Raw genomic sequence first — 56,361 nt, 5'->3', positions numbered from 1 at the left:
CACGGGATCCTGGCCGGCGCGCTCGCTGTAGGTGACCGCGAGGGCGCGCGGGTCGCCGGCCGCGCCCAGGACGACCCGGTAGGCCCCGTCCGGCGCCCGGGAGGTGTCCAGCCGGCGCCAGCCCTCGGGGAGGGCCACTGAGAAGCCCTCCGGCGCTTCGTACCGGCGGAACCCGGCCGGGACGGAGCCGCCGGGCCGGGAGGGCGAGGCCGAGGGAGCGGGAGAGGCGGGCGGGGACCCGCTCGGCGGGGGAGCGGGGGAGGAGGGCGTCGTGTCTCCGGCGGGCGGTGACGCGGGGACCGACGGGCGCCGGCCGGACCCGGTGGCCGAGTCGCCGCCGGTGCCGGGCAGCCCGTGGGTGGCCGCCAGGACGGCGACCGTGACGGTGACGACGGCCAGCGCGGTGCCGGCGATCATCGTCCGCCGGCTCCACTCGCGGCTCGCGTGCCGGGCGGCGGCGCACGCGCCCCGCAGCCGGGGCCGGGGCACGTCGCGAACGGCCGTGTCGGGGTCCTCGGTCAGCACCCGGGTGAGGGCCTCACGGACCACCGGGCGGGTCAGCCGCTCCCTGGAGTTCTTGCGCAGCAGCCCCTGCACGGCCTGCGCGAGCGGACCGGCGCGCACCGGGGTGCGCAGCGGGAGGCGGTCCACGCCCCGCAGCGTCGTCTCGGGCCGGCCCCGGTCACGGAACGGCGGACGACCCTCCACCATCGTGTAGAGGATCGCGCCCAGCGTCCACAGGTCGGCCGCGGGCCCGATCCGCTCGTCGCGGGCCTGCTCGGGCGAGGCGTACGAGGGCGCGGTCAGCCGCGGGGCGAGGGTGGCGCCGGCCAGCCCGAAGCCGGTGACGACGACCGTGCCCTCCTCGCGCACGAACACCTTCCCCGGGCTCAGCTCGCCGTGCGTGATGCCGTGGCCGTGCGCCGCCTCCAGCACGTCCAGCAGCTCCAGACCGATGCGCGCCGCCCGTACGTAGTTGAACGTGCCGTGGCGCTCCAGGAGTTCACCGAGCGGAACACCGCCGACCCACTCGGTCACCGTCCACAGGACGCCGTCCTCCACCACCGCGTCGACCACCTCGGCGACCCGTCCGGGGCACAGCGCCTGCATGCTCTCGCAGGTACGGACCACTCGGCCGGTGGTCCGGCGCGCCGTCTCGCCGGCCTGTTCCCCCTCCTCGGGCAGCGCCGTCTGCGCGACCAGGCACGGGCGGCCCGTGTGGGCGTCCTCCCCGGACCAGGAGACGCGGTTCGTCTCACGGTGGACGACCTCGAGAAGGCGGTACCGTCCGGCGATCAAGTCGTGTGTGGAGACGCGCGCCCTGCCCATGGCCATCCCTCGTTCGCACCGCCGGCTCTCGGCTTGCCCAGAGGTACGGTGCGCGGGCCGGGTCGCGTTCAACGAATACGCGAAACAGAGTGAATTCCGGTCCTTCTCCAAAGCGGTCAACACGCGCGCGGGCGCGAATGCGTGAAAAGCGGCATGGGGGCGTGCGTCGCCCCTGAACTGGGCAGCTCGCGCGTGTGGTCGGCCCCGAGATTTCCGCCACCGGTCGCGCGACTCCGGAAATCCGGGACCGACCTGCTGGTAACCCGCGGTAAATGCGGATCTCGCGCGGGAAAAGTCCGTCAGCGCAGCCCGAAGCGGTCCGCCCAGCCCGTCATGTCGGCCGCCGTGGCGTTACCGCCGCAGACCACCAGCCCGATCCTGGCGCCGTCCCCCACCCGCTCCACCACCCGCCGGGCCGCGGGCAGCAGACATCCGGCGGCCGGCTCGGTCCAGACCTTCCCGTGTTCGGCGAGCGCCAGCGAACCCTCGACCGCCTCCCGGTCCGGCACCACGAACACCTCGGTGACCAGCGCCGACACATGCTCGTACGTCAGCTGCGAGACGGCCGGAGCGCTGAGCGTCGTGACGATCGACGACAGGGGCACGGACAGCGGACCACCCGCCGCCAGCGCCTGGGACATGGCCTCCGCGCCCTCGGTCTCCACACCCCAGATCCGCACGTCCGGCCGCCGTGCCCGCAGCGCCGCCGCCACGCCCGCGATCAGCCCGCCGCCCCCGATGCTCACGAGGACGTCGGTGAGCTCCCCGGCGTCCTCGGCGAATTCCAGCCCCACGGTGCCCTGTCCGGCGACCACCACGGGGTCGTCGAAGGGGTGCACCAGGGTCAGCCCCTCCTCGCGCAGCCGGGACACGAGCGCGAAGGCGCTGTCCATCCCGTCGGTGAGCCGCACCAGCGCGCCCGCCTCCTCGGCGGTCTCCACGGAACGGGCCGGTGCCGTACGCGGCATGACCACGGTGGCCTTCACGTCGAGCGCGGCGGCCATGACCGCCACCGCGATGCCGTGGTTGCCGCCGCTGACCGCGACGACCCCGGCGGCCCGCTCGGCCTCGGTGAGTGACAGCAGCTTCGCCGTCGCGCCGCGCGCCTTGAAGGAGCCGGTGCGCTGGAGCAGCTCCAGCTTCGCGGTGACCGGTGCCCCGAGCAGCGCGGACAGCCCGGGGCTGGGCACGGTCGGGGTGCGTACGACGTGTCCGGCGATCCGCTCGGCCGCGGCTTCGATGTCCGTGATCCCGATCAAGGCAGTCTTCCTTCCGGCCCGGGCGCCCGTCCGCGCCCCTGGCACCCTTTCGCGCGAGGTGCCCCAGGTCAACACGCTCCCGGGGCCTCAGGGGTCTCGGCGCGGCAGGCCGACCGGTACGGTCTGCCGGTGACGGACGGGTCGCCTCAGTGCTGCTGCGTCTTCTGCGGCGTCGCCTCGCTCGGCCGTACGACGACGAACCCCTCACCCTGGAGCACCAGCTGCACGGCCTCCCCGGAACCGCCGCGCAGCATGGAGCCGATGGACTGCGAGCGGTGCAGCGAGGTCGCCAGCCCCGCGGACCAGCCGACGATCGCGTCCGTGTCGACGTAGACCGGGTACTGGGGCGAGACCGGGATCACCAGCGGGTTGCCCTCGCAGATCAGGCCCAGCCTGCCCTGCCCGGTGAAGACGCTGTTGAACAGCCCGCCGCCGGCGATGCCGGAGCCCTTGACCGTGGAGATGCTGTACGACAACGACGGGTCGAAACACAGGACGTTGCGGCCGTTGACCGTGAACTCGTCACCGGGCTCCACGTCCACGACGAAGCAGTTCTGCGCCTCGTGCGCGAACCAGGCCTCGCCCTGCCCGCGCACCGCCATCAGGGGCAGCCCCTCCCCGGTGACCGCGCGCTTGAGCATGCCGCCCACGCCCTGGCCCTTGCGCTCGAACTGTAGGTTGCCGCGGTAGGCGACCATCGCGCCCTGCCGCGCCAGCATCTCGCCGTTCACCGTGTAACGGATGCACTTGGAGTTCTCGACGGTCATGCCCGGCGCGGTGGCGGGCTGCACCATGTGCTCGCTGGAAAAGAGGTCACCCTTCATGGATGCATCCTGGCCCGGAGCGTCCCGTTCCGCCAAGATCGCGCGGTGCCCGGGCCGGCGCGGCCGGTATCGGCCGCGCTCAGCCGCCGAAGAGCTGGGTCCAGTACGTACCGGCCCGGCCGCCGCCGGCGAGGCCGATCCCGATGTGGGTGAAGTCGGCCTCGAGGATGTTGGCCCGGTGCCCGGGACTGTTCATCCAGCCCTCCACCACGTCGGCGGCGGAGCGCTGGCCGCAGGCTATGTTCTCGCCGACCGTGCGCCGGGCGGCACCCGCGGCGGCGGCCCGGTCCCAGGGCGCGCCGCCGTCCGGATCGGTGTGGGAGTAGAAGTCGCGGGCCACCATGTCGGCGCTGTGCGCCTGGGCGGCGGCGGTGAGCCGCGGGTCGACGGCCAGCGCGCGCAGCCCGGCCCGGCCCCGTTCCCGGTTGGTGCGGTCGACGACCTCGGCCGTCGTGCGCGCCAGCCCGTCCGGCGTGAACGGCACGGCCCACAGCGCGGTCCAGTACGTGTCGCCCGAGGGGCCGGCCGCGTACGCCCACCCGGCGTGCGTGAAGGCGGCGTCGTGCAGCGTGCGGCGGGTCCGCTCGGCGCGCAGGCAGTACGTGACGAATTCGGCGGGCGTGCGCGGGCCGGAGACCAGGTGCTCGCCCACGGTGAGATACGTGTACCCCGCCAAGACGACGCGCTGGTGCACGGAGACGCGTCGCGGGTCTCGACGCTCAGCGTGCCGGCGGCGGCCATCGCGGCGGCGTGCGCCCGGGCCGCCGACACCAGGCGGGCGTCGGCAAAGACGGGACGGGAACCGGCCGCCGACCGTGCGGAGTTGACCAGGGCCAGGAAACCGTCGGCATCGGCGGCCGGTGCCCGACCGGGCGGCTCCTCGGGTGCCTCGTCGACGACGTCCACCCCGAAGTCCCGGGCGAGCCCGGCGAGTCCGTCGGCGTAGCCCTGCCCCAGGGCGCGCAGCTTCCAGCCCTCGCCGCGCCGGTAGAACTCCACGAGCAGCAGCACGGTCTCCCGGCGGGGGCGGACGGGCGTGAACCGCGCCAGCGCGCGCCCGCGCGCGTCGGTGACGTGGAGGGTGGGGGAGGGGAGTGCGCCGAGATCGGTGCCCGGGTCCGAGGGGCTTACCGCCACCGTCACGCGGGTGGCACCCGGGCGCAGCCGCGCCGGATCGACGGTGAGCGTGTCGTCCCGCAGACGCGCGCCAGGAACCCGTGGCTGGTTGTAGAAGACGAAGTCGCCGTCCCCGTCCACCTTGCCGCCGTCGTCCGTGACGAGCGCCGACACGTCGAAGGCGCCGGGCACCCGCACGCTCACGGGTCCGCCCGGCAGGGGGATGTTGCCCCCGGGCACCAGCTCACTCATCTGCCGCGCTGCCTCCCGGTCGGTGCTCCTGCGGGTGTCGGCTGCCGGGTCAACGTCCGCCGGACAGCAGGGGTTCCCGGCGGACGGCCGAGCGGCCGGGTCAGCCCGAACCCGCAGTCTCCGGTGCGATCAGGCCCTGCCGGTAGGCGACCGCCACCGCCTCCGTGCGGCTCGCCGCCCCCAGCTTGGCGAGGATGTTGGAGACGTGGACGCTCGCCGTCTTCGCGGTGATGAACAGCTCCTCGCCGATCTGACGGTTGCTGCGCCCCAGGGCGAGGAGCCGCAGCACGTCCCGCTCGCGGGCGGTCAGCGGCGTGGCACGGTCCCCGGTGTCCGCCGGCCGGGCGCGGCGCACCAGGTCGTCCAGCCGCTCGCGCAGCGGCGCAGCGCCGAGCCGGTCGGCCTCCCGTCGCGCGATGCCGGCCTCGTCGGCCGCCTCCGCACGGCGGCCGGCCGCGAGCAGCGCCTCGGCCAGCCGCAGCCGGCACCGGGCCCGTTCGTACACGTCTCCGTACGCGAAGCCGGCCACCGCCCGCTGCCAGGCCGCCGGGTCGGGCCCGGAGACGAGCCGGATCCACTCGGCCTCGGCGCGGGCCAGCCACGCCTGTCCCTCCGGACCCTGCGGCCGGTCGTCCCCCTGGCCCGCGGACCGGCGAGCCTGCTCCAGGAGTTCGGCCGCGGTGTCCGTCCAGCGGCGGACCCCCGCCTCGTCGCCGGCCGCGCGCAGCCCGACGACGGCGTCCGCGACCGCGGACAGTGCGAGCGCGGAGAGGCGGACGGTGGCGGCGGGCGGCGTGCCCGCGTCGTCGGTCAGCGTCCCGACGGTGGACCGGGCCCAGCGCACGGCCTCCTCCGTGTCCTGGCGCAACGCGGCGGCGTCGGTCAGTACGATGCCCGCGACGAGCGTGGCCATCCAGTCGAACGGCCCCTCCAACAGGGCCCGGGCGCGGTCGGCGGCCCCGAAGTCGCCGCGCGCCAGCGCCACGTAGAGGCCCGGCGCGACGGTGTGGGCGCCCGCTGCGGACGGGGCACCGGCGTCCTCCGCGGCCTCGCGCAGGCACTCGTCCCAGTGGCCCAGCGTGTACCGCACCAGCAGCCGCAGATACCGCATCTCCCGGGCGTAGGGTGAGGACAGCAGCCCGGAACGGCGGGCCCGGTCCAGTCCCTCCGCCGCCCAGGGCAGACAGTCCGCCGGCTCGCCGGACTCGAAGCAGCCGATCGCCAGGTTGAACAAGGCGCGCAACTCCACCGGCGCGTTCCCCGCCCGGCGCGCCAGCCCCCTCGCCTCCAGCAGCCGCTCCCGGCCGCGCGAGGTGGCCCGGTTGTCGTCCTCGAGACCGAGCACGGAGATCAGGAGGTCCGCCCGGGCGTCGGCGACCCCCAGGTCCTCGGCGACCCGCAGAGCCCGGCGGCCGACCCGGAGAGCGATCTCGTTCTCCCCGACCTGACGGGCAGCCATGACGTGCGTCGCGGCGGCCCACACCCACGTCGGCGACGGCGGTTCGGCGGGGATCAGGGCGAACGCCTCGCTGCTGTGGGCGAAGGCGGCCGACAGGTTGTCGACGCGCAGCAGGTTCCCGGCGAGCGTGTAGCGGACGCGGGCGGCGAGTTCCAGGTCCGCGTCCTGGCCGAGTCCGGCCAGCGCGGACCGGGTGAGCGAGACGGCTCGGTGCAGCTCCCCGGCGTGTGCGGCGGCGGCCGAGGCGCGCAGCGTGAGCGTCACCGCGTCGGGGCCGGCGGGGCGGTCGGCGGCGTCGACCGCCGACCACAGGTCGAGGGCCGCCTCCAGGTGCCGCAGCTCCTCGGCGGGCGCCCCGATGTGCTGGGCGTGGTCCGCGGCTTCCAGGGACGCGGCGAGCGCCTCCGGCAGATCGTGGCTCGCGCGGTAGTGGTGCGCGCGCTCGGCGGCGCTGTCGGACCGGCGGCCCGGACCGCCGAGCAGCCGGGCGAACGCGCCGTGCAGCCGGGCCCGCTCCCCGGGCAGCAGGTCGGCGTAGACCGCCTCGCGCGCGAGGGCGTGCCGGAACGAGTAGGTGTCCCCGCCGCCGGAGACGAGCAACTGCCGCCCCAGGGCCTCCCGCAGCGCCGACTCCAGCTCCTCCTCGGGAAGCCCGACGGCGTCCCGCAACAGCTCGTGCCCCACCCTGCGCCCGGCGACGGCGGCGGTGCGCAGCACCTGCTGGGCGGTCTCCGACAGCTGCTCGAACCGGATGAGCAGGACGTCGGCCAGACCGCTGGGCACCCCCTGGGCGGGCGCGTCCGTGGCCGCGACCAGCTCCTCGGCGTAGAAGGCGTTGCCCTCGGCGCGTTCGACGATCCGGTGCACGGTCGTCTCCGGCAGCGGCCGCTCGCGCAGCGAGCGCACCAGCCGGGCCACGTCGGCGTCGGGCAACGGCCGCAGCTCCAGCCGCTCCACGGCCGGCAACCGCACCAGTTCGGCGAGCAGGGGCCGCAGCGGGTGGCGGCGGTGCAGGTCGTCCGCCCGGTACGAGGCGAACAGCGCGAGGCGGTGGCCGGGAGCCCCGCCCGCCGGGCGTTGCAGGACTCCCCGGCTGAGCAGGAACCTCAGCAGGTCACGCGAGGACTGGTCGGCCCAGTGCAGGTCCTCCAGGACCAGCAGCAGCGGGGCGACGTCGGAGAGCTCGGCCAACAGCGCGGCCACGCCCTCGAACAGCCGCAGCCGCGACCGCGTGCCCGCGTCCCCGCTCTCCGCGTCCTCGGGGCCGCCGCCGAGCAGCCGGTCGGCCACCGGGTGGCCGGCCAGCACGGCGGCGAAGCGCTCGTCGGCCGCCAGCACGCCGAGGATCTCGGTGAACGGCAGGTACGGCAGGCCCACGTCGCCCAGGTCGACGCAGTGCCCGGTGAGCACGGTCGTACCGGCCGCGACGGCCCGCGCGGCGACCTCGTCCAGGGTCCGGGTCTTGCCGACGCCGGCGTCCCCGGAGATCAGCACCGCGCCGGCCTGACCGGCGCGGGCGCGCTCCAGTACGCCGGTGAGACGCGCGAGTTCGTCCTCGCGGCCGACGAGCGGGCTGGTGAATGAGGTCTGCGGCACGCCCCCATCCTGGCACGCGGGTCCGGCAGCCCCCGTGGGGGCGAAGCGCGCCCGCCGTGCTCAGCGCCGCAGCGTCCGCGCCCAGTCGTCCGGCACCCGGCCCGCCGGACCGGGGGACGGCTGGTCCTGGGGGTGGCTGCCCGGCGGGGCGAGCTCGGGCCCGGACTCCCGCACCTCGCCGGCCGCGTAGTCCCAGAACCAGTCCTCGCCCGGCTCGTAGCTCTGCACCAGTGGATGCCCGGTGGACCGGTAGTGGCCGGTCGCGTGCTGTCCGGGTGAGCTGTCGCAGCAGCCGACGTGGCCGCAGCTCGCGCAGCGCCGCAGATGGAACCACCAGCCGCCGGCCGCGTCGCACTCGGCGCAGCCGGTGCCGCTCGGCGGGACGGTGGGGTCGATTCCGGTGTCGCTGGTCATGCCGGCTCCTCGGTCGGTTCGGATACGGCGGTGAGGGGCAGGAGCACCTGGAAACGGGTGTCCCCCGGAACGGACTCGACCTGGAGCGAGCCGTGGTGCTTGTCGACCACGATCCGCCAGGAGATGTCCAGGCCGAGCCCGGTGCCCTCGCCCACCGGCTTGGTGGTGAAGAACGGGTCGAAGACGCGTTCCCGGATCTCCGGGGCGATCCCGCCGCCGGTGTCGCGGAACTCCACCAGCAGCCGGTCGTGGTGGAGCGCGGTCCGCACGGTCAGCGTGCCGTCGCCGCCCGTGGCGTTCATCGCGGCGACGGCGTTGTCGATCAGGTTGGTCCACACCTGGTTGAGTTCCGCCGGATAGGCCGGAACCTTCGGCACCGTGCGGTCGTACTCCTTGACGACCTCGATCCGGGGGCCGATCTTCCCGGACAGCATCACCAGGGTGCTGTCGAGCAGTTCGTGGACGTCGACGGTCCGGTGCGGCGCCCGGTCGAGCTGCGCGTACTGCTTGGCCGCGTCGACCAGGTGCGAGATACGGGCGGTGGAGTCCGCGATCTCGTTCATCAGCAGCTCGGTCTCGACGGTGTAGTTGAGCCAGCCGACCGCCCCCGGCAGGATCTCCTCGTCCACGGCCGCCGCGACCTGCTCCAGCCACTCGGTGTCGAGTCCGGCCTGCACGAAGGTCGGCGCGAGCTGCCAGCCCTGGTCGATGCCGCGGTCCTCCAGCCAGTCGGTGAGCGCGTCCTCCCGGTCGGCGGCCTCCAACGGGGTCAGCGAGGGTGCCTTGGCGACCCGCTCGGCCGTGCGCTCCTGTATCTCGATCAGCCCCGCGAGCGCGTCGCGGGAGAACGGCCCCTCGGCGATCACGGCCAGCTTGTGCCGCATCTTCGCCACCCGCTCCCGCAGCGCCGAGGTGGCCCGCACGGCCGCCGCCGCCGGGTTGTTCAGCTCGTGCGTGAGTCCGGCGGACAACGAGCCCAGCGCCAGCAGCCGTTCGCGCTGCCCTATGGTCCGCTGGGTGTTCTTGGACCCGAAGAACAGCCCCTCCAGCAGGTGCACCGCCATCGGGAACCACTCCCGCATCACGGCCGCGAACGTCTCGGCGGGCAGGACGAAGAAGCGCGTCGGCTCGGTGACCCGCATGGAGTTGTTGTAGACCTGCGGCACCCGGTCACCGACGTAGGCCTGCATCGCGCCCGCGTACACCCCGCGCTGCGAGGTGCGGTTGGTCTCCACATCGTCCCCGCCGACCCTGCGGGAGAGGACGACCGATCCCTCCAGCATCACGTAGAAGCACGTCGCGTCCTCGCCCTCGGTGTACACCGGACCGGGCTCGAACAGCTCCACCCGGCCCTCGGCGCACAGTCGGCCGAGCTGCTCGGGCGTCAGCTTCTCGAACAGGAACAGCTCCCCGATCTCCCGGGGACTGCACGGCATCGGCCGCCCGCTCACGACTGCTCCAGGTACCGGTGGACGAGCATCACGGCCATGGCTCCCTCTCCTACGGCGGACGCGACCCGCTTCGCGGACCGGGCGCGGGCGTCGCCCGCCACGAACACGCCCGGCACGCTGGTCTCCAGGTGGTACGGCGGCCGGTCCAGCTCCCAGCCGGCGGGCGGCCGCCCGTCGGAGGTCAGGTCGGGCCCGGCCAGGATGAACCCGCGTTCGTCGCGCAGCACCGTTCCGTCCAGCCACTCCGTCCGCGGGGCCGCGCCGATGAACACGAACAGCCACTGGGCGTCGACGAGTTCGCTCTCCCCGCTCGCCGGGTCGCGCAGCGTCAGCCGCTCCAGGTGCCCGTCGCCGTGCGCGCCCTCGACGACCGTGCCGCAGCGCACCCGGATGTTGGGCGTCTGCTCGATCTGCTGGATCAGGTAGTGCGACATCGACGCCGCCAGGGAGTCGCCGCGCACCAGCAGCGTCACGGACTTGGCACCGCGGGACAGGTACATCGCCGCCTGCCCGGCCGAGTTGGCGCCGCCCACGATGTACACGTCGTGGTCCTGGCAGGCCGCGGCCTCGGTCAGCGCGGAGCCGTAGAAGACCCCGCAGCCGGTCAGGTCCTCGGTGCCCGGTGCGGCGAGCTGCCGGTAGGAGACGCCGGTCGCCAGGATCACGCTGTGCGCGGCGATCGCCGAGCCGTCCGAGAACCGCACGATCCTCGCCGCCCCGCTCGCCTCCAGCCCGGTCACCTCGCGGGCGGTGAGGATCTCGGCGCCGAACTTCGCGGCCTGCCGCCGGGCCCGCTCGGTGAGCTGGCCGCCCGAGACGCCGTCGGGAAAGCCCAGGTAGTTCTCGATGCGGGAGCTCTGCCCGGCCTGCCCGCCGGTCGCCGACCGCTCCACCAGCACCGTCCGCAGCCCCTCCGAGGCCCCGTACACGGCAGCGCCCAGCCCGGCCGGTCCGCCGCCGATCACCACCAGGTCGTAGAAGTCCGCGGCCGGGGTCGTCGCCAGGCCCACCCGCGCGGCGAGCTCGGTCGCGCCGGGCTCCACCAGCGGCGTCCCGTCCGGCGTGATCACCACCGGCAGCCGCTCCCCGTCCTGCCCGGCCGCCGACAGCAGCCGCCGCCCCTCCGGCTCGTCCGAGGAGTACCAGCGGTAGGGCACCTGGTTGCGGGCCAGGAACTCCCGGACCTCCGAGGACCGCGCCGACCAGCGGTGGCCGACGACCTTGGTGCTGGGCACCGGACGGTGGTCCCCCGCACGCCAGGCCTGGAGGAGGTCGTCCAGGACCGGGTAGAGCTTCTCCTCGGGCGGGTCCCACGGCTTGAGCAGGTAGTGGTCCAGGTCGACGACGTTGATCGCGTCGATCGCCGCGTCGGTGTCCGCGTACGCGGTCAGCAGCACGCGCCGGGCGCCCGGGTACACGTCCAGCGCCTGTTCCAGGAACTCGATGCCGTTCATCTGCGGCATCCGGTAGTCGGCGAGGATCACGGCCACCAGGTCGCCGCGCAGTTTCAGTTCACGCAGCGCCTGGAGCGCCGACTCGCCGGACTCCGCCCGGACGATCCGGTACGAGGCGCCGTAGCGCCGCCGCAGATCCCGGGCGACGGCGCGGGAGACCCCCGGATCGTCGTCCACGGTCATGATGACGGTCCGCGTCGCCCCGTCGGCCTGTGCCATGCGTCCCCCACGTCGAACGGCCGGGTTCACGGCACGGCGTCCCCGTCACCGCACCGGCCTCAGGCCATCGTATGTTCGATCGCGGCACCCCGCTCAGGCAGCGGGACGGCCGCCCCGGGGCCCCAGCACGCAGAACTCGTTGCCCTCCGGGTCGGCCAGCACCACCCACGGCTGCTCGCCCTGCCCGACGTCGACCCGGCGCGCGCCCATGCGCAGCAGGCGGGCCACCTCGGCCTCCTGGTCGTCGGGCCGGAAGTCGAGGTGCAGCCGGTTCTTGACGGTCTTGCCCTCCGGCACCGGGACGAAGAGCAGCCCCGGCAGCCGGTCCGCCCGCGGACGGATCTCGTACTCGTCGGGCGTCGTTCACCACCACCCAGCCGAGCGCCTCGGTCCACCAGCGCCCGAGCGCCTCGGGATCGGCCGCGTCGACGTTCACCTGCTCCCACTCCAAGGTCATGCGGACAGCGTAGGGAAGACTGGTCCCATGGACGACGTGACCGCGACACAGGGAGGGACCCGCATGACGCGCCCGATCACGGCAGGGGTGGACGGTTCGCAGGAGAGCCTGGCGGCGCTGGCCTGGGCGGCCAGGGAGGCGGTCCGGCGCGAGGCACCGCTGTGTGTCGTGCACGCCTGGCGGTTCCAGCCGCAGGACACGGCCGGCGCCGGGGACCGGGACGCGCAGGAGCGGTCGGTGCGGGACGCGGTCGCCGAGTCCGTCCGTACCGTCACCGAACGGCACCCGGAACTCACGGTGGACACGGAGGTCCGTGAGGCCGACGACGCCGTCGCCGCGCTGCTCGCCGCCGGGGCCGACGCCGAGGCGCTGGTGCTCGGCTCGCGCGGCCACGGGGCGGTCGTCGGATTCCTGCTCGGCTCCGTCGGCCAGCAGGTGATCGCGGAGGCCACCCGGCCGGTGGTCCTCGTGCGGGACGGGGACGAGGCCGCCACCGAGGCCGCCGGCCGCGAGGTCGTCGTGGGCCAGCAGGGGGAGCCCGAGGACAGTGCGGACGTGATCGGGTTCGCCTTCGAGGCCGCCGCCGCTCGCGGCGCCACGGTGCGCGCCGTGCGGGCCTGGACCCTGCCGACGGTGTTCACCTACAGCCCGGGCTCCATGGCGCTCGCCGACGAGGCCGGCGGACTGGAGCAGTACGAGCGCAAGGCGCTCGGCGAGGCGCTGGGGCCGTGGCGCGAGCGCTTCCCCGACGTCCCGGTGATCGAGCACGTGGAGATGGGCAGCGCCGGCCAGGTACTGCTGTCGGTGGCCGGCGGCGCCCAGCTGGTGGTCGTCGGCCGCCGCGCCCGCCGCACGGCCGTCGGCGCCCGCATCGGCTCCGTGGCGCACGGCGTGCTGCACCACGCGGACTGCCCGGTCGCGGTGGTCCCGCACGCCTGAGGGCCCCTCGCACGCCTGAGGTCCCCCCAGCCGCCGGACGGCCCGGCACCGGCCGAAGGCCCGACCGGCCCCGCACACGGCCGGCCGGCTCAGTACCCCCGAAGGCCCGTGGGCCGCTCAGTCAGCCGTCGGCTGGAGCGTCTCGCGGGCCTTCGGCAGGATGTTGGCGATGTAGTCCGCGACGGCGGTCTCCAGGCCGATGTCGTGCTGCGCCCGCTCGGACAGGTACCAGCGGTGCTCCAGCAGCTCGTGGTAGATCTCGGCCGGGTCCATCGCGCCGCGCAGCTCCACCGGCACCGCCCGCACGGTGGGCCGGAACACCTCGCGCACCCAGCGGTGTGCGAGGACCTCGGGGCGGGCGCCGAGGGGGTCGCCCGGGGCGTAGTCGTCCTGGGTGGCCATCCAGCTCTCCAGGTCGTTCAGCAGCCGCCGGGCCTGGTTCTCCTCGGCGTCCAGCCCGGTCAGGCGCAGCAACTGGCGCTGGTGGTGGCCGGCGTCGACGACCTTGGGCACGAAGGTGACCGTGTCGCCGTTGGAGGCGTGCTCGATCTGCATCTCGGCCACGTCGAAGCCGAGGTCGTTGAGGCGCCGGATGCGGCGCTCGATGTAGTGGTACTTGCCCGCCGGATAGACGGAGGTGCGGGTCAGCTCCTCCCACAGGCTCCGGTAGCGGGCGCAGATCTCGGTGCCGAAGTCGATGGGGTCGACGGAAGGGTGCAGCGCCCCCGACGCCTCGAGGTCGAGGAGTTCCCCGCTGATGTTCACCCGCGCGAGGTCGAGGTCGTAGTCGCGCTGCCCGTCGCTGAGCCGCTGGTGCAGCTCTCCGGTCTCGGCGTCCACCAGGTAGGCGGCGTAGGCGCCCGCGTCACGGCGGAAGAGGGTGTTGGACAGCGAGCAGTCGCCCCAGGCGAACCCGGCGAGGTGCAGCCGGACCAGCAGCACGGCCAGGGCGTCCATCAGGCGGTGCATGGTGGCGGGGCGCAGCGTCGTCTCGAACATCGACCGGTACGGCATGGAGCCGCCCAGGTGCCGGGTGATCAGCACCGGTTCCAGCGGATCGCCCGAGGCGCCGGTGCGGCCGGTGACCACGGCCAGCGCGTCGACCGCGGGGATCGCGAGGCGGTCCAGGTCGCGCAGCAGTTGGTACTCGCGCAGCGCGGGCCGTTCGGCCAGCTCCTTGACGGCGATCACCTCGTCGCCGGCCCGCGCGTAGCGGACGACGTGCCGGGAGATGCCGCGCGGCAGCGGCACGAGGTATTCCTCGGGCCACTCCTCCAGCGGCGTCTGCCAGGGCAGTTCGAGCAGGAGCGCGGGGTGCTCCGGGTTGGTGGCGCTGATCTGCAAGGCCATGCCCCGACTCTAGAACGCCCGTTCCCGGGCCTGGCGCGCGGCTTCCTTCACGAGGCCGCGGTGGACCGGTCCGTGCCCGGGGAGCAGGACGTCGGCGTCGAGTTCCGCGATGACGTCGAGGGAGGCCAGGGCACGCGCCCGGTCGTGGTGGAACATGTCGGGCAGCAGCTGCGGTCCGGGGATCCGCGAGGTGGCGTGGGCGCTCACCAGCGCGTCGCCGGAGACGACCACTCCGGCGTCGGGGAGGTGGTAGACGCAGTGCCCGTCCGTGTGCCCGGGCGTGTGCACCGGCACGGGCCGCCCGGGCAGGTCCAGGGCGCCGTCGCCGGGGAAGGGCTCCGGCGAGAGCACCGGGTGCCGCTCGGTGCCGCCGGAGCGCAGCACGTGCAGCGCCCACGGCAGCACCCCCGGCCGCCAGGCGTTGCGCAGTACGGTGCGGACGGACACCTGCTGGAGGAAGTCCCGCCGGGCGTGGGGCACTTCGGCAGGGTGGAGGAGGACCGGGGTGCCGTGGGCGGCGCGCAGGTACTGGGCCGAGCCCAGGTGGTCGTTGTGGGCGTGGGTGATCAGCACGGCGGCCACCGCCTCCGGAGAACTCCCCACGGCGGCCAGGGAGTCCAGCAGCGGCCGCCGGTCGCCGGGGTAGCCGGTGTCGATCAGGGTGACCGCGTCGCCGTCGGTGAGGATCACCCAGTTGGTGTGGCCGCCGTGCACCAGGTAGGTGCCGTCGGCGACCTGCCGTACGTCCGCGCGCATGGGGTCTCCCGTGTGCCTGTCGCTGCCCGTCGGGCGACAGCCAACCAGACGCGGCGGTCGTGAAGGGCGCGCGACTCTCAGCGCACGCCGTGCGGGCGGAACTGGATGCTGATGCGGGGTCCGGCGGCGCGGGTGCTCTTGGGGACGCAGTGCTCCCAGGTGCGCTGGCAGGAGCCGCCCATCACGATCAGGTCGCCGTGGCCCAGCGGCCGGCGCACCGTGTCCCCGCCCCCGCCCACCGGACGCAGCAGCAGATCGCGGGGCGCGCCGACCGAGAGGATCGCGACCATCGTGTCCTGGCGCGCGCCCCGGCCGATCCGGTCCCCGTGCCAGGCGACGCTGTCCCGGCCGTCGCGGTAGTGGCACAGCCCGGCGGTGGTGAACGGTTCGCCCAGCTCATCGGCGTAGTGGGCGGTCAGCGCGGAGCGCGCCTCGGCCAGGAGCGGGTGGGGGAGGGCGTCGCCCGCGCCGTAGAAGGCGAGCAGCCGGGGCACGTCCACCACCTGGTCGTACATGGCCCGCCGCTCGGCCCGCCACGGGACCTCGGTGGCCAGCCGCTCGAACAGCGCGTCTGCTCCGCTCAGCCAGCCGGGAAGCAGGTCGATCCAGGCGCCGGCGCCCAGGTCGGTGCGGCGCAGTCCATCGAGCGGGCCGAGCCGGGCCTCGTCGGCCTGGTCGAAGAGCGAGCCCTGGAGGTGCGTGGTCATGGAGCCAGCCTACCCCTGGTTCGAAAATCTGTTCTATCCACCTCGTGGGCATCTCCGCTGTCGCGGCCCTTTCGATACATCGGTGTATCCGATACATTCGCGCATCGGACGCGGGGGAGGGCCGGGATGGCGGTGAAGGCGACGACCGGGCGGGTGACCAGGCGCCGCGTGCGCACCCGCGCGAACCTCCTGGAGGCCGCGTTCGGCGTGTTCGCCGCCAAGGGGTTCGGGCGGGTGTCGATCGAGGAGGTCTGCGAGGCGGCCGGGTACAGCCGGGGCGCCTTCTACTCCAACTTCGACAGCCTCGACGAGCTGTTCTTCGCCCTCTACCGGCAGCGGGCCGACCTGATCGCCGAGCAGGTGTCCGGCGCCCTCGCCTCCGACGGCCCCGACCTGGACGTACCGGGCGCCGTGGACCGGGTCACCGAGGTGCTGCTCCTCGACCGGGACTGGCTCCTGGTGAAGACGGACTTCCTGGTGCACGCCGCCCGCGACCCCGCCGTGGCCCGGTCCCTGCTGGAACACCGGGCACGCCTGAGGCGGGCGATCGCCGACCGGCTCGTCCGGGCGCGGGGGCACACCCCCCTGCCCGCCGTGCTGGGCGACGCGGAGGGTGCCGCGCACGCCGTGGTGGCCGCGTACGACGGAGTCACCACCCAGCTGCTGCTGGACCGGGACGTCGAGCACGCCCGGGACTGGCTGCGACAGCTGCTCACCGCATTGCTCACCGACGGCAGTACTCGTCAATGACGGAACAGGAAGGGACGGTCGCCATGGATGCCGACGTCATCGTGGTCGGAGCGGGACTGGCGGGCCTGGTCGCGGCGCACGAGCTGACCAGCCGCGGCAGGAGGGTCGCCCTGGTCGACCAGGAGAACGCGGCCAACCTCGGCGGGCAGGCCTTCTGGTCCTTCGGCGGCCTCTTCCTCGTCGACTCCCCCGAACAGCGCCGCCTCGGCGTCAAGGACTCCGTCGACCTGGCCTGGAGCGACTGGCAGGGCAGCGCGGGCTTCGACCGGACCGAGGACGAGGACTCCTGGGCGGTGCGCTGGGCACGCGCCTACGTCGAGTGGGCGGCGGGGGAGAAGCGCTCCTGGCTCGCCGGTCACGGCATCACCTTCCTGCCCACCGTGGGCTGGGCCGAGCGCGGCGACCTCCGGGCGGGCGGGCACGGCAACTCCGTGCCGCGCTTCCACATCGCCTGGGGCACCGGCACCGGGGTCGTCGAGCCGTTCGTCCGGTACGCGAAGCAGGCGGCCCGCGACGGGCTGCTCACCTTCCACCACCGCCACCGCGTCGACCACCTGGTCGTCGAGGACGGCACGGCGCGCGGCGTGCGGGGCACGGTCCTCGCCGAGGACCACTCGCCCCGCGGTGTCGCCTCCAACCGCGACGCGGTCGGCGAGTTCGAACTCACCGCCCGGGCCGTGATCGTCACCTCCGGCGGCATCGGCGGCGACCACGACATCGTCCGCCGCCACTGGCCCGAGCGCCTCGGCACCCCGCCCGCCGAGATGGTCACCGGCGTCCCCGCCTACGTCGACGGGCGGATGCTCGACATCAGCGCCGAGGCGGGCGCCCGCCTCGTCAACCGCGACCGGATGTGGCACTACACCGAGGGCGTGCGCAACTGGGACCCCATCTGGCCGGGCCACGGCATCCGCATCCTGCCCGGCCCGTCCTCGATGTGGTTCGACGCCCTCGGCCGCCGGCTGCCCGAGCCCTGCCTGCCCGGCTACGACACCCTCGGCACCCTGCGGCACCTGCGCACCGCCGACGGCCTCGCCGGCCACGACCACTCCTGGTTCATCCTCACCCAGAAGATCATCGAGAAGGAGTTCGCGCTCTCCGGCTCCGAGCAGAACCCCGACATCACCGCAAAGGACCGCGCCGGCTTCCTGCGCGAACGCGTCCTCGGCAAGGGCGCCCCCGGCCCGGTGGACGCCTTCCTGCGCCGGGGCGCCGACTTCGTGAGCGCGCCCGACCTGGAGCAACTCGTCGACAGGATGAACGCCCTCACCGACAAGCCGCTCCTGGACGCCGCCTCGATCCGTCGCCAGATAGAGGCCCGCGACCTCCAGATGGCCAACCCGTACGCCAAGGACGCCCAGGTGCAGGGCATCCGCAACGCCCGCCGCTACATCGGCGACCGCCTCGGCCGGGTCGCCGCCCCGCACCGCATCCTCGACCCCGCGGCGGGCCCGCTGATCGGCGTCAAGTTGCACGTCCTCACCCGCAAGACCCTCGGCGGCATCCAGACCGACCTCGACTCCCGCGCCCTCGGCGCCGACGGCACGCCCGTCGACGGTCTGTACGCGGCCGGTGAGGTGGCCGGTTTCGGCGGGGGAGGGGTGCACGGGTACAACGCTCTGGAGGGCACCTTCCTCGGCGGCTGCCTGTTCTCGGGGCGCGCGGCGGGCCGGGCCGCGGCACGGCAGACGGCCTGAGCTACGCACGCGCCTCAGCACGCCTTCGACCCGCTCCCGGGGGCACCCGGCGCCGGCCGCTCCGGCTCCTCACTCCTCGCCGAGGAGCCGGAGCAGCACGGAAGCGTGGCTCTCCTCGGGGGACTTGGACGCCGTCAGCAGCGTCACGTCACCCTCGCCCGCCAAGTCCCGCACGCGGTCGAGGAGCTCCACCGCCTCCGGGGCCGTCAGCTCGGCCTCGTACCGCTCGGCGAACTCCTCGTACGACCCCTCGCCCGCGTGGTACCAGCGGCGCAGCTCCGTCGACGGGGTGAGGCCCTTGGGCCACTCGTCCACGTGTGCCGCGTCCTTGGCCACGCCCCGCGGCCACAGCCGGTCGACCAGGACCCGCACGCCGTCGTCCGGCTCGGGCGGATCGTAGATGCGGCGCACCCGCACGCTCATGGCCGGTCCCCTCTCGACGGCGCCAGTGCTGCCGTGAGCCTACGTCCGCTGCCCACGGGGTGCCGGGGACGCGTGCGCCGTTCGGGAACGGCCCGGTTCCCCGCCGCCTTCCGGGTACTCCGTCGCCCTGACGGTGTGACGAGTGAGGTCGGCGCATGCCCGCATCGCACGGGTCGGCGGTCGCGCGGTCACTCGGCGAACTGACCGAACTCGTCCGGCGGCACCGGGGCCTGAGGGCCGAGCCGAGGTGGAACGCCTCGAGCGCCCCTGGGGACCCCTGTGCCGCACCGGCCGCTGAGGGGAGCCGGCGGGACTCAGCCGGACTTCCTGCGCACGGCCTCGCGGCGCTTGAGCGCCCGGCGTTCCATTTCACTGGTCCCGCCCCACACGCCGATGGACTGCCCGGTGTCGAGCGCCCATCGCAGACACTGCTCCCGCACCGGGCAACGCCGGCAGACCGCCTTCGCCTGCTCGGTCTGCAAAGCGGCCGGTCCGGTGGTGCCGATGGGGAAGAACAGGTCGGGGTCCTCCGTGCGGCACTCGGCGTGCTCTCGCCAGTTGTCCATCAATGTCACCTGCGATCGGTATCGTTCGCGCCCTCGTGAATGCCTTGCTCCGTTCCGGGTGGCCTGTCGATCCGGGGCGAAACCGGCGCGGCGCCTTCGATCGCGTCCCGTGTCTACCGGCGCAGCGCCTCCGCCGCCGCCGACGCCACCGCCTCGGCCACCGTGGCCAGCGCCGGGGAGTCGAGCTTCCACTGCTGCCAGTACAGCGGGACGTCCACCGACCGGTCCGGCGCGAAGTCGACGAGCCGGCCGCCGCTGAGCAGGGGCCGGGCCTGTGGTTCGGGCACCATGCCCCAGCCGAGACCGGCGGCGACCGCGTCGACGAAGCCCTCCGAGGTCGGTACGTAGTGCCGCGCGGGTCCCGCGTCGCGGTGACCGAGCCGTCGCGCGAAGCCGTCCTGGAAGTCGTCCCGCCGGTCGAAGAGCACCACCGGCGCCCCGGCGAGCGTCTCGCCGGGCGGTCCGTCGAGGTGGCGCGCGGCGAAGTCCGGGGCGGCGCAGGGGAGATACCGCATTCGCCCCAGGTACCGGACGGTGCAGCCGGGAACCGGGTCGGGCGACGAGGTCACCGCGGCCATCACCACGCCCTCCCGCAGCAGGGCCGCCGTGTGGTCCTCGTCCTCGCGGCGCAGCTCGAAACAGAGCGCGGGCTCCCGGGGGACCCGCGTCAGCGCTCCCAGGAACCAGGTCGCGAGCGAGTCGGCGTTCACCGCCACGGAGACCCGGGTCGGCTCCCCGGCCCCGCTCAGCCCCAGTTCGGCGTGGGCGTCCCGTTCCAGCCGGGCCACCTGGCGGGCGAGGCGCACCAGCACCGCCCCGGACTCCGTGGGCCGCACCGGCTTGGTGCGCAGCAACAGCACCCGGCCGGTGCGCTGCTCCAGCGCCTTCACCCGCTGGCTGACCGCGGACGGCGTCACGTGCAGCGCCGCGGCGGCCGCGTCGAAGGTGCCCTCGTCCACCACGGCCAGCAGGGTGCGCACCTGGTCCAGGGGAAGGTCGGCCGGTGCCGGCATGCTCGGTCCCGTCATCACAGGAGCTAAGGATACGTAAGAACCTTTAGCTGTACGGGCAGTGATCGCGCGCTTAGCGTCGGAGCCATGACCAACGCCCTCACCGCCGCGGCCGCCGGCTTCGGCACCGGCCTCTCGCTCATCGTCGCCATCGGCGCGCAGAACGCCTTCGTCCTGCGCCAGGGCGTCCGCCGCGACGCGGTTCTCGCCGTGGTCGGCATCTGCGCACTGTCCGACGCCCTGCTCATCGCCCTGGGCGTCGGCGGGGTCGGCGCGGTGGTGGTGGCGTGGCCGGAGGCCCTGACCGTGATCGGCTGGATCGGCGGCGCCTTCCTGCTCTGCTACGGCGCCCTGGCCGCCCGGCGGGTGTTCCGGCCGGCCGGCGGACTGCGGGCGGAGGGCGACGCGGCCGGCTCGCGCCGCCGGGCGGTCCTCACCTGCCTGGCGCTGACCTGGCTCAACCCGCACGTCTACCTCGACACCGTGTTCCTGCTGGGTTCGGTCGCCGCCGACCGGGGGCCGCTGCGCTGGACCTTCGGCCTGGGCGCCGTGGTCGCCAGCCTGTGCTGGTTCGCCGCGCTGGGTTTCGGCGCCCGCTACCTGGGCCGCTTCCTGGCCCGCCCCGGGGCCTGGCGGGTGCTCGACGGACTGGTCGCCGCCACCATGATCGTCCTCGGGATCACGCTCATCGCCGGGGCCTGAGCGGCCACGCGGGGCCGGGAAGCTCGAACGGAGCTGCGATAGTAAGCCCGCAGCACGAAAGATGTATCGAGCACGTAGGAAGCGCGTGGACACCAGCGAGAGCAGTACCGAACCCGGGTCGAAGGACCCCGCCCCCGACGGGGCACCACGGCGCCGCCTGCGCCGCTGGGCCATGGACACCCGGCCCCTGCGCCGCCCGGCCTACCGCAGGCTGTGGTCCTCGACCATCGTCACGGCGGTCGGCAGCCAGCTCACCGCCGTCGCCGTGCCCAAGCAGATCTACGACATCACCGGCTCCTCGGCCTGGGTCGGCGCCGCGAGCCTCGCGGGCCTGCTGCCGCTGATCGTGTTCGCGCTGTGGGGCGGCGCGGTCGCCGACACCATGGACCGCCGCAAGCTGCTGCTGATCACCAACACCGGCATCGCCGTGACCTCGGTGCTGTTCTGGCTGCAGGCGGTCACCGGCCTCGAGTCGGTGGCCGCCCTCATGCTCCTGCTCGCGCTCCAGCAGGCATTCTGGGGCCTGAACGCGCCGGCCCGCAATGCCTCCATCGCCCGTCTGGTCCCCGAGGACGAGCTCCCCGCCGCCAACGCGCTCGGCTCGACCGTCATGCAGACCGGACAGGTGGTCGGCCCGCTGCTCGCCGGCGCCCTCATCCCGGTCGTCGGCCTGGCCGAGCTGTACCTGATCGACGCCCTGGCCCTGTGCGTCACCGTGTGGGCGGTCCACAAGCTGCCCGCGCTGCCGCCGCTCGCGGGCACGGCGGCCCGGCGCGCGGGCGTCCGGGAGGTCGTGGCGGGCTTCCGTTACATCGCCGGGCACAAGGTGCTGCTGCTGTCGTTCCTGGCCGACATCGTGGCCATGGTCCTCGGGATGCCCCGCGCCCTGTTCCCGCAGCTCGCCTCCGAGACCTACGCCGGCTACGGCGAAGGTCTCGCCCTCGGGCTGCTGTTCGCGGCGATCCCCATCGGCGCGGTGGCCGGCGGGCTGTTCTCCGGCGCCTACTCCCGGGCCCGCCGGCACGGCTGGATGGTGATCGGCGCGGTCGTGGTCTGGGGTGCCGCCATCGCCGGCTTCGGGCTGAGCTCCAGCCTCTGGCTCGCGGTGGCGTTCCTGGCGGTGGCCGGAGTCGCGGACATGGTCTCCATGGTGTTCCGCGGGGCGATCCTGCTGTCCGCCGCGACCGACGAGATGCGCGGACGCATGCAGGGCGTCTTCACCGTGGTCGTGGCGGGCGGTCCCCGCCTGGCCGACGTCCTGCACGGCGGCGCGGGCTCGGCCTTCGGCGCGCGCGAGGCGGCGGCCGGCGGCGGTGTCCTCGTCGTCGTGGTGATGCTGGCCCTGGCGGCCGCGGTGCCGGCGCTGCGCCGCTACCGGGTCTGACGGCGCTTCACAGCGAACCGCGCCCGTGCAGCGCGTAGTGCTCCATGAGCCGGCCCCTGGTGGTCTCCAGCCGGTGCGCGAGGATCTCGGCGACCGAGCGCACCAGCACGATGCCCAGCTGCGGGTCCTCCTCGCACAGGCGGAGCACCGAGGCCGCGTCGAACTCGTAGGCGCGCACCGGGCTGAAGGCCTCGGCGCCGAAGTCCCACTCGTAGGGCGGGAACAGCCAGGACCAGCCGAGCAGGTCGCCCGCGCCGAGACTGGCGACCGTGACCCGCTGCACGGAGGTCACCTCCTGGGTCAGGGAGACCGCGCCGGTTCGGATGACCCAGAAGCGGTCGGCCCGGCCGCCCGCCTCGAAGATCCGGGCGTCCTCCGCGAAGGAGACCTCCCGGGCGAGCGCGGTCAGGCGTGCGCGCTGCGGCTGGGGGAGTGCGGTCAGCAGTTTGATCGCTTTGGTCATGGCACGGGGCTCCTCGCCGGCGATTCGGTTCCGGGGCTTTCCCTATGCCCATTTCAGACGCTGCCGGCGCCCCAGGCACCTCGGCGGACGGCGGATCCCGTACGGATTCCGTGCCGGAACCGGGGACGGGCGCGACAGGGCATGAAAAAGCCCTGGCTGGACGGGGGAAACCAGCCAGGGCCGTAAGCGGTGACGTACGAAGGACGCTGCGTCGACCTCGTCGCCACGTATGGATGAACGCTAAACCATCTACGGGCGTTCCGCGAACCCCGGACCGGGGCACGTGACCCGTTTCACTCGGCGTGACGCCCGGGGCCTCGTCCCTCGCTCCCCGCGACGACCCTGATGGTCCGCAGCGCGGGATCGCTCGGGTCCGGAAGGTACATCCCGGCGTCCAGGCCGCTGCGCAGATACCGCAGGACCGGCTCGGCCAGCCGCTCACCCGGCAGGACGGCGGGGATGCCGGGCGGGTACGGCGTGATCATCTCCGCGGCGACCCGGCCGGCCGCCCGGTCGAGCGGCACGTCCTCGGTCGGCCCGAAGAACGCGTCCCGGGGGAGCGCCACCTGCGGCATCCGCAGTCCGGCCGGCGAGGGCACCTCGACGCGCGGCGCGGGGTCCAGGCCCGGGGCGGCGCGCGCGAGGTCCTTGAGCGCGGCGAGCAGTTCCCCGGCCGTCTCCCGGTCGTCGCCGTGGGTGATCTGCATGCCGATGCGGCGGTGGTCGGTCAGGTGCGCGACCACGCTCCGGTGCTCCCGCAGCCAGTCCGCGGCCCGGAAGCCGGTCACACCCAGCCCGTCGAGGTCGATGACGACGGGCAGCGGGTCGAAGCCGTGGGCCCGCCCGGGGCCGCAGAAGTCCTCCCGGTCGTTCACGTGCATGCCGTCGATCTCCTCGACGGCCGCCCGCACCTCGGCCGCCAGCTCCAGCGCGCCGCCCATCAGCTCCCGGCCGCGCAGCGCCATCTGCCGCCGCCAGCCGTCCAGCCCGGCGAAGATCAGCGCCGACGGGCTGGTGGTGCCGAGCAGGTCCGCGCGCATGCCGAGCAGCTTCGGCGGCACCAGGTCACCGCGCAGATGGAACACGGAGCCCTGCTCCAGACCGCTGCCCATCTTGTGGATGCTGGTCACGCAGATGTCGGCGCCCGCGTCCATCGCCCACGAGGGCAGATCCGGGTGGAACGGCAGGTGCGCCCCCCACGCCTCGTCCACGATCAACGGCGCCGACCGCCGGTGGCACACCTCGGCCACGGCCCGCAGGTCGGCGCTCGCCCCGTACGGCGTCGGGCTGGTGATCAGCGCGCCCTTGGCATCGGGGTGCGCGGCGAACGCCCGCTCGAACTCCTCGGCCGACGGTGGATGGGCCAGGTGGAGCCACGCGTCCCAGCGAGGCTCCACCCAGACCGGCTCGATGCCGGACAGGATCAGCCCCGACACGACGGACTTGTGTGCGTCCCGGCCGATCAGCAGCTTCTCGTGCGGGCCCGCGACCGCCAGCATGGCCGCCTTCACCGACAGGGAACTCCCGCACGTCGAGAAGAACGTGTGCTGGGCGTGCACCGCGTCGGCCATCAGCTCCTGGGCGCGCTGGAGCACCCGCCCGCGGGTGAGCCGGTCGTCCAGCCCGCCGGTCGCCAGTACGTCGCCGTAGAAGACGGCGTCGCCCAGCACCTCGCGCACCTCCGGGTCGGCCCCCCGGGCCTGCTTGTGCCCCGGTGGGGTGAACGACAGCCGGCCCTCGCGGCGGTAGTCGACGAGGGCTTCCAGCACGGGCGCACAGGTGTGATCGGCTGTCATGCCGACCCGGTTTCCCGGCCCGGCCGTCGGCAATCCGCCCCGCGACCGGTCACCGGCTGTTCCGCCCCGGAGTCAGCACCTCGTCCAGCACCCGCAGGACGGCTTCGTACGCCACCGTCCGCACAGCGGCCTCCCGGGAGCCCTCCGGATCGGTCGGCCGCAGCTCCTCGCTCCGGGCCCGCCAGGTCCGTTGCTGCTCCACCGCACAGGCCCTCGCCCGGTGCATGCGGCGCAGCAGTTCGTCCGAGTCCACAACATCCGTCATGTCTTCCGTCTACCCCCGACGGCCGCCCGGATGGCCCCTGGGCCGTAAGGGGGGCCGGAGGTTTGGGGGTACCGGCAGAGGTCAGCCGGAAGTAACGGCTAGTCCCACCGACCAGGGAGCTGACGGATGAGTGAAAGGCACCCGACCCGACCTGCCGTCGCCCAGCCAGGCGCCGACCGGCACCGGCCGTGCCAACCCGCCGAGGCACGCCGGACCGTCGAACGCGTGGTCACCGAGTGCTGCGGCACCGGCGACCACGCCTCCTGCGACGCGGCCGCCCTCTCGGACGCCGTGCTGGTCGCCTCGGAACTGACCACCAACGCGATACTGCACGGCGGCGGCGTCACCGACTTCCGCGTCGACGTCGTCGGGCCCGGCGTCGAGCTGTCGGTGTGCGACCGCAGCCACGACCTTCCGGTGGCCGTGCCGCAGACCGACCCCGAGGGACGCCGCCGCGTCGGCGGCCGGGGCTGGCCCATCGTCTGCCGGCTGGCTCGTGACGTACGCGTGGCAGACCTTCCGTCGGGAGGCAAGTGCATCACCGTGGTCGTTCCGCTGTCCTGAGTACTTTTGCAAAAGCGGAGTTTGTTCCACCGGGGTCAGGGCAGTCGCAAGTTCGTGCTTCGGACCGGAGGCGCAGCAGCGGGAGCGGTATGGCTGCTCGGGCTCTCCGGGTGAGTGACCCGGCCGGCGCCGTTCCCGCGGAAAGTTCCCCTGAGACCACCGTTCAGGAGCGATCCGCATGCTCATCGAAACACCCACTGCCCGTCCCGCTACGCCCGAGTCCACCGACACCGCCGCCCCCGCCCGTCGTCGGCACGACGACGCCCCCGACACCATGGCCCTCTTCAGCCGGCTGGCCGGCCTCGAGGAGGGGCCCGAGCGGGACGCCGTCCGCGACGAACTCGTCACCGCGTGGCTGCCCATGGCCCACCGGATCGCCGGACGCTTCCGCGACCGCGGCGAGTCCATCGAGGACCTGCGCCAGGTGGCGGCGCTCGGCCTGGTCAAGGCCATCGACCGCTTCGACCCGGAGCGCGGCGCCTTCGAGAGCTACGCCGTGCCCACCATCACCGGCGAGGTCAAGCGCCACTTCCGGGACCGGATGTGGGCCCTGCGGGTGCCCCGCCGGGTCCAGGAACTGCGCAACAAGGTGCGGGTGGCGCGGCGCGAGCTCACCCAGAGCCCTGGCAGCCCCGAACCGTCGGTGGCCGACCTCGCCGCCCACACCGGGCTGACCGAGGAAGAGGTCAGCGCCGGGATGGAGGCGCTGGAGAGCTTCAGCACCCTGTCGCTGGACGCGGAACTCTCGGCCGGCGACGACGGCTACAGCCTCGCCGACACCCTCGGCGCGGCCGACACCTCGTACGACACCGTGATCGACCGCGAATCCGCGAAGGAAGGTCTGCGCAGGCTGCCCGAACGCGAGCGGGCCATCCTCTACATGCGCTTCTTCGAGGACATGACACAGAGCCGGATAGCCGACCGTCTGGGCATCTCGCAGATGCACGTCTCGCGGCTCATCAGCCGCAGCTGTGCCCGCGTGCGGGACGAGGCGATGGGACAGCGGACCGGCCACCGGGGCACAGGACGGCCGGTGCGGACCTGACGACCGGGCGACGAAGGAGGAACGAGAACGGATGCTGATGCCCCACCCCGCGGTGCTGCGCGGACTCCTCGACGAGTACGAGGCGACGGCCCTGCACGAACCCGCCGACGACACGGGCGGACCCGGTCCCCGGACGCGGGACCTGGCGTACACGCTGTGCGTGTCGACCGGCACGCGCGACGTGCGGCATGCCCTGGCGGCCGCCAGGCGGCAACTCGCGGCCCGTCCGGTCCCGGCGCCCGAGCCCGAGCCCGTGGTCGCGGTCGCGGCGGACTGAACGACGACGAGGACGGCTGCTGAACGACGACGAGGACGGCTGTCGGCCCGGCTGCCCGCACACCCGCCCGGCGGATGTGCGGGCAGCCGGGCTGTGTGAGGGCAGGCCCGGTCCTCGGGCGGCCGGAGACGACCGGACACCGGGTGTGCGGCCGGTGAGCCGGGGCATCCGCTGTCCCGGAGGGGAGGCTCACGATGAACGCACGTGTTCTCGCACATGCCGGCCGCGGCCGGGCCCGCCGGGCCGCGAACGGCTCGACCGCCGAGGGGGCCGCCCGGGCGGGACTCACCGCCCGCGGCGTCATCTACCTGCTGGTGGGTGTCCTGGCGCTGCAGATCGCCTTCGGCACCGGCGACCGGCAGGCGGACCGGGGCGGCGCCCTGGCCGAGCTGGCGGACAAACCGTTCGGCGCCGTACTGCTGTGGGCGCTCGGCATCGGACTCGTCGGCATGGCCCTGTGGCGGCTGACCGAGGCGCTCTTCGGCGTCACGGGCAAGGACGGGCGCACCGCGAGGAAGCGGCTGCCGGCCGCCGCCCGGTGTGTGTTCTACGCGTTCGTCGCCTACTCCGTCCTGGCCTTCGCGGCGGGCTCCGGCGGCGGCGGGTCCAGCGACCGGCAGTCCCGGGACGTCACGGCCAAGGTGATGGAGATGCCCGCCGGGCAGTGGCTGGTGGGCCTGGCCGGTGCCGGCATAGCCGTCGCCGGCGTCGTGATCGCCGTACAGGCACTGCGCCGCAGCTACCACAAGAAGCTCAAGCTCGGCGAGCTGAACCCCCGGACTCGGAGGCTGGTCGACGTCACCGGCGTCGGCGGGGGAGCGGCACGCGGAATCGTCTTCGCCGTGGCGGGCGGCTTCGCCGTACGCGCCGCCGTCGACTACGAACCCGACAAGGCCAAGGGCCTCGACGACACCCTGCGCTCCTTCGCCGGTACCCCGCTCGGCCCCTGGCTCCTGGTCCTCGTCGCCGCGGGTCTCGTGCTGTTCGGCGTCTTCTCCTTCGCCCTCGCACGCTGGCGGAGGGTCTGAGCCGCGCGGCACGGGGAACACGGGGCGAATGAACGAACACGAGATTCCTCCGCCGGACGGACGTCCCGTGGACGTCTACCTCGACCTCCTGCGCGTACGCATGGAGAACGACGACTACCAGCTGCTGCTCAGCGTGGTCGAACCGGTCCTCCAGGCCATCGACGAGCACCAGATGCCCACCATCGACTTCTCCCTGGACGGGGACAACGCCGAGGCGCTGCCCCAGGAGATCAGGGACGAGGCCGCCCTGGTCATCGCCACCGCGGTCACCGGCCGGCTGGACAACGAGGTCGTCGAGATCAGCACCGACGAGACCGGCCCGGTCCGGGTCGTCACCGACGCGGCCACCGCCTCCGACCCCGAGCGCCTCGGCGAGATCGCCGACTACCTCAAGGAACGCCACAAGCAGAACGAGGAACTGCGCGGCATAGCCGAGGCGAGCGGTCTGCCCAGCGACTTCTGACCGTCACCGCTTGGGCGTCGCCATCGGCACGCCGAGCGGCCGGGCCAGGCCGACCACCGCCTCGTCCAGACGCTCCAGGTGCCGCAGTACCCGCCCGGTGATCCGGCCGTACCGCGGCACCCCGCCCGCCTCGAACTGCAGCAGCGAGGCGATGCTCGGCCCGGTCTCCACGGCTGTCTCCGCGTCCTCGTCGGCGACGTGCGCGGCGATCGCCTCGATGTTGCGCACCGTGCGCCGCACCGCGCCCCGCAGCCGCGGGTCCGCCGCGATCGAAGGGTGGGTGGGCAGCAGCTCGGCCGTCGCGGCCAGGGACCGGGCGTGGTACGCGCACGTCTCCAGCAGCGCCACCACGTACTGGGCGGTGTCGCGGCGGGCCCGCAGCGGGGTGATCGGATGCGTCAGCGGCGAAGTGGCGGCCCGCAGGTCGCCCAGCGCCTGGTCCAGGTCCCGCGCCTTGTCCAGCAGATCGGCCGCCGGCCCGCCGCTGAGCTGGTCCACGGCCCCCTCGGTGACGTCGGTGAGCCGCTCCAGCACCGTACCGAGCAGTTCGTTCGTACGGCGGTCGGTCCGTATCGGCAGCACCAGCGCCGCCGCGACGATCCCGCAGGCCGCGCCGAGCGCCGTCTCCTCGATGCGCAGCAGCAGCACCGACAGGCTGTAGGTGTGCAGCAGCGTGTACAGCAGCCCGAGCATCGCGGTCACGAAGAACGACATCAGCGTGTAGGACAGCGGCGCCGTGTAGAACATCGCGAAGATCAGCAGCAGCACCAGCCCGAACGCGACCCAGGTGTGGTCACCCACCACGCCGGCCAGGACGATCCCGGCCACCACCCCGAGCAGGGTGCCCACCACCCGGCGGTAGCCCTTGACCAGGATCTCACCGGTGGACGCCGTGTTCAGGAAGACGATCCAGCACGCGAGCACCGCCCAGTACCAGCGCTGCGAGGACAGGAACTCACCGCCGACGATGGCCAGCGAGGAGCCCACCGAGACCTGCACAGCGGCCCGCGTGGTGGGGCGCCGCAGTCCGGTCGGCTCGTCCTTCTCCGCCTCCTCCTCACCGGCGTCGATGGCGGCGTCCTCGGCGTCCAGCTCCTCCCGGGACCTGGTGGTCGCGGGCGTGTCGTCGGACTCGTCCTGCGGCCCGTCCAGGGCGATCCTCAGGCCCATGACCGCTCGCGCGGTCTCACCGATCCCGCGGAACACGTCCTGGACGGCCGGGATCGCCTCCGGCAGGTTCTCCTCGTCGCGGTAACCGAGCAGCCGGTTGCGCAGGTGGGACAGCGCCGTGCCGCGCGCCTCGGCGGGCGGCCGCAGCACCAGGGTGCGCAGCGCCCCCAGGTCCCGGCGCAGGATCTCCGTGGCCTCGCCGGGCGCCGGTGAACTGCCCACGGCAGGCGCCGGCGCCCCCGGCAGGTGCAGGGTCAGGGTGTCCGCCCGCTCGGCGCTGCGCGCGGTCAGCAGGAGCAGGCCCAGCCGCTCGGCGGCGATCTCGGCGTCCGCGATGCGCCGCTGCACCAGCCGCGCCGTGGACGCGTCCGGGGTGCCGTCCTCCAGCCGGGACTGGATCATCAGGGCCGTCTCGTGCAGGCGCGCGGTGCCGTCCCGCAGGTGCTCCAGCGTCCGGTCGATCCCGTCCGGACCGGCGTCCAGCAGCTCGATCTGCGTGGCGATCAGCTGGGCCAGTCGCGCGCGAAAGGCCTGCCGCAGCCGCTGGAGGATGCCCGCCGGGGTCGCGGGCACCACGGCGAAGCGCACCACCGCACTGCACACGAACGCCACCGTGATGGCGCCCAGCAGGCCCGGCAGCACCGACGGGTCGCCGCCGACGAACAGGGAGACGAAGTAGACCTGGAAACCGATCAGCCCGAGCGCCGTGCCGCGGTCGCCGAACCGCCTGACGAAGACGGCGAAGAAGATGAGGACGACGAAGAAGACGTCGCCGATGATCACCCGTGAGGTGAGCAGCGAGCTGACCGACACCGAGGCCAGGGCGACGGGCAGGCCCAGTGCCAGGGTGACCGCCTGCGCGCCGAGCTCCTTCTCCCGGATGGCGAAGGTGGCGACCATCGCCGCCATGGCGCCCGCCACCAGGTGCGGGACGTCCGCGCCGAACAGGGCGAGCACACCCAGCGCCAGCGCGATGGCCCCGACCGTCCGCAGGCCCGCCGTGAGCCGCAGCAGCCCGGGGTCGGACGCGGCGACGCGGTCCCGCAGCCGTGTCCGCACCGAGCGCCCCGCTGCCTTCACGCCGCCGTACACTCTCCCGACTCACACGCCCGACTCCCGGCCGGTTCGCGCCGAGATCCACTTCTCAGGATGTCATGCCGCGCGCCCGTCCCCGCCACGGGGTCACAGCCGGGCGCCGCCCGCCTCCCCGACGCGCTCCCGCACCTGTTCCGGCGTCAGATAGGCGTCGGTGTACTCGAAGTCCCTCAGCTTGGCCGGCTTGCGGGCCTGGAAGCCGGTCCGCACGAAATCGTCGCCCGCGAGCGCGTTGAGCGCCCAGTTGGTCGCGACCCGGGCCTTGGCCACGCCCGTGCGCAGCGCCGACCAGTGGTAGCCGCGGGCCACGGCCTGGGCCGGCAGGCCCTTCAGCTCGACGCCGAGGGGCTTGGAGACCGCGTCGGTGCCGCCGAGGTCGACGACGAGACCCAGATCCTTGTGGACGTAGGGCCGCATCGGCTGGTTGCGGAGGGTGGCGATGATGTTCTCGGCGACGTGCCGGCCCTGCCGCATCGCGTGCTGGGCGGTGGGCGGGCAGACGGCGCCCTCCTGGCCCTTGGCGAGGTCCGGCACCGCGGCCGAGTCGCCGAGCGCGAACACCCCGTCGTGGTCGGGCAGGCACATCTCGGCGGTGACCGCCAGCCGTCCCTTCACGGTCTCCGCGCCGAGCGTGGCGATGAGCGGGCTCGCCACCACCCCGGCGGTCCAGATCAGCGTGCGGGTGGGCACGACGCGGCCGTTGGTGAAGGTGACCTCCTCGGGCCCGGCCTTCTCGATCGAGACGCCCAGCGAGATCTCGATGCCGCGCCGGGTGAGCACCTCCTGCGCGTCGCGTCCGAGCTTCTCGCCCAGCTCCGGCATCAGCTTCGGCGCGATGTCGATCAGGTGCCACTTGATCAGGCCCGGGTCGAGCCGGTTGTAGCGCTTGACGGCCGCGTGCGTCAGCCGCTGCAGACAGGCCGCGGTCTCGGTGCCCGCGTAACCGCCGCCGACCACCACGAACTGCAGCCGCGAGGCGCGCTCCACGGGGTCCTGGCTGGCGTCGGCGAGGTCGAGCTGCGCGATGACGTGGTCGCGGATGTAGGCGGCCTCCGCCAGCGTCTTCATGCCGAACGCGTGGTCGGTCAGGCCCGGGATGTCGAAGGTCCGGGTGATGCTCCCGGGCGCCAGCACGATGTAGTCGTACGGCTCGTTGACGATCTGGTCGGTGATGGTGCGCACCACGCACACCTTCGCCTTGAGATCCACGCCGATGGCACCGCCCGGGATGATGCGGGTCCGGTACTTGCTGCTGCGGCGCAGGGACAGCGCGATCGACTGGGGGGTCAGCACCCCGGAGGCCACCTGGGGCAGCAGCGGCAGATAGAGCTGGTAGGAGAACGGTGTCACCAGGGTGATCTCGGCCTCGCCGGGCGAGAGCCTGCGCTCCAGACGACGGACGCACTCCACGCCGGCGAAACCTGCGCCGACCACCAGGATCCTGGGTCGTGTCACGGTGTTCATCCCTTTCTGCGGCTCCAGGCGGTCTGCCGCGAACGCCGTTCGCCTGCCCCTGGATCGCTGTTTCGCACCTCGTCGATCCCATCGCGCCCGCCCGGATTCGGCCAGCCGGGCGCGGCAGGCAGGCGACACATCCTGATCACCACCATGCCCCGCGCCGGCCCGGAGCGCACCGGTCGGGAGTGAACGGGCGGGAACTTTCCCGTGGGTGAGCGGTGCCCGGCCGAGCCGGGAACGAGGTCAGCGGGTGCCGCGGAGGTGGCAGAGCAGCAGGCAGACGTCGTCGTCCCGCTCCGAGTCGCTGAGCAACGGATTCAGGATGCCGTCCGCCGCACCCTCCAGGTCCGCCTCCAGCGCCGCCGGACCGAACGAACCGAGTGTCTCGGCCAGCCGTGCGATGCCCGGGTCTATGCCGAGGGCGCGCCGCTCCACCAGACCGTCCGTGTACAGGGCGAGCGTCGAACCCGGCGCCAAGGGCACCGTGTGGTCGGCGATCTCCTGCTTCAACGGGATGCCGAGCATCGCGCCCGGCTTGGCGTCCAGGGTCTGGACCCGCCCGTCCGGGGTACGCAGCACCGGCGGCGGGTGGCCGGCGGCGGCCCACGTCAGCGTGGGCTCGTCGGGGTGGAAGCGGGCGATGACGGCCGTGGCGAACAGGTCGGGCTGGAGGTGGTGCAGGAACGTGTGCAGCCGGGTCAGGAGACGGCCGGGGCTGCCGCCGTCCACGGCGTAGGCCCGCAGCGCCGTGCGCAACTGGCTCATCATCACGGCCGCGCGCAGTCCGTGCCCGGTCACGTCGCCGACCACGGCGATGACGCCGCCGTCGGGCTGACGGAACGCGTCGTACCAGTCGCCGCCGATGTTCAGCCCGTGGGTGGCCGGGAGATAGCGCGCCGCCATGGCGAGTCCCGGCGGGGCGGGCAGCTCCGTGAGCAGGGCCCGTTGCAGAGTCTCCGCGATGTCGCGGTTGTGCTGGTAGCGCTGGGCGTGGTCGATCGCGATGCTCGCCCGCCGGGTCAGCTCGATCAGCATCACCGCGTCGTCCGGGTCCCAGCGCTCCCCGGGCGGGGAGAGGGTCACCACGCCCAGCGGTGCCTGCCGCGTGGGCAGCGGGATGCAGAACAGGGGGCGCTCCGGGGCCAGCGCCGAGGGCGGCTGGTCGTCGACTCCGGGCAGGTCGCCCGGATGCGGGGCGGCGTACTGCGGCCGGCCGGTGCGGGCGGCGACCACGGCGGCGGCCGGGTGGGCGGGGCCCGGCCGGGCGCCGTCCTGGTCGAACAGCCAGACGTCGACGCTCCGGGCGTACTCGGGCACCAGCAGCTCCGGCAGCCGGCGCACGATCTCGTGGTGGTCCAGCGACGCGGTCAGCACGGCGCTCGCGTCCGCCAGGAAGGTCAGCCTGCGCCGGGCGTTCTCCGCCTCCGTGCGCGCCTTGCGTTCGGCGGCGAACGCCTCCCGCTGGGCCCTCCCGGCGGCGTCCAGCTCGGCGTGCAGGGCCACGACGCCCTGGTTCGTCTGCTGCAGCTCCTCGCGGTGGAAGTCGACCAGGTGCTCCTGCTCGGTGAGCCGGTCCAGGACCAGCACCGTGTCCTCGTCGGCCCCCAGCAGGGCCTCCGCCAGCGCCGCCGGGTCGTCCGGCGTGACGTCCGCGTCGGCCGTCGGCACCGCTTCCGGGCAGGGCACCGTGACCCGCCACGGCGGCTGACCGGCGGCCGCGGCGTCGCGCGACGGCGTCACCACCGCGTGCAGCACCCCTTGGCCGGCCTCCGCCTCAGCGGTGGCGGGGGAGGCCGTGCCCGCCTCCAGCGTGAGCCGCCAGGTACCGCCCTTGGTCAGGCACAGCCGCAGCTGCGCGCCGAGCGAGGCCAGCAGCCGGGCGCGCTCCAGGGGCGGCACGCCGTACGCCGCGGCCAGACGCGCGGTGGCGATGCGAGCCCGCGCCGCGTCGGTGATGTCGGTGATCTGCCAGGTACGGGTCATGGCCCGTCCGGCGAGGTCGAGGTCAGTACGGCCACGGCGGTGTCGTCCCGCACCGGCCGGGCCGGACTGCTGGCGTCCCGGACCGTCACGGCCGCCATGACCGCCGGATCGACCGCCGTACGGCAGGTGTCGTCCGTCGGCGTCCAGCGGCTCGGCAGTCCGTCGCTGTGCAGGACCAGCACCCGGTCGTCCGCCCACGTCGTCTCCTCCTCGCGCAGGGTGGTGGGCCGGTGGGTGCCGACGATGCCCGGCCGGGACACCAGGTGCCGCCAGGTGCCCTCCTCGCACAGCCGCGCCCCGACATTGCCGACGCCGGCGAACCGGAGCACCGCGGCACCGGTGTCCACCTGGGCCACCGCGACGGCCGCGCCGCGGGTACCGGACAACGCCGTGTCGAGCCGCCGCAGCGCCTCGGCGGGCGGCAGATGGGCCGCACCGCGCAGCGCCTCGACGGCCGCGGTGGAGGCGCGGGCCGCCTCCGGGCCGTGGCCCAGCCCGTCGGCGAGCATCAGCGTCACCCGGTCCCCGGACCGGGCCCACGCCCAGGCGTCGCCGGAGTATTCCGCGCCGCCGAACGGCACGTTCACACCTCCCGCCCGCACCCGGGCCGCCGGGCCGCGGTCGCGGGCCGTGACGCCGAGCGCGGGGCCGATCCGGGCGACCACCACCGTGCCCCGGCCGGGGACGCTGTGCAGGTCGAAATCGTCGGACAGGCGCGCGCAGGTGCCCAGGCCCGCGCCGAGGGAGTCCGTCGTGGTGAAACCGTCGCTCAGCGCGGCGGACACGTCGGCGATGCCGGGGCCGTGGTCGACCGTGGCGACCTGCACGAGCAGGTTCTCCTCGCGGCCGGCGGCGAGGACCGCGGGAGCGACCACGTCGATCAGCACCTGACCGCCCCCGGCGTGCTTGAGCAGATTGGTCGCCAGCTCGGTCGCCACCAGCGCCGCCGTGGCGGTGCGCTGCTCGTTCAGTCCGGCGGCGGCCGCCGCGTGCTCCGCGGCCACCCGGGCGTCGCGCACCCGGGTGGAGTCGTGCACCGGCACGTCCCACACGCGTGGCATCAGGACTCCTCACGCGGGCGAGGGGCGCGGCCCACCCAGGAGGTGACCCGTACGGTGGTGCCGGCACCCGGATCGCTCTCGATCGAGAAGTCGTGCACCAGACGGCGCGCCCCGCCCAGCCCCATGCCCAGCCCGCCGCCCGAGGTGAAACCGTCGCTGAGCGCCTGCTCCAGGTCCGCGATGCCCGGCCCCTCGTCGCTGAAGGTCAGCCGGAGCCCCTGGGTGCCGCTCTCGGTGACCGCCTCCGTCTCCATCGTCCCGCCACCGCCGTAGACCAGCGTGTTGCGGGCCAGTTCGCTGGCCGCCGTGACCAGTTTGGTCTGGTCCACCAGACCGAAGCCGAGCTGCGCGGCCGCCTGCCGCACGTGCTGACGTACCCACACCAGATCCATGTCCGAACGGATCGGCAGGCGGGCCTGGGCGCCCGCGGTGGTGGGCATCACAGACTCTCCCGGCGCAGCCCGCCGTAGCGGTGCGACGGGGCGTGCTCGGCGAGCAGCTCCATGGCCACCTCGGTACTGAGTGCCGTGTGCACCCCGGGCAGCGACAGGCCCAGCTCCACCAGGGTGATGGCCACCGCCGGCCGCATGCCGACGACCACGGTCCGCGCGGCCAGCAGCTCGGTCTGCCCGGCGATCTCGGCCAGCACCCGGCCGAGGAAGGAGTCGACGATCTCCACCCCGGAGATGTCGATGACCACGCCCCTGGCCCCGCTGCTGGAGATCGTCTCGGCGAGGTCCTGCTGGAGCTGCTGGGCGGTGCTGTCGTGCAGGTCCCCCTGAAGGGTGACCAACAGCACGTCGCCGAGCCGGAGCACCGGGACATGACCTGTCACGGGCCCTTGGTGAGGCCCCGGGAACCCTCCGTTCACCGCGTGACCGTGCCGTTCGTGCCAGGGTTCACGATCCCGACCCCGAGCTGGTGCAGCACGTATCCGAGCGCGTCGGCGAGGCTCGCCCGGGTCACCACGGTGCCCAGGTCCAGGCCGAGGTGGACCATCGTCTGGGCGATCGCGGGCCGGATGCCGGAGACGATGCACTCGGCGCCCATCAGCCGGGCCGCCGCGACCGTCTTCATCAGGTGCTGGGCCACCAGCGAGTCGACGGTCGGGACCCCGGTGATGTCCAGGATCGCGTACCGCGCCTGCTGCTCCACGATGGACTCCAGCAGGGTCTCCATCACGACCTGGCTGCGGGCACTGTCCAGCGTGCCGATCAGCGGAACGGCCACGATGCCGTCCCAGAGCTTGATCACCGGAGTGGCCACCTCCAGCAACTGCAGCCGCTGGCGGTCGATGAGCGCCTGCCCCTCGCTGAGCGCCGTCTGCATGACCACGACCCGCAGCGTGCCCATCAGCACACTCAGCGTGGTGACACACGCCCGGGAGTGCTCGGCGGAGGCGTCCGGCAGGTCGGCCAGCAGCAGATTCTCCACCGGCGGGCGCAGAGCGGCCAGTTCACCCGACACCTGGGCGGTGCTCAGGCCCGCCCGGGAACGGGCCGCGCCCATCCGCGCCAACTGCTCGCGCACCGTGGTGAACCCGGCGGCGTCCGGGTCCTCGACCCGCGCCGCGTCGGCGACTTGCGCCAGGGCGTCGACCACGGCCTTGCCCGCCTCCACCGCCTCGTCGCGAGAGACGGTGAACACCGCCCGGAACAAGGGCTCGTCCGCCCAGCGCTGGGCGATCTGCTCACGGCGGCGCCGCAGAAAGTCCCTGACCTCGTGCGTCGGCGATCCCGCCGTTCCCTCCGCCTGATCCGGCACCTGTTCCACTCCTCATCCGCGTTGCGCCGCACAGCGCCCAGGAGGCAATGTGGCGGCGACGTGTCTCTGCCGGGCGTCAACTGTAACCACCCGCCGACCTCGTACGACACCTGCTCCCGCGCGAACGGTCCGGATGAGCGTCGAGCAGGACGGGAACTCAGGCCTCGGGTATCCGCGGCCCCTCCGGTTGCGCGTCGACGCGGGCGAGCGCCTCGTCGACGCTCTCGGAGACCGGCACCGTGATGCTCACGCCCGTGAGGTCCAGCACCCGCCGCACCGCCGCGGTGGGGGAGATGATGTGCACGCTGCCCGGCAGCTCGCGGGCCTCCTGGTAGACGCGGAGAATGATGTTCATGCCGGAGGAGTCCATGAACGGGACCTCCGACAGATCCAGCAGGAAGTGCCGCCGCCCGTGGTGCAGTTGGTTGGCCAGATGATGCTGGAACTCGGTCGCGGTGTCGACGTCCAGGTATCCCGTCACCTTGAGCAGCGCGACATCCTCCCGTTCCAGCGTCACCTCGACGGACAGCGGGTTCTGGGCTATGGGCACGTGTACCTCCAACAAAGCGGCCGGGCGGTGGTCCGTGATGTCCCACCGCGCCCGCGATTACCCGCGAATCCGTCGGTCACACCCCACCGCCCGTACCGGACGGGCGTGCCCTGCGTCACCCGACCCGGATGCCCACGAGACAGGTGTCGTCGTCCGTGTCCGACCTGCTGTAGGTGAGCAGCCGGTCCAGGTGCTGGTCGAGCGAGTCCGGCGCCGGACGGACCGTGCTCAGCAACTGTGCCAGCGACTCCTCCACCGAGCGGTCCCGGCGTTCGATCAGACCGTCCGTGTACATCAGCAGCGTGTCCTCGGCCGCCAGCTGCACCTCGTCCTCCTCGTACGACGCCTCGGCCACCGCGCCCAGCAGCATGCCCTTGACCAGCGGCAGCGGACCCGCCTGCGCACCGCGGACCAGCACCGGCGGCAGATGGCCCGCCCTGGCCCAGCGCAGCGTGCGCCGGGCCGGGTCGTACAGCCCGCACACCGCCGTGGCGGTGACCCCGCCGGTCAGGTGGTGCGCCACGATGTTGAGCCAGGACAGCAGCTGACCCGGACCGGCACCGGTCACCGCCAGGCCGCGCAGCGCGTTGCGCAGCACCACCATGCTCGTCGCCGCCTCTATGCCGTGCCCGGAGACGTCGCCCACGCACAGCAGCACCAGCCCGTTCGGCAGCCGTACGGCGTCGTACCAGTCGCCGCCGACCAGCTGCTCCGTCTCCGCGGGCCGGTAGCGGACGGCCACCTGGAGGTCCGGCACCCTGAGCGGGGTCTGGGCCGGCGGCATGATCGCGTGCTGCAGCTGCAAGGTCAGCCGGGCGCGCTCGATGGCCTGCTGCTCGGTGTGCGCCAGCTGGTCGCGGGTGGCGGCGAGCGCCACCTCGGTCCAGTGCTGGGCCGAGATGTCCTGGTAGGCCCCGCGTACGACGAGCAGCCGGTCGTCGGTGTCCAGGACGGGTTCGGCGACCAGCCGAACGTGCCGGGTCACGCCGTCGGGCCGCTGCAGCCGGAACGCCGCCGACGCCGGCCGCCGGTGGTGCAGCAGCGTGCGCAGGAACCGGCCGATGGTGACCGCGTCGTCCGGGTGGGCGTGCGAGGTCAGCTCCTCGAGCGGCACCGGCGTGCTCGTCTGCGGACGCCCGTACAGGTCGAACAGTTGTCCGTTCCAGGTGATCTCGCCGGTGAGCAGGTTCTCCTCGAAGCCGCCGATGCGGCCGAGGCGCTGGGCGTGCTGGAGGAGGCTGGCCAGCCGGGCCGTCTCGTCCTCGATGCGCCAGATGAGCAGGACGGCGTTGCCGTGCCGGCTGATGCTTATGTCCGCGACCGCCGAGAGCGGCACCTGGTCCACCAGCGCGGTGAGGTTGATACGCCGGGCCCGGAAGGGCTCGCCGGTGGCGTACACCCGCTCCACGTTCTGGAACAGCTCGCTGTCCCCGGCGGCCATCGGGTACGCCTCGAGCAGCAGGGCGCCGCCCACGACGGCACGCGGCCGTCCGGCGGGGTCCAGGAAGCTCTTGTTCACGTGCTGGATGCGGAAGTCCGCCAGGTGCCCGGCGGCGTCCAGGTGCGGCACCAGGACCAGCGCGGGATCGTACAGCCCGTCGGCCAGGTCCATCAGCTCCACCGCGTCCGGCATGATCCGCGGCTCCTGCCCGGCGCCGTGCGGCGGCACGTACGACTCCAGCGTGTGGGCGCACAGCTCCGCCAGGGCCTCCACCTGGCGCACCACCTGCGGCGGCTGCGGGGCCAGCGGCACCGGCCAGACGATCTCCAGCACGCCGTGGATACGACCCCCGGTGCCGGCGGGCACGGCGACCCTGCCGCCGTCCGGGTACTGGTGCCGGCCCACGCTGGGCAGCCCCGTCTCGCCCAGGGAGGCGAACCACTGGCCCGCGCGCTCGGCCAGCCCGCACCGGGCCACCGTCGTCACGTCCGGCGGCACGTAGTGCCAGCGGGTGGCCTCGGCCGCGGAGAACCCCGCGCTGCCGGCCAGCGTCAGCGACCCGTCGTACCCGGCCGCCCAGATGGCCACGGCGGCCGCGCCCAGCGGACGCAGCGCCTGCTCCAGCAGGGCGTCGGCGACGGCCTGGGTGTCGTCGGCCGCCAGCGCGCCGCTCTCGGCCGCCCGCAGGCGCACGGCGGCCGACCCGGCCCCCGCCTCCCCGGCGTCCGCGCCGTCGCCGGCGTCCGAGCTCCGCACGGCGGTGGTGGCCGCGAGGAACGCGTCCGTCACCTCCGACACCCGGTCCCGGGCGGCCTGGTTGATCACGTCGACCGCGAACTCCAGGGGCGTCACCCGCGACTGCTCGGCCAGTTCGGCCAGCTGCCGGGCGGCCTGCGCCGGGCCGCACCCCAGCCGGGCGACCAGGATGCCCTTGGCCAGTTCGACCAGGGCCCGGCCCTCGGCCTCCGCCTGCGCGGCCCGCACCTCGCGGCTGAGCCGGTCCACCGTGGCCGCCAGCCGGCCCACGGGCGACAGCGGGGTCATGCCGCGCAGATCGGCCGCGGGCCCGTCCACCGCGCAGGACTGCGGCGGCCCGGACGGCCGGGGCGGCGCGGCGGGCGCCTCCCCGGTCGCGCCGTCGGCCGGTTCACGAGACTGTTCGGACGTGCTCACGTGTGTGACGCTCCTCGGCTGGAGACCGCCACGGGGCGCGACGGGGAGCGCCGCGCACCGCCCGGCCCACCGGAACAGGGGACGGGGACCGGCGCGCTCATGCGGGCAGCCACCGTCGGACACAGGCGATGAGGTCCTGGGTGTCGACCGGCTTGGTGACGTAGTCGCTGGCACCCGAGGCGAGGCTCTTCTCCCGGTCGCCGGGCATGGCCTTCGCCGTGACCGCGATGATCGGCAGCTCGGCGTACCGGGGCATCCGGCGGATCTCCTCCGTCGCCGCGTAGCCGTCCATCTCCGGCATCATCACGTCCATCAGGACCAGCGCGACCTCCGGGTGGTCCAGCAGGGCCTCGATGCCCCGGCGCCCGTTCTCCGCGTGCAGGACCCGGAAGCCGTGGAGTTCCAGGATGCCGCTGAGCGCGAAGAGGTTGCGCGCGTCGTCGTCGACGACGAGGACGGTGCGCCCGGCCGGCGCGTCGTCCACCGTGTGCGGGACGAGACGCTGCGGCTCCTCGGACCGGACCAGCGAGAGCACGTCCCCGGGCTCCTCCGCGGCCAGGTGCAGGGCGATGCGCTCGCGCAGCTCGTCGAGGCTGGACAGGAACTCCAGCGCCCCGCCCCCCGCGCCGGAGCGCAGCTCCTCCTCCAGGGCGGCGTCCGCCCGGTGACCGCTGTGCACGAGCACCGGCACGCTCGCCAGCGCCGAGTCGCCCCGCAGCGCCCGCAGGAAGCGGGACGCCTCGCCGTCCGGCATGCCCAGCTCCAGGACGACGCAGTGGCACGGCTCGGCCGCCAGCGCACCGGCGGCCTCCTGGGCGCCCACGGCCGTGATGACGTCGAGCGGGGGCCGGTCGCCCGCGTCGTCCCGCCCGTGCGTCAGGTCCGCGATCACGCTCTCCGCGACCAGGGTGAGCAGGCCCCGCGGGCGCTCCTCCACGACGAGCAGCCGCCGGGGACGCTGCCGGTGGCCGCCGGTGAGCTCGGGCGCCGGAGCCGGGCGGGTGAGCACGTCGGCCGTCGACTCGGCGGCGGCCCGCTCCGGGCCGCGGGCCGCCAGAGCCTCGAAGTCGGGCCGGGCCACGGGCAGGAACAGCGTGAAGGTGCTGCCCCGGTCGGGCGTGCTGTCCACGGTGACGGCGCCGCCCAGCAGCTGGGCGATCTCCCGGGTGATGGACAGGCCGAGCCCGGTGCCGCCGTACTTGCGGCTCGTGGTGCCGTCCGCCTGCTGGAAGGCGCCGAAGATCGACTCCAGGTTCTGCTCGGGAATCCCGATGCCCGTGTCCTTCACCCGGAAGGCCACCACCGCGCCGCCCCGGACCACACCGGCGGGCACCTCGCCGTCCGGCGCCGGCTCGACGGCCAGCTCCACGCCGCCCCGCTCGGTGAACTTCACCGCGTTGGACAGCAGATTGCGCAGCACCTGGCGCAGCCGCGAGTCGTCGGTCAGCAGGTCCGCCGGTGCCCCGGCGGCCGTCGTCACCGTGAACTCCAGGCCCTTCTGCGTCGTCATCGGCCGGAAGGTGGCCTCGACGTACTCGATGAGCTGCCGCAGCGTCACGCGCTCGGGGGAGACGTCCATCTTCCCGGCCTCGACCTTCGACAGGTCCAGGATGTCGTTGATCAGCTGGAGCAGGTCCGAGCCCGCGGAGTGGATGATGCCCGCGTACTCGACCTGCTTCGGCGTGAGGTTGCGCGACGGGTTCTGCGCCAGCAACTGGGCCAGGATCAGCAGGCTGTTGAGCGGGGTGCGCAGTTCGTGGCTCATGTTGGCCAGGAACTCCGACTTGTACTTCGAGGCCAGGGACAGCTGCTGGGCGCGGGCCTCCAGCTCCTGCCGCGCCTGCTCGATCTGCAGGTTCTTCGCCTCGATGTCCCGGTTCTGCGTCGCGAGCAGGGACGCCTTCTCCTCCAGCTCGGCGTTGGAGCGCTGCAGCTCCTCCTGCTGCACCTGGAGCTCCGCCGAGCGGGCCTGGAGCTCGGCGGTCAGCCGCTGCGACTCGGCGAGCAGCTCGTCGGTGCGGGCGTTGGCCACGATCGTGTTGACGTTCACGCCGATGGACTCCATCAGCAGTTCCAGGAAGTCCCGGTTGATCTGGGTGAACGGCGCGACGGAGGCCAGCTCGATGACGCCGAGGACCTGTCCCTCGACCACGATGGGCACCAGCACCAGGGCGGTCGGCACCGCCTCGCCGAGCCCGGAGGAGATGGTCACGTAGCCCGGCGGCAGCTCGTCCACCACGATGGTGCGCCGGCTGCGCGCGGCCTGGCCGACCAGGGTGCGCCCGAAGGCGATGCGGGTGGGTCTGGTCGCGTCCTCGGGGTAGCCGTAGGAGCCGACGAGCCGCAGCTCGGGCCCGGCCTCGCCGTCCTCCGCCAGGTAGAAGGCGCCGTACTGGGCCGACACCAGCGGCACCAGCTCGTCCATGATCAGCTCGGCGACCACGGGCAGGTCCCGGTGCCCCTGCATCAGACCGGAGATGCGGGCCAGGTTGGTCTTGAGCCAGTCCTGCTCCTGGTTGGCCCGCGTGGTCTCGCGCAGGGACTCCACCATGGAGTTGATGTTGTCCTTGAGCTCGGCGACCTCGCCGGACGCCTCCACGTTGACCGAGCGGGTCAGATCCCCCTCGGCGACGGCGGAGGTCACCTCGGCGATCGCGCGGACCTGGCGGGTGAGGTTGCCGGCCAGCTCGTTGACGTTCTCCGTGAGGCGCTTCCAGGTGCCGGAGACGCCCTCGACCTCGGCCTGGCCGCCGAGGCGGCCCTCGGTGCCGACCTCGCGGGCGACGCGGGTGACCTCGTCGGCGAAGGCGGAGAGCTGGTCGACCATCGTGTTGATGGTCGTCTTGAGCTCCAGGATCTCGCCGCGCGCGTCGACGTCGATCTTCTTCGACAGGTCGCCCCGGGCCACCGCGGTCGTCACCAGCGCGATGTTGCGCACCTGGCCGGTGAGGTTGTTGGCCATGGAGTTGACGTTGTCGGTGAGGTCCTTCCAGGTTCCGGCGACGTTCGGCACGTGCGCCTGGCCGCCGAGCCGTCCCTCGGTGCCGACCTCGCGGGCGACGCGGGTGACCTCGTCGGCGAACGCGGAGAGCGTGTCGACCATCGTGTTGATGACGTCGGCCAGCGCCGCGACCTCGCCCTTGGCCTCCACGGTGATCCGCTGGGAGAGGTCGCCGCGCGCCACGGCGGTCGCGACCTGGGCGATGGAGCGCACCTGGCCCGTCAGGTTCGACGCCATCACGTTGACGTTGTCGGTGAGGTCCTTCCAGGTGCCCGACACCCCCCGCACCTGGGCCTGCCCGCCCAGGTTCCCGGCGGTGCCGACCTCGCGGGCGACGCGGGTGACCTCGTCGGCGAAGGCGGAGAGCTGGTCGACCATCGTGTTGATGGTGTTCTTCAGCTCCAGGATCTCGCCGCGGGCGTCCACGGTGATCTTCTGGGAGAGGTCGCCCTTGGCCACCGCGGTCGCCACCTGGGCGACGTTGCGGACCTGGTTGGTGAGGTTGCCCGCCATGAAGTTCACCGAGTCGGTGAGGTCGCGCCACGTGCCCTTGACGCCCTGCACGTCGGCCTGGCCGCCGAGCCGTCCGTCGGTGCCGACCTCGCGGGCGACGCGGGTGACCTCGTCGGCGAAGGCGGAGAGCTGGTCGACCATCGTGTTGATGGTGTTCTTCAGCTCCAGGATCTCGCCGCGGGCGTCCACGTCGATCTTCTGCGACAGGTCGCCCTTGGCCACCGCCGTGGCCACCTGCGCGATGTCACGGACCTGGGTGGTCAGATTCCCCGCCATGGCGTTGACCGAGTCCGTCAGGTCGGCCCAGGTGCCCGACACTCCCGGCACCCGCGCCTGACCGCCGAGGGTGCCCTCGGTGCCGACCTCGCGGGCCACCCGGGTGACCTCGGAGGTGAACACGGACAACTGGTCCACCATGCCGTTGAAGACCTTGGCGATGTCGCCCATCAGGCCGTCCGCCTCGTCCGGCAGACGGGTGCCGAAGTCGCCGTCCCGTACGGCCGTCAGACCCGCCAGTAGACGGCGCAGCTCCTGATCGCCCGGACCCGCATCGACGGTTCCGGTGCTGTCGCTGGTCATGCGCACCCTCGTTCCGCTCCCCAGGAGCCCTCGGTGCGAGGGCTCGACAAACCCCCTCCGGACCGCTTGCGCGGTCCGGTGTCTCGTTCGTGCATTTGCGCAGTTCATGGATCTGCTCAAGGAGAAAAATACGCCAGCGGCCGACCCAGGTCGCGGGCGCGGGCAAAAGCGGGGCGTCACCCGATGGAGCGGCCCGGTCGAACGGGGGTCGAATGCGGCGGGCCGGGCCGGGTATCCGCTGCTGTGGAGCCGGTCCGGCCCGTGGCGTCCGCCCGGCCCCACAGTCGTCATCGACGCGGGAGGGAAGGGACGGCGTGCCGATGGAGAGCATCTGGTCGTACGCGGTGGACAGCGGTCACGTGGAGGGGCGGGACCTCACCGGCTGCACCGTCGTCGCCACCGACGGCACCATCGGGCACGTGGACCGGCAGGCCGAGCACTTCGGCATGCGGCACCTGGTCGTGGACACCGGAGTGTGGGTGTTCGGACGCAGCGTGCTCGTGCCGGTCGGGATGGTCACGGGCATCGACCCCGGGGCCCGTACCGTCACGGTCGGCTGCACCCGGGCGGAGGTCAAGGCCGCGCCCCGGTTCCGCACCGACAGCGAGACGATGGACCGGGAGTACCTGGCGTCCGTCGGCGACTACTATCATCGGCTGCCGCCGCGGGAGACCTCCGCGGACTGACCCGGTGCCGAACGACAGCACGGCGAACACCAGGGACACCACTGACATGGAACCAACCGACGGGATCACCACGGCCTCGTCCGGCGTCACGGCGCCCGGCGGGCCGGCACCGGGAGCCGTGACCAGCGCGGCGACGGCGCGTGCGTACGCGGAGTCGGTGGCGCGTGCGCGCTGGGGGGCGGGCCGCGGGGTGCGCGAGGAGGACGTCGTCGACCTGCTGCTCGTCGTCTCGGAGCTGGTGACCAACGCCATCCGGCACGGCGACGGACTGGCCGGCTTCGAGGTCCGGCCCGTGGGCGAGGGGATGTGGATCGCCGTTCACGACAACAGCGCGGTGGTGCCGCGCGCCGCGTACGCCTTCCCCACCCGCCACCGCGGAAGCGGCTACGGCTGGCCGCTCGTCGCCCGCCTGGCCCGGGACATCGTGGTGGACCGCCGGCCGGAGGGCGGCAAGACGATCAGCGTGCTGGTGCCGCTGCGCGACGCGGACACCCCCTGACCCGGCGGGCGGTCACCAGGGCAGGAACACGTGGATGTCCTTGCCCCGCTCGCCGGTGACGACGCTCACCTGGTCGGAGAGGGTGTGGATCAGGTGCCAGCCGATGCCGCCGCCGCCGCTGCTCGGATGGAAGGGGCGCGGCGCGGGCTCCGTCGTACTGGTGTCGTGCATGACCACGTGGACGCCGTCGAAGGTACGGCGCAGCCGCAACTGGAACGGTCCGGGGGCGTACTGCACCGCGTTCGCCGCCAGCTCCGTGACGACGAGCAGGATGTCGTCCCAGTGCTCGGGCTGTGCGGGCGGTGCCGCACGGGCCAGGTCGTAGAGGAACTCCTCCGCGACCAGGCGCGCACCGGTCACGTTGTGCAGCTCCCCGGTGAAGCTGGCGGTGCGGTTCGTGATCTCCTCGGAAGCCAGTGTCCTGTCCCAACGCGACTCGGCTGCCATTTCGCCTTCCCGGCCCGGCATCGGCCGGGCGTCGTCCCTTCTTCGCATTCCCTTCGTCTGTAGTTCCCGTGCCGATCGAGGCTACGCGCCTCGATCGGGAGGGTTCGGGCGCGGTGGCCACGGGTGACACCCCCGTCACCCGCCGCGAATTGCCCGGCATACAGAGCGGGTTGCGAGGGAACCCGGCAAGCGGAACACACCGGGGCGCCCGCGAGGGAGCGCCCGTTTCCGACACCCCACTCGGGAGATCACTGATGACCAGTTACGGCAGTTCCCCTGCCGCGTCGTCCAGGTCACGCATGAACGGTCTGGCCATCGCGAGTCTTTGCTGCGGAATCATCGGCCTGTTCTTCCTCAGCGTCGTCCTCGGCCCGGTCGCGATCGTACTGGGCGCCGTCGGCCTCCGGCAGGCCCCGGCCAAGGGCGGCGCGGGCATGGCCAAGGCCGGCATCGTGCTCGGCGCCCTGGCCCTCGTCGTCTTCGTCGTCCTGCTGGCGGTGAGCGCGGCGAACGGCGGCTTCGCCTGGTACGTGGGCGGCTGACCCGGCCGGAGCACACCCGACCACGCGTGCGCGGGCGCGCCGGTATCCCACCGGCGCGCCCGCGCACGTCCGCGTGCCGCTCGGGTCAGCGGAAGAACACGTTGTCCGAGTCCTCCCACCCGGCCGGCTCCTGGGGCACCGTCCTCGGGCGGCGGTGCGACCGGGCCTCGTACATCGCGTCGATCTCGAAGGCGTAGGTCCGTACGATCTCGTCGCGCCGCAGCTTCATCGACGGGGTCAGCAGCCCGTTGGACACGTCGAACGGTTCGGGCAGGACGCGGAAGACCCGGATGGACTCCGAGCGCGACACGGCGCTGTTGGCCGCCGCCACCGCCCGCGCCACCTCCTCGCGCAGCGCGTTCTCCTCCCGGGCCTCACGGGCCGGGGCGTCGCCCTGCAGCGCCAGACCCGCCCGCCAGTGGGTCAGGAAGTCCGGGTCGAGCGTGATCAGGGCACCGACGCAGGGCCGGTTGTCGCCCACCACCACCGCCTGGTGGACGAGCGGATGCATGCGCAGCCGCTGCTCCAGGGCCGCCGGAGCCACGCTCTTGCCGCCGCTGGTGATGATGACGTCCTTCTTGCGCCCCGTGATCGCCAGGTAGTTCTCGTCGTCCAGGTGACCGAGGTCCCCGGTGGCCAGCCAGCCGCCCCGCAGCACGTCGCGGGTGGCCTCCTCGTCGCCGAGGTACCCCTGGAACAGGGACGGGCCGCGCACCAGGATCTCCCCGTCGTCGGCCACCCGGATCTCCATGCCGGGCAGGGGCTGACCGACCGTGCCGGACTTCTCCCGTCCGAAGGGCTGCATGGTCAGCCCGCCGCTGGTCTCGGTCAGCCCGTAGCCGTCGTGGACGTACACGCCGATGCCCTCGTAGAAGAGGGACAGCTCCCGGCTGAGCGGCGAACCGCCGGACGTCGCGCGGCGCACCCGGCCGCCCAGCGCGGCCCGCAGCCTGCGGTAGACCGTGCGCTCGTACAGGGAGTGCTGGAGCCGGAGGTCGAACCCGGGCCCGGGACCCCGGCCCAGCCGCCGGCGCTCCAGCGCGGCGGCGAAGTCCCGCGCCGTGTCGGCGGCCCGCTCGAACAGTGCTCCGCGGCCCGCCTTCTGGGCGGTGCGCAGGAAATTCTTGTAGAGCTTCTCCAGGACGGACGGCACCGCGTAGAAGTACGTCGGGCGGAAGGAGCGCAGGGCCGAGGCGAGCGCCTCCTCGTTCATCGCGGGCTCGTGAGCCATGAGCAGTCCGCCCCGGACGCACAGATTCTGGATCATCAGCCCGTACACGTGCGAGAAGGGCAGGAAGGCGAGGACCGCGCCCTGCTCCCCGGGCGGCGCCACCGTGTGGCCCCACCCCTCGATCAGCGTGTCGCACGGACTCGCCAGCCCGCGGTGGCTCAGCGCGCAGCCGAGGGCCCGGCCCGAGGTGCCCGAGGTGTAGGCGACGACCGCCGTGGCGTCCGGCAGCACGATGCGGCGCATGGAGTCGACCGTCGCGTACGGGATGAACTCGCCGCGCGCCACCAGCGTGTCCAGCGCGCCCGCGTCCAGCTGCCAGACGTGGCGCAGGGACGGCAGCGACGCGCACACCGAGCCGACCGTCATCACGCTCTGCTCGTCCTCGACCACCACGGCCACGCAGCCCGCGTCCCGCAGGATCCACTCGACCTGGTCGCGCGAGGAGGTCGGGTAGATCGGCACCACCTCGGCGCCCACCGTCCACAGCGCGTAGCTGAAGACCGTCCACTCGTACCGGGTCCGCGCCAGGATCGCCACCCGGTCGCCCGGCGAGATCCCGCACGCGATCAGGCCCCTGGCGACGTCGACCACCTCGTCGCGGAACTCCACGGCCGTCACTTCCCGCCAGACGGGGGAGTCGGGCGTGGGACGGCGGGCCAGCATCGGCAGGGTCGGCGTCTGCTGTGGCGGCCCCGACCGGGGAGCGAGAGCGGGGTCGCGCATGCACTGGCTCCTGACATGTACGGACGGTGACACCGCCGACGAGCACCGTTAACGGCGGTGCTGAATCTAGCCGAGGCGGTGGTCACGGGGGGCCGGGACGGCAGAAGTGTTCCCGCCCGGTGATCTCGGCGGATCGGGGGACCCGTAAGACATGACTCACACGAATCCGGACCCGGAACCCGAACGCAGCACCGGACTGGAGCCGGGAGGCGGCGTGCCGCCCGGCGAGACCCCGCCGGGGGAGAGCAGCATGTCCGAGGCCGGCCCGTGGGAGGGGAACAACCCTCCCAAGGGCTGGGCCGTGGCACCCCTGACGGTGATCCTCGTCCTCGTCGCGCTCGTCGCGGCCGGCTTCCTGGGGTACGCCCTGGTGCTGATGCTCTGAACGACGGGCACGGAGCCCGACCCCCGCAGGGGCGATTCAGACCGCCTGCGTCCGCCGTACGCACTCGGTGACGACGTCCCGCAGGCTTCCGGTGCGCTCCAGCAGCTCGCGCTGGACCCGCGCCCCGTTGCCGTGCCGCAGCAGACGGGCGACACCCTCCCGCACCAGGTCGAGGTCGCCGCCGGCGGCGAGCGCCTCCCCGACGTGCTCCAGCAGCGCACGTACGACCGTCTCGGCCGGCATCCGCCGCATCGTCGCCGGATGCAGCAGCTCCTCCGTCAGCCCCGACCGGGCCGCCCGCCAGGCTGCGAGGCGCAGCAGGCTCACACTGTGCCCGGCCGGCGCGACACCCTCCCGCCACTCCCGCGCGGCCGTCTCCACCAGCGCACGGGCGAGGGCCGCGACGACGACGGCCGTCGAGGCGTCCAGGCAGACGTCGGCGACCCGGAACTCGACCGTGGGGTACCGCTGGGACAGCCGGACGTCGAAGTAGATCATCCCCTCGTCGAGGATGGTGCCCGTGGCGACCATGTCGGCGACCCGGCGGTGGTAGGTCTCGGCCGAGCCGAACAGCTCCGTCGGGCCGGCCGAGGGCCAGCGCTGCCAGACCCGGCTGCGATAACTGCTGTACGCGGAGTCCTTGCCCTGCCAGAACGGGGAGTTCGCGCTCAGCGCGGCCAGCACCGACAGCCACGGCCGCACCCGGTCGATGACCGCCACGCCCTCCTCGTCGGACTCCACCGAGACGTGCACATGGCAGCCCAGGACCAGCTGCTCGTGGACCACCACGCCGTACTGGTCGGCCATCCACCGGTAGCGGGGGTTCATACCGACGGCCGGGCTGACCGGCAGCGGCGACGTGGCGAGCGCGGCGACGGCGCAGCCGATGCCGCCCGCGTGCCGCGCGGCCTCCCCGCGGCAGCGGACGATCTCCGCCTGAAGACGCCCCATGTCCGCCTGCGGATGCGTGGCGAACTCGAGCATCTGCTCGTGCAGTTCCTTCTCGAAGACGTCCTGCTCGGCGTCGTCCAGCGAGGCCCGGGCGAGCACGGCGGCGGACAGCGCCCGTGGCTCGCCGGTCTCGGGGTCGACCAGGAGGAGCTCTTCCTCCACTCCGACGGTGCGCAACGTGGTGTTCGCCTTTCTGTGGGCCCGGTCGCGGCGACGACGAGGCTGTCCCGTTCGTAGGACCACCGACTGCCCCGAGGGAGCGGCCGGACACCTGATCGCGCCGCCGAGCGTCAGAGGGCGTACGGCATCAGCCACACCGTCGCCAGCGGGGGAAGCGTGATCCGGATGCTCCCGTCCTCCGGCTTGACCGGGTCCGGGTTGACCACGCCGCTGCCGCCGAAGTCCTCGGAGTCCGTGTTGAGGACCTCCTGCCAGGCGGTGGCGTCGTCGCCGACGGCGAGCGCGTACTCGTGGCGGACGACCGGCGAGAAGTTCGACACCGCGAGCAGGGGGGCACCGTCGGCGCCGAAGCGCAGGAAGGCGAAGACGTTGTCCTCGGCCGCGTCCACGGCGACCCACCGGAAGCCGGCCGGGTCGGTGTCCCGCTCCCACAGGGCCGGGGTCCTCGCGTAGCGGGTGTTGAGCTCGCGCACGAGGTCCTCCTCGCGTAGCGGGTGTTGAGCTCGCGCACGAGGTCCTGGACGCCGCGGTGGTCGCCCGCGGAGTGGTACCCCTCGTCCAGCAGCCACCACTCGGGGCCCTGCTTCTCCGACCACTCGGCGCCCTGGGCGAACTCCTGCCCCATGAAGAGGAGCTGCTTGCCGGGGTGGGCCCACATGAAGCCGAGGTAGGCGCGCACGTTCGCCCGCCGCTGCCACCAGTCGCCCGGCATCTTCGACACCAGCGCCTGCTTGCCGTGCACCACCTCGTCGTGGGAGATCGGCAGCACGTAGTTCTCGCTGTAGGCGTACACCATGGAGAAGGTCATCTCGTGGTGGTGGTACTTGCGGTGCACCGGCTCGTGGGCGACGTACTCCAGCGAGTCGTGCATCCAGCCCATGTTCCACTTCAGGCCGAAGCCGAGCCCGCCGGTGTCGGTCGGCCGGGTCACCCCGCCCCAGGCGGTCGACTCCTCGGCGATCGTCACCACGCCGGGGCAGCGCCGGTAGACCGTCGCGTTCATCTCCTGGAGGAACGCCATCGCCGCCAGGTCCTCCCGGCCGCCGTACTGGTTGGGCTCCCACTGGCCCGAGTCGCGCGAGTAGTCCAGGTAGAGCATCGAGGCGACCGCGTCCACGCGCAGCCCGTCGATGTGGAACTCCTCGCACCAGTACACGGCGTTCGCCACGAGGAAGTTGCGTACCTCGGTGCGGGCGAAGTCGAAGGTGTACGTCCCCCAGTCAGGGTGGGTCGCGCGCCGCTCGTCCCCGGGCTCGTACAGCGGGTCCCCGTCGAAGCGGGCCAGCGCCCAGTCGTCCTTCGGGAAGTGCGCCGGCACCCAGTCCATGATCACGCCGATCCCCGCCCGGTGCAGGGCGTCGACCAGGTACCGGAAGTCGTCGGGTGAGCCGAGGCGCGCGGTCGGCGCGTAGAACCCGGTGACCTGGTAGCCCCAGGACGGCCCGTAGGGGTGTTCGGCGACCGGCATCAGCTCGACGTGCGTGAAGCCCAGGTCCTTGACGTAGGCGGGCAGCACGTCGGCCAGCTCGCGGTAGGTCAGCCCGGGCCGCCAGGACGGCAGGTGGACCTCGTACACCGAGAACGGTGCTTCGTGCACGGGAGTGTCACCGCGGGTGCGCATCCACTCCGAGTCGCCCCACTCGTACTCCGACGCGGTCACCACGGAGGCGGTGTTCGGCGGTTCCTCCGCCGCGCGGGCCATCGGGTCGGCCTTGAGGAACCGGTGCCCGTACCGGGAGTGGATCTCGAACTTGTACCGGGCGCCCTCGCCGACGCCCGGCAGGAACAGCTCCCACACCCCGGACGACCCCATCGAGCGCATGGGGAACGCCGTGCCGTCCCAGTGGGTGAAGTCGGCGGCGACCCGCACCCCCTGGGCGTTCGGCGCCCACACCGTGAACCGGGTGCCCCTCACGCCCTCGTGCGTCATCGGATGCGCACCGAGGGCCCGCCACAGCTGCTCGTGCCGGCCCTCGGTGATCAGGTGCAGGTCGAGGTCGCCGAGGGCGGGCAGGAAGCGGTACGGATCGTGCGTCTCCTGCTCGCCCTCCTCGTACGCCACGACGAGGGTGTAGGCCGGGATCTCCCGCGACGGCAGTACACCGGAGAAGAGGCCGTCCCCCTCCGACACGAGGGCGTGGCGCTCGCCGTCGACGACCACGCTCACCTCGCGGGCGAACGGGCGCAGCGCCCGGAAGGCGACGCCGCCGGGGACCGGGTGGGCGCCGAGCAGGGCATGCGGGTCGTGGTGGGCGCCCGCCAGCAGGCGCCCCCGGTCGGTCGGGTCGAGGGGCGGGGCGGTTCCGCACGCACCGGGGGTGGGCGGGACGGGACCGGACGGCTCGGGGAGCGAGGTGTCGCGGAGGGCCACGGGTCAGTCTCCTCTCACGGCGAGTCGTTCGATCGCCGCCATGGGTACGGGAAGCCAGTCGGGGCGGTGCCGGGCCTCGTACAGCACCTCATACACGGCGCGGTCCGTCTCGTAGGCGCGCAGCAGGCCGTGCTTCTTACGGGGGTCCCACCCGGCGCGGGCGGCGTAGCCCGCGCAGAAGGCCTCCCGGCAGCGGCGCGCCCACTCGGGACGCCACGGGCGGCGCTGCCGGGCGGCGTAGTCGAAGGAGCGCAGCATGCCCGCGATGTCGCGGACGGGGGAGTGGGCGCTGCGCCGTTCGGACAGCGGGCGCGACGGCTCGCCCTCGAAGTCGATGACGAACCAGTCCCGGCCGGCCCGCAGCACCTGTCCCAGGTGCAGGTCGCCGTGGATGCGCTGGGCGGGCGGCCCGGAGTCGCAGGTGGACAGTGCCGCGAAGGCCGCCCGCAGCCCGGGGACGAAGGGCTGGAGCGCCGGTACGCAGTGCGCGGCGGCGGTCAGCCGCTCGGTCATCGCCGCCGCCGTGCGGTCGTTCTCCCCCGGGGCGCCGGACGGGAAGGCGTCGGCGAGCGCCAGGTGGACGTCCGCCATCGCCTGCCCCAGCTCGTGGGCCTGAAGGGTGAAGTCGTCCCCGGAGGCCAGCGCGTTCAGGGACAGGGTCCAGCCGTCGGAGGCGTCGTTGAGGAACGGCTGGAGCACGCCGAGGGTCGCCTCGTACGGATGGGTGGTCCGCATCCACGCCACCGGCGCGGGGACCCGGCCGCAGCCCTGCCGGGCCAGCGCGTCCGGCACCTCCAGGTCCGGATTGACACCGGGCTGGATGCGCCGGAACAGCTTCAGGATGAACTCGTCCCCGTAGATCAGCGACGAGTTGGACTGCTCGGCGTCCAGCAGCCGCGGCGCGAGTCCCCCGGGCACCGGCCGCGAGGGGTCGGCCTCGAAGCGCAGGGGGCCCGCCTTGCCGGGGTGCCTGAGGCGTTCCAGGAGCAGCTGGGCCGTCCGGGGGTCGTGCAGGGCGTCGTAGACCGTCCGGCCGGCCAGCGGGCCGTCCTGCACCTGCCCGATGACGGCCCGGCCCAGGCGCGGAGACGGGTGTTCGCGGACGCCGAGCAGCAACTGGTAGCAGTCGCCGGCCGGGGGAGCGCCGCCCGGGGCGGGCACGGGCCCGTGCCCGGTGTGCACCAGGAGGTGCAGACAGCCCGGGAACAGCTCGGTCATGGACAGCAGACCGAGCTCGGCCACGGGCCGGTCCTTGCCCGCGAACCAGCGCTGGCGCGGCAGCCACTCGCGCAGCAGCTCGCCGAGCGATGCCATGGGCTCGGTGAGACGGGTACGTCTCGGGCGCAGGGGTGCGGTCTTCGGCATGGTGACGCGTCCTTTCCTCGGCCCGCGCTCAAACGCGGCGGCCGATGCGGGATGCGACTCGGGTGAGCCGGAACCAGTAGAAGCCGTGGCCCCCGAGGGTCAGCAGGTACGGCAGCTCGCCGATCGCCGGGAAGCGGACCCCGCCGAACAGTTCCACCGGATGGCGTCCGGCGAACTCGCGCAGGTCCAGCTCGGTCGGCTGGGCGAACCGCGCGAAGTTGTGCACGCACAGCACCAGGTCGTCCTCGTACTCCCGCAGGAAGGCCAGTACGGCGGGGTTTGAGGAGGGCAGTTCCGTGTAGGTGCCGAGGCCGAAGGCGGGGTTCTGCTTGCGGATCTCGATCATGCGGCGGGTCCAGTGCAGCAGGGACGAGGGCGAGGCCATGGACGCCTCGACGTTCGTCACCTGGTAGCCGTAGACCGGGTCCATGATGGTCGGCAGGTACAGGCGCCCCGGATCGCAGGTCGAGAAGCCGGCGTTGCGGTCGGGGGTCCACTGCATCGGGGTGCGGACCGCGTCGCGGTCGCCGAGCCAGATGTTGTCGCCCATGCCGATCTCGTCGCCGTAGTAGAGGATCGGCGAGCCGGGCAGGGACAGCAGCAGCGCGGTGAACAGCTCGATCTGGTCGCGGTCGTTGTCCAGCAGGGTGGCGAGCCTGCGGCGGATGCCGATGTTGGCGCGCATGCGCGGGTCCTTGGCGTACTCCGCGTACATGTAGTCGCGTTCCTCGTCGGTGACCATCTCGAGGGTCAGCTCGTCGTGGTTGCGCAGGAAGATGCCCCACTGGCAGCCGGACGGGATGGCCGGGGTCTTGGCGAGGATCTCCGAGACGGGGTAGCGGGACTCGCGGCGGACGGCCATGAAGATGCGGGGCATGACCGGGAAGTGGAAGGCCATGTGGCACTCGTCGCCGCCGGAGGCGTAGTCGCCGAAGTAGTCGACGACGTCCTCCGGCCACTGGTTGGCCTCCGCGAGGAGCACGGTGTCGGGGTAGTGGGCGTCGATCTCGCTGCGGACCCGCTTGAGGAACGCGTGACTGGCGGGCAGGTTCTCGCAGTTGGTGCCCTCTTCGGCGTACAGGTAGGGCACCGCGTCGAGCCGGTAGCCGTCCACACCGAGGTCCAGCCAGAACTTCAGCGCGGCCAGCATCTCCTCCTGGACGGCCGGGTTCTCGTAGTTCAGGTCGGGCTGGTGGGAGAAGAAGCGGTGCCAGAAGTACTGGCCGCGGACCGGGTCGTAGGTCCAGTTGGACGCCTCGGTGTCCACGAAGATGATGCGGGCGTCGGCGTAGCGGGTGTCGTCGTCGGCCCAGACGTAGTAGTCGCCGTAGGGACCGTCCGGGTTCTTGCGGGACTCCTGGAACCACGGGTGCTGGTCGCTGGTGTGGTTCATGACGAAGTCGATGATCACGCGCATGCCGCGCTGGTGGGCGGCGTCGATGAACTCGACGAAGTCGGCCAGGTCGCCGAACTCGGGCAGTACGGCGGTGTAGTCGGAGACGTCGTAGCCGCCGTCGCGCAGCGGCGACTTGAAGAAGGGCGGCAGCCACAGGCAGTCCACGCCCAGCCATTGCAGGTAGTCCAGCTTGGCGGTGAGGCCCTTGAGGTCGCCGATGCCGTCGCCGTTGCTGTCCTGGAATGAGCGGACGAGGACCTCGTAGAAGACGGCTCGCTTGAACCAGTCCGGGTCGCGGTCCTTGGCCGGGGTGTCCTCGAACTTGTCCGGCACGGGCTCGTTCACGGTCATGAGGCTGCGGACCCTTCGTTCCGGGGCGCGGCGGCGGACGGCCGGCGGATGTGGAGGACGTGGGCGGGGGCCCGGCCGGGCTCCAGCCGCACGTAGTTCGTGCGGCCCCAGTGGTAGGTCTCGTCCGTGAGTTCGTCGTGGACCGGCACCGACTCGTGCCAGTCCAGGCCGAGCTGCGGCATGTCGAGCGAGATCGTGGCCTCCTGGGTGTGGTGAGGGTCGAGGTTCGCCACCACGAGCACGACGTCCGGACCCTCGCGCTTGCTGTACGCGATGAGCGCGTCGTTGTCGGTGCGGTGGAAGCGGAGGTTCCTGAGCCGGTGCAGCGCGGGATGGGCACGGCGGATGGTGTTGAGGCGGGTGATGAGGGGGGCGATGGTGGTGCCCTCGCGGGCGGCAGTGGCCCAGTCGCGGGGTTTGAGCTGGTACTTCTCGCTGTCGAGGTATTCCTCGCTGCCTTCGCGCAGGGGGGTGTTCTCGCACAGTTCGTAGCCGCTGTAGATGCCCCAGGTGGGGGAGAGGGTGGCGGCGAGGACGGCGCGGACCTCGAAGGCGGGGCGCCCGCCGTGCTGGAGGTAGGCGTGGAGGATGTCGGGGGTGTTGGCGAAGAAGTTGGGCCGCATGTAGGAGGCGGCCTCCCCCGACAGTTCGGTGAGGTACTCGGTCAGTTCCCGCTTGGTGTTGCGCCAGGTGAAGTAGGTGTAGGACTGCTGGAAGCCGATCTGGGCGAGGGTGTGCATCATCGCCGGGCGGGTGAAGGCCTCGGCGAGGAAGATGACGTCGGGGTCGGCGTGGTTGATCTCGCCGATGACCCTCTCCCAGAACACGACGGGTTTGGTGTGGGGGTTGTCGACGCGGAAGATCCGCACGCCGTGGTCCATCCAGAAGCGCAGGACGCGCACGGTCTCGGCGACGATGCCGTCCATGTCGGCGTCGAAGGCGATGGGGTAGATGTCCTGGTACTTCTTGGGCGGGTTCTCGGCGTGGGCGATCGAACCGTCGGGGCGGTGGTGGAACCAGTCGGGGTGTTTGTGGACCCAGGGGTGGTCGGGGGAGCACTGGAGGGCGAAGTCGAGGGCGACTTCCAGGCCCTGGCGTGCGGCCTCGGTGACGAAGTGGTCGAAGTCGTCGAGGGTGCCGAGGTCGGGGTGGACGGCGTCGTGGCCGCCTTCGGGGGAGCCGATGGCCCAGGGGACGCCGACGTCGTCGGGTCCGGCGGAGAGGGTGTTGTTGCGGCCCTTGCGGTGGGTGGTGCCGATGGGGTGGACGGGCGGGAGGTAGACGACGTCGAAGCCCATGGCGGCGATGGCGGGCAGGCGGCGGGCGGCGGTGCGGAAGGTGCCGTGGGGCCGGGCCGGGGTGCCCTCGGAGCGGGGGAAGAACTCGTACCAGGCGCCGTACAGGGCGCGTTCGCGTTCCACCAGCAGGGGC

46 protein-coding genes and 3 pseudogenes (2 of these 49 only partly in view) are annotated in these 56,361 nt (G+C 73.2%); 14 read left to right on the top strand and 35 right to left on the bottom strand.

All coding sequences use genetic code 11. The features are described from left to right. The 9 genes and pseudogenes from ACLIN4_RS03180 to ACLIN4_RS03140 all read right to left on the bottom strand — a co-directional run. Positions 1 to 1,335 carry the 5' portion of a serine/threonine protein kinase gene (locus ACLIN4_RS03180; RefSeq protein ID WP_289908499.1) on the bottom strand. Its footprint begins 297 nt before the window's first position, so 1,335 of the gene's 1,632 nt are visible here — the first part of the coding sequence; the start codon lies at positions 1,333 to 1,335; its stop codon lies beyond the left edge, outside the window. Between the two features lie 293 nt (positions 1,336 to 1,628). After that, positions 1,629 to 2,588, bottom strand: a complete 960-nt coding sequence (locus ACLIN4_RS03175) for a threonine/serine dehydratase (protein WP_107479342.1) — start codon at positions 2,586 to 2,588, stop codon at positions 1,629 to 1,631. Positions 2,589 to 2,734: 146 nt separating this feature from the next. Then, positions 2,735 to 3,412 (bottom strand): AIM24 family protein, encoded by a 678-nt coding sequence (locus tag ACLIN4_RS03170; protein WP_107479343.1) that lies wholly within the window; start codon positions 3,410 to 3,412, stop codon positions 2,735 to 2,737. Positions 3,413 to 3,491: 79 nt separating this feature from the next. Beyond that, positions 3,492 to 4,780, bottom strand: a pseudogene (locus ACLIN4_RS03165) (CAP domain-containing protein). Positions 4,781 to 4,880: 100 nt separating this feature from the next. Then, on the bottom strand, positions 4,881 to 7,835 hold the full coding sequence (locus tag ACLIN4_RS03160) for a helix-turn-helix transcriptional regulator (protein WP_411575468.1): 2,955 nt from the start codon (positions 7,833 to 7,835) through the stop codon (positions 4,881 to 4,883). 60 nt (positions 7,836 to 7,895) lie between these two features. Continuing rightward, a complete protein-coding gene (locus tag ACLIN4_RS03155) occupies positions 7,896 to 8,249 on the bottom strand; it encodes a UBP-type zinc finger domain-containing protein (protein ID WP_107478296.1) in 354 nt (117 codons plus the stop codon). Continuing rightward, positions 8,246 to 9,700, bottom strand: a complete 1,455-nt coding sequence (locus ACLIN4_RS03150; protein WP_290013951.1) for an ATP-binding protein — start codon at positions 9,698 to 9,700, stop codon at positions 8,246 to 8,248. Before ACLIN4_RS03150 ends, ACLIN4_RS03155 begins: the two co-directional genes overlap by 4 nt. Then, a complete protein-coding gene (locus ACLIN4_RS03145) occupies positions 9,697 to 11,373 on the bottom strand; it encodes an FAD-dependent oxidoreductase (protein ID WP_100046409.1) in 1,677 nt (558 codons plus the stop codon). Before ACLIN4_RS03145 ends, ACLIN4_RS03150 begins: the two co-directional genes overlap by 4 nt. 93 nt (positions 11,374 to 11,466) lie before the next feature. Next, positions 11,467 to 11,830 (bottom strand): annotated as a pseudogene (locus ACLIN4_RS03140) (VOC family protein). 63 nt (positions 11,831 to 11,893) lie between these two features. Here ACLIN4_RS03140 and ACLIN4_RS03135 point away from each other — a divergent pair. Further along, positions 11,894 to 12,769 (top strand): universal stress protein, encoded by an 876-nt coding sequence (locus tag ACLIN4_RS03135; protein ID WP_257101669.1) that lies wholly within the window; start codon positions 11,894 to 11,896, stop codon positions 12,767 to 12,769. Positions 12,770 to 12,886: 117 nt separating this feature from the next. Here ACLIN4_RS03135 and ACLIN4_RS03130 read toward each other — a convergent pair whose 3' ends face one another. From ACLIN4_RS03130 to ACLIN4_RS03120, 3 genes are all read right to left on the bottom strand, one after another. Further along, a complete protein-coding gene (locus tag ACLIN4_RS03130; RefSeq protein WP_100046406.1) occupies positions 12,887 to 14,119 on the bottom strand; it encodes a DUF4032 domain-containing protein in 1,233 nt (410 codons plus the stop codon). A 9-nt stretch (positions 14,120 to 14,128) separates the two neighbouring features. Next, a complete protein-coding gene (locus ACLIN4_RS03125) occupies positions 14,129 to 14,875 on the bottom strand; it encodes an MBL fold metallo-hydrolase (protein WP_107478293.1) in 747 nt (248 codons plus the stop codon). A gap of 77 nt (positions 14,876 to 14,952) precedes the next feature. Further along, positions 14,953 to 15,582 (bottom strand): alpha-ketoglutarate-dependent dioxygenase AlkB, encoded by a 630-nt coding sequence (locus ACLIN4_RS03120; protein ID WP_107478292.1) that lies wholly within the window; start codon positions 15,580 to 15,582, stop codon positions 14,953 to 14,955. A gap of 126 nt (positions 15,583 to 15,708) precedes the next feature. On the opposite strand from ACLIN4_RS03120, the gene ACLIN4_RS03115 reads away from it, so the two are divergent. Both ACLIN4_RS03115 and ACLIN4_RS03110 read left to right on the top strand, forming a co-directional pair. After that, on the top strand, positions 15,709 to 16,332 hold the full coding sequence (locus ACLIN4_RS03115; protein ID WP_107478291.1) for a TetR/AcrR family transcriptional regulator: 624 nt from the start codon (positions 15,709 to 15,711) through the stop codon (positions 16,330 to 16,332). A gap of 23 nt (positions 16,333 to 16,355) precedes the next feature. Beyond that, on the top strand, positions 16,356 to 18,029 hold the full coding sequence (locus ACLIN4_RS03110) for an FAD-binding dehydrogenase (RefSeq protein WP_107478290.1): 1,674 nt from the start codon (positions 16,356 to 16,358) through the stop codon (positions 18,027 to 18,029). Positions 18,030 to 18,098: 69 nt separating this feature from the next. Here ACLIN4_RS03110 and ACLIN4_RS03105 read toward each other — a convergent pair whose 3' ends face one another. From ACLIN4_RS03105 to ACLIN4_RS03095, 3 genes are all read right to left on the bottom strand, one after another. Then, the gene (locus tag ACLIN4_RS03105) at positions 18,099 to 18,452 is read right to left on the bottom strand and encodes a DUF488 domain-containing protein (protein WP_107478289.1); all 354 of its coding nucleotides are present in this window, start codon (positions 18,450 to 18,452) and stop codon (positions 18,099 to 18,101) included. A 314-nt stretch (positions 18,453 to 18,766) separates the two neighbouring features. Further along, on the bottom strand, positions 18,767 to 19,018 hold the full coding sequence (locus ACLIN4_RS03100; RefSeq protein WP_100046401.1) for a WhiB family transcriptional regulator: 252 nt from the start codon (positions 19,016 to 19,018) through the stop codon (positions 18,767 to 18,769). A 113-nt stretch (positions 19,019 to 19,131) separates the two neighbouring features. Continuing rightward, entirely contained in the window at positions 19,132 to 20,046 is a 915-nt protein-coding gene (locus ACLIN4_RS03095; protein WP_257101668.1) for a LysR family transcriptional regulator ArgP, read from the bottom strand. Between the two features lie 69 nt (positions 20,047 to 20,115). On the opposite strand from ACLIN4_RS03095, the gene ACLIN4_RS03090 reads away from it, so the two are divergent. After that, positions 20,116 to 20,730 carry a LysE/ArgO family amino acid transporter gene (locus ACLIN4_RS03090; RefSeq protein WP_107478286.1) on the top strand — a complete coding sequence of 205 codons (615 nt, stop codon included), beginning with the start codon at positions 20,116 to 20,118 and terminating at the stop codon, positions 20,728 to 20,730. Positions 20,731 to 20,815: 85 nt separating this feature from the next. After that, positions 20,816 to 22,114: an MFS transporter gene (locus ACLIN4_RS03085; RefSeq protein WP_289908507.1), complete on the top strand. Its 1,299-nt coding sequence runs from the start codon at positions 20,816 to 20,818 to the stop codon at positions 22,112 to 22,114. A 7-nt stretch (positions 22,115 to 22,121) separates the two neighbouring features. Here the strand turns inward: ACLIN4_RS03085 and ACLIN4_RS03080 are convergent, their stop codons facing one another. The 3 genes from ACLIN4_RS03080 to ACLIN4_RS03070 all read right to left on the bottom strand — a co-directional run bounded on the left by ACLIN4_RS03080 (position 22,122) and on the right by ACLIN4_RS03070 (position 24,638). Further along, the gene (locus ACLIN4_RS03080; protein WP_107478284.1) at positions 22,122 to 22,577 is read right to left on the bottom strand and encodes a cyclic nucleotide-binding domain-containing protein; all 456 of its coding nucleotides are present in this window, start codon (positions 22,575 to 22,577) and stop codon (positions 22,122 to 22,124) included. 293 nt (positions 22,578 to 22,870) lie between these two features. Beyond that, positions 22,871 to 24,373, bottom strand: a complete 1,503-nt coding sequence (locus tag ACLIN4_RS03075) for an aminotransferase class I/II-fold pyridoxal phosphate-dependent enzyme (RefSeq protein WP_382021808.1) — start codon at positions 24,371 to 24,373, stop codon at positions 22,871 to 22,873. 49 nt (positions 24,374 to 24,422) lie between these two features. Beyond that, entirely contained in the window at positions 24,423 to 24,638 is a 216-nt protein-coding gene (locus tag ACLIN4_RS03070; RefSeq protein ID WP_107478283.1) for a hypothetical protein, read from the bottom strand. Between the two features lie 126 nt (positions 24,639 to 24,764). On the opposite strand from ACLIN4_RS03070, the gene ACLIN4_RS03065 reads away from it, so the two are divergent. From ACLIN4_RS03065 to ACLIN4_RS03045, 5 genes are all read left to right on the top strand, one after another. Next, positions 24,765 to 25,202 carry an ATP-binding protein gene (locus ACLIN4_RS03065; RefSeq protein WP_107478282.1) on the top strand — a complete coding sequence of 146 codons (438 nt, stop codon included), beginning with the start codon at positions 24,765 to 24,767 and terminating at the stop codon, positions 25,200 to 25,202. Between the two features lie 178 nt (positions 25,203 to 25,380). Then, the gene (locus tag ACLIN4_RS03060) at positions 25,381 to 26,247 is read left to right on the top strand and encodes a SigB/SigF/SigG family RNA polymerase sigma factor (protein WP_100048084.1); all 867 of its coding nucleotides are present in this window, start codon (positions 25,381 to 25,383) and stop codon (positions 26,245 to 26,247) included. A 31-nt stretch (positions 26,248 to 26,278) separates the two neighbouring features. Beyond that, a complete protein-coding gene (locus ACLIN4_RS03055) occupies positions 26,279 to 26,524 on the top strand; it encodes a DUF5133 domain-containing protein (RefSeq protein ID WP_107478281.1) in 246 nt (81 codons plus the stop codon). Positions 26,525 to 26,718: 194 nt separating this feature from the next. Next, positions 26,719 to 27,552: a DUF1206 domain-containing protein gene (locus ACLIN4_RS03050; RefSeq protein ID WP_381914539.1), complete on the top strand. Its 834-nt coding sequence runs from the start codon at positions 26,719 to 26,721 to the stop codon at positions 27,550 to 27,552. 28 nt (positions 27,553 to 27,580) lie between these two features. Continuing rightward, entirely contained in the window at positions 27,581 to 28,015 is a 435-nt protein-coding gene (locus ACLIN4_RS03045) for a hypothetical protein (RefSeq protein ID WP_100048081.1), read from the top strand. A gap of 3 nt (positions 28,016 to 28,018) precedes the next feature. On the opposite strand, the gene ACLIN4_RS03040 is transcribed toward ACLIN4_RS03045, so the two are convergent. The 10 genes from ACLIN4_RS03040 to ACLIN4_RS02995 form a co-directional block, all read right to left on the bottom strand. Further along, positions 28,019 to 30,265 carry an FUSC family protein gene (locus ACLIN4_RS03040; RefSeq protein WP_307653277.1) on the bottom strand — a complete coding sequence of 749 codons (2,247 nt, stop codon included), beginning with the start codon at positions 30,263 to 30,265 and terminating at the stop codon, positions 28,019 to 28,021. Positions 30,266 to 30,367: 102 nt separating this feature from the next. Beyond that, the gene (locus ACLIN4_RS03035) at positions 30,368 to 31,744 is read right to left on the bottom strand and encodes an NAD(P)/FAD-dependent oxidoreductase (RefSeq protein ID WP_219183376.1); all 1,377 of its coding nucleotides are present in this window, start codon (positions 31,742 to 31,744) and stop codon (positions 30,368 to 30,370) included. 237 nt (positions 31,745 to 31,981) lie between these two features. After that, on the bottom strand, positions 31,982 to 33,721 hold the full coding sequence (locus ACLIN4_RS03030; protein WP_289908514.1) for a PP2C family protein-serine/threonine phosphatase: 1,740 nt from the start codon (positions 33,719 to 33,721) through the stop codon (positions 31,982 to 31,984). Next, a complete protein-coding gene (locus tag ACLIN4_RS03025; RefSeq protein WP_107480065.1) occupies positions 33,718 to 34,782 on the bottom strand; it encodes an ATP-binding SpoIIE family protein phosphatase in 1,065 nt (354 codons plus the stop codon). The genes ACLIN4_RS03030 and ACLIN4_RS03025 overlap by 4 nt, the downstream gene beginning before the upstream one ends. After that, positions 34,782 to 35,222 carry an anti-sigma regulatory factor gene (locus tag ACLIN4_RS03020; protein WP_100048076.1) on the bottom strand — a complete coding sequence of 147 codons (441 nt, stop codon included), beginning with the start codon at positions 35,220 to 35,222 and terminating at the stop codon, positions 34,782 to 34,784. Before ACLIN4_RS03020 ends, ACLIN4_RS03025 begins: the two co-directional genes overlap by 1 nt. Continuing rightward, positions 35,222 to 35,653 (bottom strand): STAS domain-containing protein, encoded by a 432-nt coding sequence (locus tag ACLIN4_RS03015; protein ID WP_107480064.1) that lies wholly within the window; start codon positions 35,651 to 35,653, stop codon positions 35,222 to 35,224. Before ACLIN4_RS03015 ends, ACLIN4_RS03020 begins: the two co-directional genes overlap by 1 nt. Beyond that, the gene (locus tag ACLIN4_RS03010; RefSeq protein ID WP_100048089.1) at positions 35,650 to 36,546 is read right to left on the bottom strand and encodes an STAS domain-containing protein; all 897 of its coding nucleotides are present in this window, start codon (positions 36,544 to 36,546) and stop codon (positions 35,650 to 35,652) included. The genes ACLIN4_RS03015 and ACLIN4_RS03010 overlap by 4 nt, the downstream gene beginning before the upstream one ends. 157 nt (positions 36,547 to 36,703) lie before the next feature. Further along, complete coding sequence (locus ACLIN4_RS03005) at positions 36,704 to 37,096, bottom strand: STAS domain-containing protein (RefSeq protein ID WP_100048074.1); 393 nt, start codon at positions 37,094 to 37,096, stop codon at positions 36,704 to 36,706. A gap of 115 nt (positions 37,097 to 37,211) precedes the next feature. Further along, complete coding sequence (locus ACLIN4_RS03000) at positions 37,212 to 39,581, bottom strand: SpoIIE family protein phosphatase (RefSeq protein ID WP_289908535.1); 2,370 nt, start codon at positions 39,579 to 39,581, stop codon at positions 37,212 to 37,214. 226 nt (positions 39,582 to 39,807) lie between these two features. Next, positions 39,808 to 43,803, bottom strand: coding sequence for a HAMP domain-containing protein (locus ACLIN4_RS02995; RefSeq protein WP_411575467.1), 3,996 nt, complete (start codon positions 43,801 to 43,803; stop codon positions 39,808 to 39,810). 320 nt (positions 43,804 to 44,123) lie between these two features. On the opposite strand from ACLIN4_RS02995, the gene ACLIN4_RS02990 reads away from it, so the two are divergent. Further along, the gene (locus ACLIN4_RS02990; protein WP_107480498.1) at positions 44,124 to 44,489 is read left to right on the top strand and encodes a PRC-barrel domain-containing protein; all 366 of its coding nucleotides are present in this window, start codon (positions 44,124 to 44,126) and stop codon (positions 44,487 to 44,489) included. Positions 44,490 to 44,535: 46 nt separating this feature from the next. Continuing rightward, positions 44,536 to 44,988 carry an ATP-binding protein gene (locus ACLIN4_RS02985; RefSeq protein WP_257101965.1) on the top strand — a complete coding sequence of 151 codons (453 nt, stop codon included), beginning with the start codon at positions 44,536 to 44,538 and terminating at the stop codon, positions 44,986 to 44,988. A gap of 12 nt (positions 44,989 to 45,000) precedes the next feature. Here ACLIN4_RS02985 and ACLIN4_RS02980 read toward each other — a convergent pair whose 3' ends face one another. Then, complete coding sequence (locus ACLIN4_RS02980; protein WP_073732126.1) at positions 45,001 to 45,435, bottom strand: ATP-binding protein; 435 nt, start codon at positions 45,433 to 45,435, stop codon at positions 45,001 to 45,003. Between the two features lie 254 nt (positions 45,436 to 45,689). Between ACLIN4_RS02980 and ACLIN4_RS02975 the strand changes: the two genes are divergently transcribed. Continuing rightward, positions 45,690 to 45,977 carry a DUF4190 domain-containing protein gene (locus ACLIN4_RS02975; RefSeq protein ID WP_411575466.1) on the top strand — a complete coding sequence of 96 codons (288 nt, stop codon included), beginning with the start codon at positions 45,690 to 45,692 and terminating at the stop codon, positions 45,975 to 45,977. An 85-nt stretch (positions 45,978 to 46,062) separates the two neighbouring features. Here the strand turns inward: ACLIN4_RS02975 and ACLIN4_RS02970 are convergent, their stop codons facing one another. Further along, positions 46,063 to 47,931 (bottom strand): AMP-dependent synthetase/ligase, encoded by a 1,869-nt coding sequence (locus tag ACLIN4_RS02970; protein WP_411575465.1) that lies wholly within the window; start codon positions 47,929 to 47,931, stop codon positions 46,063 to 46,065. A 151-nt stretch (positions 47,932 to 48,082) separates the two neighbouring features. Here ACLIN4_RS02970 and ACLIN4_RS02965 point away from each other — a divergent pair, with 151 nt between their 5' ends. Further along, positions 48,083 to 48,316 (top strand): DUF6480 family protein, encoded by a 234-nt coding sequence (locus ACLIN4_RS02965; protein WP_100049453.1) that lies wholly within the window; start codon positions 48,083 to 48,085, stop codon positions 48,314 to 48,316. 36 nt (positions 48,317 to 48,352) lie between these two features. Here the strand turns inward: ACLIN4_RS02965 and ACLIN4_RS02960 are convergent, their stop codons facing one another. The 5 genes and pseudogenes from ACLIN4_RS02960 to ACLIN4_RS02940 form a co-directional block, all read right to left on the bottom strand. Continuing rightward, positions 48,353 to 49,444: a glutamate--cysteine ligase 2 gene (locus tag ACLIN4_RS02960; RefSeq protein WP_100049452.1), complete on the bottom strand. Its 1,092-nt coding sequence runs from the start codon at positions 49,442 to 49,444 to the stop codon at positions 48,353 to 48,355. 113 nt (positions 49,445 to 49,557) lie between these two features. Next, positions 49,558 to 51,818, bottom strand: a pseudogene (gene glgB, locus ACLIN4_RS02955) (1,4-alpha-glucan branching enzyme). Positions 51,819 to 51,821: 3 nt separating this feature from the next. Continuing rightward, a complete protein-coding gene (locus ACLIN4_RS02950; protein ID WP_107480191.1) occupies positions 51,822 to 53,183 on the bottom strand; it encodes a maltokinase N-terminal cap-like domain-containing protein in 1,362 nt (453 codons plus the stop codon). Positions 53,184 to 53,211: 28 nt separating this feature from the next. Next, positions 53,212 to 54,930, bottom strand: a complete 1,719-nt coding sequence (treS, locus tag ACLIN4_RS02945) for a maltose alpha-D-glucosyltransferase (RefSeq protein ID WP_307653281.1) — start codon at positions 54,928 to 54,930, stop codon at positions 53,212 to 53,214. Continuing rightward, on the bottom strand, positions 54,927 to 56,361 hold the 3' portion of the coding sequence (locus ACLIN4_RS02940) for an alpha-1,4-glucan--maltose-1-phosphate maltosyltransferase (RefSeq protein ID WP_307653282.1). The gene runs 566 nt beyond the window's last position; the window shows 1,435 of its 2,001 coding nt (coding positions 567–2,001); its start codon lies off the right edge, out of view; the stop codon is at positions 54,927 to 54,929. The genes treS and ACLIN4_RS02940 overlap by 4 nt, the downstream gene beginning before the upstream one ends.

Origin of the sequence: Streptomyces mutabilis (assembly GCF_046628145.1) — a bacterium.
GTDB lineage: Bacteria > Actinomycetota > Actinomycetes > Streptomycetales > Streptomycetaceae > Streptomyces > Streptomyces mutabilis.
Note: the sequence above shows the minus strand (reverse complement) of the source record. Positions and strands in the feature narration are given on the sequence as shown.

Bases quoted from the DNA above. Each gene is read 5' to 3' on its own strand.
- ACLIN4_RS03135 (WP_257101669.1), top strand. From the start codon at position 11,894: ATGACGCGCCCGATCACGGCAGGGGTGGACGGTTCGCAGGAGAGCCTG.
- ACLIN4_RS03050 (WP_381914539.1), top strand. From the start codon at position 26,719: ATGAACGCACGTGTTCTCGCACATGCCGGCCGCGGCCGGGCCCGCCGG.
- ACLIN4_RS03075 (WP_382021808.1), bottom strand. From the start codon at position 24,373: ATGACAGCCGATCACACCTGTGCGCCCGTGCTGGAAGCCCTCGTCGAC.
- ACLIN4_RS03125 (WP_107478293.1), bottom strand. From the start codon at position 14,875: ATGCGCGCGGACGTACGGCAGGTCGCCGACGGCACCTACCTGGTGCAC.
- ACLIN4_RS03030 (WP_289908514.1), bottom strand. From the start codon at position 33,721: ATGACCCGTACCTGGCAGATCACCGACATCACCGACGCGGCGCGGGCT.
- ACLIN4_RS02980 (WP_073732126.1), bottom strand. From the start codon at position 45,435: ATGGCAGCCGAGTCGCGTTGGGACAGGACACTGGCTTCCGAGGAGATC.
- ACLIN4_RS03080 (WP_107478284.1), bottom strand. From the start codon at position 22,577: ATGACCAAAGCGATCAAACTGCTGACCGCACTCCCCCAGCCGCAGCGC.
- ACLIN4_RS03055 (WP_107478281.1), top strand. From the start codon at position 26,279: ATGCTGATGCCCCACCCCGCGGTGCTGCGCGGACTCCTCGACGAGTAC.
- ACLIN4_RS03020 (WP_100048076.1), bottom strand. From the start codon at position 35,222: ATGCCCACCACCGCGGGCGCCCAGGCCCGCCTGCCGATCCGTTCGGAC.
- ACLIN4_RS03105 (WP_107478289.1), bottom strand. From the start codon at position 18,452: ATGAGCGTGCGGGTGCGCCGCATCTACGATCCGCCCGAGCCGGACGAC.
- ACLIN4_RS02970 (WP_411575465.1), bottom strand. From the start codon at position 47,931: ATGCGCGACCCCGCTCTCGCTCCCCGGTCGGGGCCGCCACAGCAGACG.
- ACLIN4_RS03070 (WP_107478283.1), bottom strand. From the start codon at position 24,638: ATGACGGATGTTGTGGACTCGGACGAACTGCTGCGCCGCATGCACCGG.
- ACLIN4_RS03155 (WP_107478296.1), bottom strand. From the start codon at position 8,249: ATGACCAGCGACACCGGAATCGACCCCACCGTCCCGCCGAGCGGCACC.
- ACLIN4_RS02965 (WP_100049453.1), top strand. From the start codon at position 48,083: ATGACTCACACGAATCCGGACCCGGAACCCGAACGCAGCACCGGACTG.
- ACLIN4_RS03100 (WP_100046401.1), bottom strand. From the start codon at position 19,018: ATGGACAACTGGCGAGAGCACGCCGAGTGCCGCACGGAGGACCCCGAC.
- ACLIN4_RS02975 (WP_411575466.1), top strand. From the start codon at position 45,690: ATGACCAGTTACGGCAGTTCCCCTGCCGCGTCGTCCAGGTCACGCATG.
- ACLIN4_RS03090 (WP_107478286.1), top strand. From the start codon at position 20,116: ATGACCAACGCCCTCACCGCCGCGGCCGCCGGCTTCGGCACCGGCCTC.
- ACLIN4_RS02985 (WP_257101965.1), top strand. From the start codon at position 44,536: ATGGAACCAACCGACGGGATCACCACGGCCTCGTCCGGCGTCACGGCG.
- ACLIN4_RS03130 (WP_100046406.1), bottom strand. From the start codon at position 14,119: ATGGCCTTGCAGATCAGCGCCACCAACCCGGAGCACCCCGCGCTCCTG.
- ACLIN4_RS03025 (WP_107480065.1), bottom strand. From the start codon at position 34,782: ATGCCACGCGTGTGGGACGTGCCGGTGCACGACTCCACCCGGGTGCGC.
- ACLIN4_RS03045 (WP_100048081.1), top strand. From the start codon at position 27,581: ATGAACGAACACGAGATTCCTCCGCCGGACGGACGTCCCGTGGACGTC.
- ACLIN4_RS03145 (WP_100046409.1), bottom strand. From the start codon at position 11,373: ATGGCACAGGCCGACGGGGCGACGCGGACCGTCATCATGACCGTGGAC.
- ACLIN4_RS03095 (WP_257101668.1), bottom strand. From the start codon at position 20,046: ATGACGGGACCGAGCATGCCGGCACCGGCCGACCTTCCCCTGGACCAG.
- ACLIN4_RS03035 (WP_219183376.1), bottom strand. From the start codon at position 31,744: ATGAACACCGTGACACGACCCAGGATCCTGGTGGTCGGCGCAGGTTTC.
- ACLIN4_RS03110 (WP_107478290.1), top strand. From the start codon at position 16,356: ATGGATGCCGACGTCATCGTGGTCGGAGCGGGACTGGCGGGCCTGGTC.
- ACLIN4_RS03060 (WP_100048084.1), top strand. From the start codon at position 25,381: ATGCTCATCGAAACACCCACTGCCCGTCCCGCTACGCCCGAGTCCACC.
- ACLIN4_RS03120 (WP_107478292.1), bottom strand. From the start codon at position 15,582: ATGACCACGCACCTCCAGGGCTCGCTCTTCGACCAGGCCGACGAGGCC.
- ACLIN4_RS02950 (WP_107480191.1), bottom strand. From the start codon at position 53,183: ATGCCGAAGACCGCACCCCTGCGCCCGAGACGTACCCGTCTCACCGAG.
- ACLIN4_RS02995 (WP_411575467.1), bottom strand. From the start codon at position 43,803: ATGACCAGCGACAGCACCGGAACCGTCGATGCGGGTCCGGGCGATCAG.
- ACLIN4_RS03065 (WP_107478282.1), top strand. From the start codon at position 24,765: ATGAGTGAAAGGCACCCGACCCGACCTGCCGTCGCCCAGCCAGGCGCC.
- ACLIN4_RS03170 (WP_107479343.1), bottom strand. From the start codon at position 3,412: ATGAAGGGTGACCTCTTTTCCAGCGAGCACATGGTGCAGCCCGCCACC.
- ACLIN4_RS02990 (WP_107480498.1), top strand. From the start codon at position 44,124: ATGGAGAGCATCTGGTCGTACGCGGTGGACAGCGGTCACGTGGAGGGG.
- ACLIN4_RS03000 (WP_289908535.1), bottom strand. From the start codon at position 39,581: ATGACCCCGCTGTCGCCCGTGGGCCGGCTGGCGGCCACGGTGGACCGG.
- treS (WP_307653281.1), bottom strand. From the start codon at position 54,930: ATGACCGTGAACGAGCCCGTGCCGGACAAGTTCGAGGACACCCCGGCC.
- ACLIN4_RS03115 (WP_107478291.1), top strand. From the start codon at position 15,709: ATGGCGGTGAAGGCGACGACCGGGCGGGTGACCAGGCGCCGCGTGCGC.